Source organism: Aeromonas sobria (assembly GCF_050266975.1).
In the GTDB taxonomy this organism is placed as follows: domain Bacteria; phylum Pseudomonadota; class Gammaproteobacteria; order Enterobacterales; family Aeromonadaceae; genus Aeromonas; species Aeromonas sobria_B.
This window is the reverse complement of the sequence record NZ_JBKISU010000025.1, coordinates 1-54,709: the sequence shown is the minus strand read 5'-3', so window position 1 is coordinate 54,709 and position 54,709 is coordinate 1. Positions and strand designations below refer to the sequence as shown.

The following is a 54,709-nucleotide window of genomic DNA, read 5'->3' as shown; positions in this document are numbered from 1 at the left end:
CTGGCTGCCCGAGGCCATCAGCCTGGATACCGAGCGCCTGCTCCGACTGAGCCAGGGCAAGGAGATGCTGACCCACTACTTCCAGCGCGAGACGAGCCAGGGGCTGGCCGTGAACTATGGCAACCAGGACATCTACCTCAATCATTGAGCCTCATGCCGCTCGCGGCAAGCAGCCATGAGGATGGCGAGGTATTTGACAGCCTTGAAGCCTTGGAGAACCCTGAGAGGGTTGAACGACCCAGGACGCCTGAGAGAGCCGAGCGGCTTGCGTGGTTTGAGGGTTTGAGGGTTTGAGGGTTTGAGGGTTTGAGGGTTTGAGGGTTTGAGGGTTTGAGGGTTTGAGGGTTTGAGGGTTTGAAGGTGTGAAGGTGTGAAGGTGTGAAGGTGTGAAGGTGTGAAGGTTTGAAGGTTTGAAGGTTTGAAGGTTTGAAGGTGTGCCAACCTGCTCCCCTTGCCCCGCTGGCGCAAGGCGCTGATCTGAACGAGGGCCGGCAAAACGGGGGGTCAGGTCAAATGAACACAAAGGCAACAACAGAGCGGCGGCCCGAGGGCCGCCGCTTACGATGACGGGAGGCGGGCGCCCCCGCCTGCCGACTCAGGAGGAGAGCTTGCCGTCGAGCTCGGCAATCTTGGCGGACCAGATGGCCGGGCCCGTCTCGTGGATATTGTTGCCCTGGGAGTCCACCGCCACGGTCACCGGCATGTCTTCCACCTCGAACTCGTAGATGGCTTCCATGCCCAGATCGGCAAAGGCCACCACCCGCGACTTCTTGATCGCCTTGGCCACCAGGTAGGCGGCGCCCCCCACGGCCATCAGATAGACGGCCTGGTGCTGGCGGATGCTCTCGACGGTTTTCGGGCCGCGCTCTGACTTGCCTATCATGCCGATGAGGCCGGTTTCCCCCAGCATCATGTCGGTGAACTTGTCCATCCGGGTGGAGGTGGTGGGGCCGGCCGGACCGACCACCTCATCACGCACCGCATCGACCGGGCCGACGTAATAGATGAAGCGGTTGGTGAAATCGACCCCTTCCGGCAGACCCTCGCCATTTTTCAGCATGTCGGCGATGCGCTTGTGGGCGGCGTCGCGACCGGTGAGGATCTTGCCCGAAAGCAGCACGGTATCGCCGCTCTTCCAGCTGGCAAGCTCGGCCTTGGTGATGCCATCGACATTGACCCGGCGCACATTGCCACCGGACTCGCGGGTGATCTCAGGCCAGTCTTCCAGCCTGGGCGGGGTCAGCTCGGCCGGGCCTGAGCCGTCGAGCTCAAAATGAACGTGGCGGGTGGCCGCGCAGTTGGGGATCATCACCACGGGTTTGGAGGCGGCGTGGGTAGGCGCCGATTTGACCTTCACGTCCAGCACTGTGGTGAGGCCGCCCAGACCCTGGGCACCGATCCCCAGCTTGTTGACCTGGTCATAGAGCGCGACCCGCAGCTTCTCTTCGGTGGTCTCGGGTCCGCGGGCGATCAGCTCCTGGATGTCGATGTGCTCCATCAGGGCTTCCTTGGCGAGCACGGCCGCCTTCTCGGCGGTGCCGCCGATGCCGATGCCCAGCATGCCGGGCGGGCACCAGCCAGCGCCCATGGTGGGCACCGTCTTCAATACCCATTCGACGATGTCATCGGAGGGGTTGAGCATCGCCATCTTGGATTTGTTCTCGGAGCCGCCTCCCTTGGCCGCGATGCTCACCTCCACCTTGTTGCCGGGGACCATGTCGATGTGCACCACGGCCGGGGTGTTGTCCTTGGTGTTCTTGCGGCTGCCGGCCGGATCGGCGAGCACGCTGGCTCGCAGCGGGTTGTCCGGGTTGGTGTAGGCGCGGCGCACCCCTTCGTCCACCATCTGCTGCACTGTGAGATCCGAGTCCCACTGCACCTGCATGCCGATCTTGACGAAGCAGGTGACGATGCCGGTATCCTGGCACAGAGGGCGATGGCCTTCGGCAGACATGCGGGAGTTGATCAGGATCTGGGCCAGGGCATCCTTGGCGGCCGGGTTGATCTCGCGGTCATAGGCGGCCTTGGCGGCCTGGACGAAATCGAGGGGGTGGTAGTAGGAGATGTACTGCAGGGCGCCTTCGACGGAATCGATAAAATCCTGTTTTTTTATGATGCTCATATCATCCTCACTGGTCCTTGTCTTTGCGAACGGCGGCAAAGCAAGGGCTTCCATGTTGGCCACGCCAGAGAGGGAAAGAGAGGGGCATGCAAGTCCCTTCCAACGTCAGGGCGCGGCGTGTTTTTTCTAACATTCGCGGCCACTATGATACCCTTGCTACCCCATACCGGCTAGGGACCAGCGCGCAAACTGTTGCCTGTGTAACAAAAAATGAAACCATCTCTGCACATTCATCCTCTCCCAGATACCGGCAGCGCGGCGACCCTGTTTGCCCGGCTGCAACACCTGCCCTGGGCCATGCTGCTCGAGTCCATGGGCCCCCTTGGCCAGGACAATCGCTTCGACATCATCACCGCCGATCCCCTGGCGACCCTCGCCACCGAGGGTGAGCTGACCCGGCTCTGCCAGGCAGACGAGGAGCAGCGCCTGAGCGGGGATCCCCTCGCCCTGCTGGCCGAGACCCAGCGCCGCCTGCTCGGCCAGACGCAGGTCTGCGAGCACGACCTGCCCTTCATCGGCGGGGCGCTCGGGCTGTTTGGCTACGATCTGGGACGCCGCTTCGAGCGTCTGCCGGTGCAGGCCCAGGCCGATGTGGCCATCCCCGACATGGCGGTCGGCCTCTATGACTGGGCCCTCATCCATGACAAGGAGAAGGGGAGCTGGCAGCTGGTGCACTGGGGTGATGCGCCCGGGCTGGCTCGCCGCCTCGCCTGGTGGCAGGCCCAGGGGGAAGTGGCGCCCAGGGCGTTTCGCCTGCTAGGCCCCTGGCAGAGCAACATGAGCCGCGAACAGTATGCCGACAAATTTGCCCGCATCCAGGCCTATCTGGCGGCGGGGGACTGCTACCAGATCAACCTGACCCAGCGCTTCCAGGCCCCCTATCAGGGGGACGAGTGGGCCGCCTACCTGCGGCTGCGCGCCGCCAATGGCGCCCCTTTCTCCGCCTTCCTGCGCCTGCCAGGCAGCGCCGTGCTCAGCCTCTCCCCCGAGCGCTTCCTGCTGCTGGACGGGCACCATATCGAGACCAAGCCCATCAAGGGCACTCGCCCCCGCGCCGCCGATCCCCGTCAGGACGAGGCCAGCGCCCGCGAACTGGCGGGCGCCGACAAGGACAGATCGGAGAATCTGATGATCGTGGATCTGCTGCGCAACGACATAGGCCGGGTGAGCCGGCCTGGCACGGTCAGCGTCCCCCAGCTGTTTGCGGTCGAATCCTTCCCCGCGGTCCATCACCTGGTCTCCACCATTCATGGCGAGCTGGATGAAAGCTGGCAGGGGGTGGATCTGCTGCGCGCCTGCTTCCCGGGGGGCTCCATCACAGGGGCGCCCAAGATCCGGGCGATGGCGATCATCGAAGAGCTCGAACCCCACAGGCGCAACGGCTATTGCGGCAGCATTGGCTACCTGAGCCAACATGGGCGCATGGACACCAGCATCTGCATCCGGACCCTGCTGGCGGCCAGCGGGCAGCTCTATTGCTGGGCAGGTGGCGGCATCATCGCCGACTCCCGGGTAGAGGACGAGTATCAGGAGACCTTCGACAAGCTGGCGCGGATCCTGCCACTGCTGGAGAACGAGCATCCATGACCCATGGCGACCTGCTGACCCGCTTTCTGTTGCAGCTGCCCAGCCCCGCCCCGGTGCGCCCGAGCCGCCCGGGCCTGCATCCTGCCGCCGTGCTGATGCCCCTGGTCGAGCGTGCCGACGGCCTGCACCTGCTGCTGACCGAGCGCAGCCGCCACCTGCGCCACCACGCCGGGGAGATAAGCTTCCCCGGGGGGCGCCAGGATCCGGAGGATGAGAGCCTCTACCGGACGGCGCTGCGGGAAACCGAGGAGGAGATAGGGGTGCCCGCCAGCCAGATCCGCCTGCTCGGCCATCTGCCCAGGCTGCCGACCGTGTCGCAGTTCGAGGTGCTGCCCGTGGTCGGCCTGCTGGATCCGCATTACCGGCTGGGGCTCAACGAGGATGAGGTCAGCGCCGCCTTCGAGGTGCCCCTGCACCACCTGCTCGATCCCGCCCGCTACATCAGCATGACCCTGCAGCGTCAGGGGCGCCGGGACACCCTGTACTGGATCCCCTGGCAGCACAGATACATCTGGGGCGCGACCGCCAGCATGATCCGGCAACTGGCCGCCCAGATCGCCATTTAACAGCGTCGTTACATTATTTGGGGTGAAAATCGGGATTTAACATTCAAATAACACCGGAAATGATAAACAAAAATTGAAATTTTATTCTTTTGATCACGTTTCCATAAAAAAGTGCGGGTTTCGACGGTGGAAAAGTGAATTTGATCAACATTTTCACCCGCAAAGACAGTATCCTTGCGCCGGATTAATAAAAACCACACATCTGGGGTCAGACACATGTCAAATACCGTCACTCACGCACAGGACGCTGCGGTCACCAAGGAGCAAGGAACAAGCTCCGTTCAATCCCGTGGTTGGGGCAAACAGGATACCACTTGGGTCATCAGCCTGTTTGGTACCGCCGTCGGCGCAGGGATCCTGTTCCTGCCCATCAATGCCGGCATGGGTGGCTTCTGGCCGCTGGTCTGCATGGCGCTGCTGGTCGGCCCCATGACCTATCTGGCCCACCGCGGCCTGTCCCGCTTCGTGCTCTCTTCCAAGAAGCCCAATGCGGACATCACCGAGGTGGTGGAAGAGCATTTCGGCGTGGGCGCCGGCAAGCTCATCACCCTGCTCTACTTCTTCGCCATCTATCCCATCGTCCTCATCTATGGCGTAGGGATCACCAACACGGTCGAGAGCTTCATGGTCAACCAGCTGCAGATGGCCGCGCCGCCGCGCTGGATCCTTTCCATCGTGCTGATCATGGGCATGATGTCCGTGATGCTGGCCGGTGAGAAGCTGATGCTCAAGGTGACCCAGTTCCTGGTCTACCCCCTGATCGCCGTCCTGGCGGGCATCTCCCTCTATCTGATCCCGGACTGGACCGGCGCCGCCCTGGCCCAGGTTCCCTCCGGCAAGGATTTTGCCACTACCCTGTGGTTGACCATCCCCGTGCTGGTGTTCTCCTTCAACCACAGCCCGGCCATCTCCAGCTTCGCCCTGGCCCAGCGCCGTGACCATGGCGACCAGGCCGTGGCCAAGTCCGATGCCATCTTGAAGCGCACCGCCATGCTGCTGCTGGGCTTCGTGATGTTCTTCGTCTTCTCCTGCGTCATGAGCCTGACTCCGGCCCAGTTGGCGGAAGCCAAGGCCCAGAACATCGCCGTTCTCTCCTACCTGGCCAACCAGCACGAGAGCCCGCTCATCTCCTACTTCGGTCCCCTGGTCGCCTTCGTGGCCATCGTCTCCTCCTTCTTCGGCCACTATCTGGGTGCCCGTGAAGGTCTCAAGGGCCTGATCGTCCAGCAGATGCGCGGCGCCAACAAGGAGCCGAACCACAAGCTGATCGAGATGATCATCATCGCCTTCTTCATCCTCACCCTCTGGGTCGTCGCCGTGGTCAACCCCTCCATCCTGGGCATGATCGAATCCCTGGGCGGTCCCATCATCGCCACCATACTCTTCATCATGCCGATGTACGCCATCAAGCGCGTGCCCGCTATGGCCAAGTATCAGGGCCAGATCAGCAACGTCTTCGTGACCACCATGGGTCTGGTTGCCATCTCCGCCATCCTTTATCAGCTGTTCGGCTAAGTCGGACACGGATAAATCCCCGCAAAGGGCTGCCTCGGCAGCCCTTTTTCATGGCGCCATCACATCCCTCACCTCCCCCTCTTCCCATCGACTACAAAAAATTTACAATGTTTAGACAAAACCCATAAGCGGAGTGATGTCATGATCAGCGTCTTCGACCTGTTTTCCATCGGGATAGGCCCCTCATCCTCCCACACGGTCGGCCCCATGCGGGCGGCTCACGCCTTCGTGACCCAGCTCAAGGCGCAGGGTCTGCTGGCGCGCACCCACAGGGTCGAGACCGAGTGCTACGGCTCCCTCGGCCAGACCGGCAAGGGACACGGCACCGGCAAGGCGATCATCCTGGGACTGGCGGGATTCGAGCCCGATACCGTCGATATCGAAGGGATCCCCGCCTTCCTCGCCGACGTGGAGCGCAGCCAGACCCTCACCCTGGCCGGCGAGCAAGCGAGCGCCTTCCCTCGCAATGGCGCCATCCTCTTCAACCGCCGCAAGACTCTGCCCGCCCACTCCAACGGCATGACGCTGCGCGCCTATGAGGGGGACGAGCTGCTGCTGGCCCAGACCTACTACTCCATCGGCGGCGGCTTCATCATAGAGGAGAGCCACTTCGCCAGCGCCCGGGAGGAGGCGGCGGCCTTCGAGGCGGCGCACCCCATTCCCTACCCGTTCGACAGCGGCGCCCAGCTGCTGGCCCACTGCCAGGAGAGCGGCCTCTCGGTGTCCGGCTTGATGCTGGCCAACGAGAAGGTGTTTCGCAGCGAGCAGGAGATAGTGGCGGGGCTGCGCAAGATCTGGCACGCCATGCAGGGCTGCGTGACCCGGGGCTGCCAGAGCGAGGGGGTGCTGCCCGGCGGGCTCAAGGTACGCAGACGGGCCCCCGCCCTGTTCCGTCAGCTCAGCTGCGAGACCAATTTCAACAAGGATCCCCTGATGGTGATGGAGTGGGTCGACCTGTTCGCCCTGGCCGTCAACGAGGAGAATGCCGCCGGGGGCCGGGTGGTCACGGCACCGACCAACGGCGCCGCCGGCATCATCCCCGCCGTGCTGCACTACTATGATCGCTTCGTGCGCACCGTGGATGACGCGCTGCTGGTGCGCTACTTCCTCACCGCCGCCGCCATCGGCATCCTCTACAAGAAGAACGCCTCCCTCTCCGGGGCCGAGGTGGGTTGCCAGGGCGAGGTGGGGGTGGCCTGCTCCATGGCGGCGGGAGCCCTGGCCGAGCTGCTCGGCGCCAGCCCCGCCATCGTCGAGAATGCCGCCGAGATCGGCATGGAGCACAACCTGGGGCTCACCTGCGATCCGGTCGGCGGCCTGGTGCAGGTGCCCTGCATCGAGCGCAACGCCATGGGGGCGGTCAAGGCGATCAACGCCGCCCGCCTCGCCCTGCGGGGTACCGGCGAGCACAAGGTCTCCCTGGACAAGGTGATCAAGACCATGTGGGAGACCGGCAACGACATGAAGACCAAGTACAAGGAGACGGCCCGAGGGGGCCTGGCGGTGAACATCACAGAGTGTTAACACCGCAGCGTCGCAGGGACTCTCCTCGGGGCTATCGCGATGCAAGAAACCCATACGAACCCCATTTTCCCCGCTATACCCGGCCTCGCCGGGTATTTTTTCGCAAAACGTTTGCCAAACGATTAACAAAATGGATAAGCATCAAAATAAATTTTATACTCGCGGCCTTTGGTTCAACAAAAATAGACCTGTTTCAACTTTTTTTAAGGCAGACCGCGTTACACTGCCGTTACCAGGTCCAGGACCTTAGGGCGATGTCACGACGCAAGCGCCATGGATCACCCCCTTTTGCAAGCCGGCAAGGCGCCGGCTTCTACCCAGAGGTAACTACTAGATGATCAGCGTTTTTGATATTTTCAAAATCGGTGTTGGCCCCTCCTCCTCCCACACTGTGGGCCCGATGAAAGCGGCCAAGCAGTTCGTGGACGAGCTGCGAGCGAGCGGCAAGATCCGTGATATCACCCGGATCCAGGTCGATGTCTATGGCTCCCTCTCCTGGACCGGTAAGGGTCACCATACCGACACCGCCATCATCATGGGCCTGGCGGGCAACCTGCCGGAAAATGTCGATATCGACGGCATCCCCGAGTTCATCTCCCGGGTCGAGCAGACCGGTCGCCTGCCCATCGGCCTGCACTGCCACACCGTCAGCTTCCCGCGCGATGCCATGGTGTTCCATGACGAGGCCCTGCCCCTGCATGAGAACGGCATGACCCTGACCGCCTTCATCGAGGATGCCAAGGCCTACAGCAAGACCTACTACTCCATCGGCGGTGGTTTCATCGTCGACGAGGAGAACTTCGGCAAGGCCGACAGCGGCGACATGGCGGTCAACTACCCGTTCAAGAGCGCCGCCGAGCTCATCGCCCATTGCAGCCAGACCGGCCTCTCCATCTCCTCCCTGATGATGGAGAACGAGAAGTGCTTCAACACCCCGGAAGAGATCTACAAGAAGCTCGGCAAGATCTGGACCACCATGCGGGAAGGGATAGAGCGCGGCTGCCGCACCGAGGGTGTGCTCTCCGGGCCGCTGCGGGTGCCCCGTCGCGCCGCTCCCCTCTATCGCCAGCTCACCACCAACGAGAGCCTGTCGAGCGACCCCATGAACATCATCGACTGGGTCAACATGTTCGCCCTGGCGGTGAGTGAAGAGAACGCCGCCGGTGGCCGCGTGGTCACGGCACCGACCAACGGCGCCGCCGGCATCATCCCCGCCGTGCTGGCCTACTACGACAAGTTCATCCAGCCGGTGGGCCGCGAAGAGTACACCCGCTTCTACCTGGCCGCCGCGGCCGTCGGCATGCTCTACAAGATGAACGCCTCCATCTCGGGGGCCGAAGTGGGCTGCCAGGGTGAGGTGGGCGTCTCCTGCTCCATGGCCGCCGCCGGCCTGACCGAGCTGATGGGCGGCAGCCCGGAGCACGTCTGCGAAGCCGCCGAAATCGGCATGGAGCACAACCTGGGTCTGACCTGTGATCCGGTCGGTGGCCAGGTGCAGGTGCCCTGCATCGAGCGCAACGCCATCGCCTCCATGAAGGCGATCAACGCCTCGCGCATGGCCCTGCGCCGCACCTCCAAGCCGCGCGTGTCGCTGGACAAGGTGATCGAGACCATGTACATCACCGGCAAGGACATGGACTCCAAGTACCGCGAGACCTCCCGCGGCGGCCTGGCCATCAAGGTGATGCAGGTCGCCTGCGAATAAGCGGCGACGCCGTGCGATGAAAAAGGCGGGATCTCCCGCCTTTTTGCTGCCCGCCTTTCACTGCCTCTCCCTGGCGCGCCGCCGCCCCCTCCCTCTCGCCTTGCCGAAGTACCCTTGCTGGTCCCATGGCAGCGCGCCCCGCCATGTCCCGGGATCCAGGTCGTCAATAAAGCACAGGAAGGACACCTGTATATTTATACAAGTCTATCGCCGTTTGAAAATATATTTTCAAGGCTCATTCGAAGGCGAAAGAGATTATCGCTCGCGGCAGACGGGGTATTTAGCGAGGCCATGGCGGCCAAGCGGATAATTAGGGCGGGGGTACAATGCAATAACGGGGAAACAACCGAAGCCCGGGAGGAAGACGCCCCGGGGAGGGGCGCCCGGCGACAGGGGGCGTCCGATAATATCAGGGGGCCTTGCGCCGGGTTTGCGCCAGCTTGTGCTGCTCGAGCAGGTTCTCCACCGGCGGCGGCACCTGCAGATAAAAGCCCTGCTGGCGCAGCGCCTCCATCACCCGGCTCACGCTCGCCATGCCCAGGGGCTTGCCCGGGGTGAGCCGGGTCATCAGCACCAGTTGCGGAGGGCCGAAGGTCTGCATCAGGGGGGATGGAACCCGGGAAAAATCATCTCTTTTTTCGACAAAGAGATAGGTGTCCGCTTTTTTGCGACTTTTATAGACTGCACACAACATGGAAATTGATATAATCCGCTGAGTTTATTGCCTCGGAAGTGGGCAAACTATAACATCAGGCAATCAATAACAATAACGGATTACCGTCTCTGTCTCGGGGAAAGTCATGGTTGAGCGCGATAACGAATTGAAAGGGACCACCTTCACTATTTCTGTGTTGCATATCAACGATGCCGCGCCGGACAAGATACGCCAGTTATTGGCCGCCAAGGTGGCGCTGGCGCCCCGTTTTTTCAATTGTGCGCCCCTGGTGCTCAATGTGGAAAAACTCGCGCAGCAACCGGATTTTGACGAGCTCAAGGCCCTGGTCGAAGCGGAAGACTTCGTGCTGGTCGGCATCACAGGGGCCAAGGATGAGGCCATGAAGACCGCCGCCAAGGCGGCGGGTCTGGCGGTGATGACCTCGGGACGCAGCCGCAAGGCCGAGGTCCTGGTCGATGCCGAACCGGCCGCCGAGCCCACTCCGCCCGAGGTCGCCGAGCACCAGCTCCCCGCCCCCCTGATCGCCAGCAAGGTCCATGTCGGTCCGGTGCGTTCCGGCCAGCAGATCTACGCGGTCGGCACCTCCCTGGTGGTGCTCGGCTCGGTGAGCCAGGGGGCCGAAGTTCTGGCCGATGACAGCATTCATATCTACGGGGCCCTGCGGGGCCGGGCAATAGCCGGGGCGCGCGGTAATGGCGATGCCCGCATCTATTGCCAGCAATTGCAGGCCGAGCTCCTCTCCATCGCGGGCACCTTCCAGCTCAGCGATGCACTGCCAGCCGACCTGATACAACAGCCGGTCCATGTCCGGTTGGATAATGAACAACTCCGAATAGACCGCATCAAATAGAGTTACAAGGAAGCGAGAATGGCGCGAATCATAGTCGTTACGTCCGGCAAAGGTGGCGTTGGCAAGACCACTACCAGCGCGGCATTGAGTACGGGACTGGCCCAGCGGGGCCACAAGACGGTGGTCATCGATTTCGATATTGGCCTTCGAAATCTTGACCTCATCATGGGGTGCGAGCGGCGCGTGGTGTATGACTTCGTCAACGTCATCAATGGCGAGGCGAACCTCAACCAGGCCCTGATCAAGGACAAGCGCAGCGAGAACCTCTTCATCCTGCCCGCCTCCCAGACCCGGGACAAGGACGCCCTCACCAAGGAGGGGGTCGAGAAGATACTGGATCAACTGGCAGAGATGGGCTTTGAGTACATCGTCTGCGACTCCCCCGCCGGGATTGAGTCCGGCGCCCTGATGGCGCTCTATTTCGCCGACGAGGCCATCGTCACCACCAACCCGGAAGTCTCTTCCGTGCGCGACTCGGACCGGATCCTCGGCATCCTGGCCTCCAAGTCCCGCCGGGCCGAGCGCGGCGAGGATCCCATCAAGGAGCACCTGCTGCTCACCCGCTACTGTCCGACCCGGGTCAGCCGTGGCGACATGCTGAGCGTGCAGGACGTGCAGGAGATCCTGGCCATCCCGCTGCTCGGCGTCATTCCCGAGTCCCAGGCGGTACTGCGCGCCTCCAACTCGGGCGAACCCGTCATCCTGGATAAAGAGTCCGATGCGGGCAAGGCCTATGAAGACGCCGTTTCCCGTCTGATGGGAGACGCCACCGAGTTCCGTTTCCTGCAAGAAGAGAAGAAGGGCTTCTTCAGCCGTCTGTTCGGGAGTTAAGCATGTCTATTTTTGATTATTTTCGTTCCACCAAGAAGCAGACGACGGCCCAGACCGCCAAGGAGCGGCTGCAGATCATCGTCGCCCATGAGCGCTCGTCCAGAGGGGGGCCGGATTACCTGCCCCAGCTCAAGCAGGACATCCTGGACGTCATCCGCAAGTACGTGCAGATAGACCCCGAGAAGGTGACGGTGCAACTGGATCAGAAGAGTGATGAGCTGTCGGTGCTCGAACTCAACATCACCTTCGCCGACGACAAGAAGGGATGAGCCAGGCGCCCTATGCGTGACCCTTTCCCCCAATGAGACCGGATCCCGTCCCAGGATCCGGTTCTTTTTTGCCTCTGTTTTGCCCCGCTATGTCGCTTACACACGCCTGCCGATGCGTCAGACCAGTTCCCGCGCCTGCTTGCCGTGCAACACCTGGGGATCCAGGGTCACCTCGGCCTCGCCGTTGCTGATCCAGAGCTGACCGTCCGAGATGGTGCAGGTGAGCTGCATGGTGCGCTGGATCAGGGCCGCCAGCGGCAGGGTCTGGCTGTCGCTGAGTTCGATGATGCTGAGGTTGTCGTGGGCGGTGAGTTTGCCCTGGTTCTGTTTCCACCAGACGCTGGTGCCGCGCCCGCCGTAGAGATAGAGCACCACCTGGCGCGAGCGGTTGCACGCCTTCTTGAGGCGGCGCTCGTCAGGCTGGCCCAGCTCTATCCAGAGCTCAATCTCGTCGGAGTAGTTCTTGCGCCACAGCTCGGGTTCATCGTCCGCCGACAGCCCCTTGGTGAATTCGAGCCGCTCGGCGGCATGCCAGGCAAAGGCGGCGAGGCGGATCATCATGCGCTCGTCGGTTTCGGAGGGGTGACGGGCCAGGGTGAGGGAGAAGTCCTGATAGAGCCCCCTGTCCATGTCGGAGAGGGAGATCTGAGCCTTGAATACGGTTGCCTTGAGAGCCATGAGAAACCTTATGGGAGACGAAACGGGAGGCCCGACGCGGGCCGGGCGCCAGTGTAATCAAATTTGCGGGCAGCTTCGAGCCCCTTGCACGGCCCGCCCCGCATCGGGGGGGAGCAACAACGAAAAATGCCAGTCCTGGGACCGGCATGGCACGAGAGGCGGGGCCCTGGCGGCCCTTTACCGAGTCAGGCCGGCGGCCTCACTTCTCGGCGGATTGCACCCCGAATGCATTGAGCAACACGCAACAGGTCACCGCCACCGCCACGAAGCCGCTCAGGAAGATGAAGGGCATGACGCCATAGCCCAATACGGTCCAGATGGTTTGTTCAAGAAAGCTCATGATGTGTCCTTTGTCCGATGGCGCGCCCCTGGCGCGACACTCTATTCTGGCCCAGGCCGCTCTGGGATTCACTGTCGTTTCTATTGGAACCTAACTGGCCAGCCAAGCCTATGCCACCAAAGGAATATATAGGGGGCCACTTTGCGCCAGATCAATTTTTTGCGGCAAATAATCCCCTGCCCACCAACGACAGAGGCGACCCAGGGTCGCCTCTGCAGATCATCATGACATGGCGCCGGCTCAGTAGAAGCTCAGCCCCTCTGCCGCCATGGCCTTGAGCCTGGCACAGGGGGCGTAGCGCTCACCCAGGCGCTGCTGGTAGTGCTCGAGACGCGCCACCAGTTCGCCAATGCCCAAGGTGTCCATGTAACGGAACGGGCCGCCGAGGAAGGGGGGGAAGCCGATGCCGAAGATGGCACCGATATCGCCGTCACGGGGTGAGGCCACCACGCCACTGTCGAGTGCCATGGCCGCCTCGTTGAGCATCAGCAGCACGCAGCGCTCCACCAGCTCCCGCTTGGCGAGTCTGGCCTGGGGCTTGACCCCGAGCAGGGCATAGACGCTCTCGTCCACCGTCTTCCTGCCCTCCTTGCCGGTGAGGCGGTTGCGGGGCGCCGCCTTGCCGTAGAGGTAGAAGCCCTTGCCGTTCTTGCGCCCCTTGCGATCGTCTTGCAGCAGCTTGTCAAACGCCTTGGGCGCCTGGAACTGCTCGCCGCCGAGCTCCTGCTCGAGGATGGGGGAGATCTTGGCCCCCACGTCGATCCCCACCTCGTCGAGCAAGGTGATGGGGCCGACCGGGAAGCCGAAGTCCTGCAAGGCGCCATCGAGCACCTCCACCGGCTCCCCTTCCAGCACCAGGCGCGCCGCCTCGTTCATGTAGGGAGCCAGGATGCGGTTCACATAGAAACCGGCCTCGTCCTTGACCACGATCGGGGTCTTGCCCTGGGCCCGGGCGAAGGCCAGGGTGGTGGCCACCGTCTCGGCGCTGGTGCCGGCATGGGGAATGATCTCAGCCAGCGGCATCTTGTCCACCGGGCTGAAGTAGTGCAGACCCACTATCTTGTCCGGGCGGGCGGCCCCTTGCGCAATCCGGTGAATGGGCAGGGAGGAGGTGTTGGAGGCAAACACCGTGTGCTCGCCGCACTCGCGCTCCACGTCTGCCACCATCTGGTGCTTGAGATTGATATTCTCGAACACCGCCTCCACCACCAGATCCACCCGGTGAAAGCCGGAGTAGTCCAGGGTGCCGGTCAGCCGGCTCATCTGCTTTTCCAGCTCGCTGCGCAGGATCTGGCGGCGCTTGAGCTTCTTGGCCAGCAAATCATGGCTGTAGCGCATGGCGTTGCCGATCCCGGCGCTCCCTACGTCCTTGATCCGCACCGGCACCCCCGCCTTGGTGGCGGTGACATAGGCGATGCCGCCCCCCATCAGGCCGCCCCCCAGCACGGCGGCATGGCTCACCTTGCGCGGCTCGGCGCCCTGATAGTTCACCTCCTTCTTCATCTGGGTGGTGGCGAAGAAGAGGGAGCGCAGGGCGGCGGATTCCGCCGTCATCACCAGCTCGCCAAAGTGGCGGGATTCGGCGGCAAGGCCGGCCTGGATCCCCTCCTCCATGCCGATGCGCACCACGTCCAGGATCCGCTCCGGCGCCGGATAGTTGCCACGGGTCTTGGCCATGACCCCCTTGCGGGCCTGATCGAACAGCACCTTGCGCCCCACCCCGCTGGTCTCCAGCAGCTTGCCCTGCAGATCCCGCTTCAGGGTGTGACGGGGCTTGCCCTTGTGGGCCAGCTTGATGGCGGCCTCGAGCAGGATGGATGGGGGCACCACCTCGTCCACCAGCCCCAGTTTGCCCGCCTGCCTGGGCCGCACCTGCTTGCCGGTCAGCATCAGATCCAGCGCCTTGGCCACCCCGATGAGGCGCGGCAGACGCTGGGTGCCGCCGGATCCCGGCAACAGGCCGAGCTGCACCTCGGGCACCCCCAGCACCGTCTTGCCATGGTCACTCGCGACCCGGCCATGACAGGCGAGTGCCAGCTCCAGCCCCCCGCCGAGGCAGGGGCCGTGGATGGCGGCGATCACGGGAATGCTGAGCTGCTCGATCTCGGCGAACACCTCCTGTCCTTCCCGGGACAGAGTCTGGGCATCCTGGGCGCTGGTGCAGGCATCCAGCATGCTGATGTCGGCCCCGGCGATGAAGGAGTCCTGCTTGCCGGAGACGATCACCAGACCGATCAGATCCTTGTTGGCCCGCACCTGGGCCAGCACGGTGCGGATCTCGTCGGCGAAGGCCGCCTTGAGGGTGTTCATGCTCTCACCGGGCACATCCATGGTGAGGATGCCGATGCCGTCTTTGCGAATATCCAGAGAAAAAGTGTGCGCGTTCATCATTCCACCTCCAACACCATGGCCACACCCAGTCCACCCGCCGCGCAGGCGGTGTTGAGTCCCAATCCGCCACCCCGGCGGCGCAGCTCATGGAGCGTCTGGGTGATCATGCGCGCGCCGGTCGCGGCGAAGGGGTGTCCGTAGGCCAATGAGCCCCCCAGCACGTTGAACTTGTCCATATCGATCTCGCCGATGGCGCCGTCACGACCCAGCTTGTCCCGGGCAAATTCCGGGCTGGCAAACATCTTGATGTTGGCCAGGGTCTGGGCGGCGAAGGCCTCGTGCATGTCGATGAGGGTCAGATCGGCCAGGGTGATCCCGGCCCGATCCAGGGCGATGGGGGTCGCGTAGGAGGGCCCCATCAGCATGTCCTGCCACACGTCGATGGCGGAGAAGGCGAAGCTGCGAATATAGCCGAGCGGCTCCAGCCCCAGCTCTTTTGCTCGCCCTTCCCGCATCAGCAGCACGGCGGCGGCGCCGTCGGTGAGCGGGGTGGCGTTGGCGGCGGTGACCGAACCATGGACCCGGTCAAACACCGGTTTGAGCTTGGCGTAGCTCGCCAGATCCGAGCCCTCGCGGATGTTGTTGTCCCGCTCGAGCGGCGACTTGTAGGGGGGCACATGGGCGGTGAACACCTCGCCGCTGAGCTTGCCCTGCGCCCAGGCTTCTGCCGCCAGGGTGTGGGAGCGGTGGGCCAGGGCATCTTGCGCCTCGCGGCTGATCTGGTGGCTCTTGGCCATCTGCTCGGCGGTCTGGCCCATGGAGAGGCCGGTGGAGTACTCGGCCACCGCCGGCGGCACCGGCAGCAGATCCCGGGCGCCGAGTCGGCGCAAGATGGCAAATTTTTGCGCAAAGGTGCGCGCCTTGTTGAGATCCACCAGGGCGCGGGCCAGTTTCTTGCTCACCCCGATGGGCAGCACGGAGGAGGAGTCGGCCCCGCCGGCGATGGCGATGTCCACCGTGCCGGCCATGATGGATTCGGTGACATTGGCCACCGCCTGGAAACTGGTGGCACAGGCGCGTGACACGCTGTAGGCGTCGGTGTGAACGCTCATGCCGGTGCCGAGCACTATCTCGCGGGCGATGTTTGGTGCTTCCGGCATCTGCACCACCTGGCCGAACACCAGCTGATCGATGAAGGTGGGATCGAGATCCGTGCGGGCGAGCATCTCGCTCACCACCAGCTTGCCGAGATCCACCGCGGGCACGCCGTGAAAGGCGGTGGCCTGCTTGGCAAAGGGGGTTCGCAGCCCCGCCACGACGGCAATCCGTTCGCCCTGGCGAGTCGTCAGTTGTAAAGGCTGTTTCATCCTGGCTCCTTGGGTCAATGGGAAGAGGTCAGACCTCATCGCGCCACATCTTAACAATCCACTCACAAGTTTCATACAGCTGATTGAAACTAAATCCGCGGCGGACAGACTCGGTTCTCGCACCTGGCGGTCATCTGGAGTATAAAAAGATCAACTTCTATTAAAACAATAGGTTTATCCCATGGCCTTGGCCGAATTTCGACAAGTACGCGACCACATTGCCAGCCAGATCCTGGGGCAGGGCGAACTCATCGACGGCCTGCTCATCGCCCTGTTATGTGAAGGCCATGTGTTGATCGAGGGCGCCCCCGGCCTCGCCAAGACCCGGGCGGTCAAGGTGCTGGCCAGTGCCATCGAGGGGCGTTTCGCCCGCATCCAGTTCACCCCGGATCTGCTGCCCGCCGATCTCACCGGCAGCGAGGTGTTCCACCCCCAGGATGCCAGCTTTCAGTTCCAGCCGGGCCCGCTTTTCAACCACCTGGTGCTGGCAGACGAGATCAACCGCGCACCGGCCAAGGTGCAATCCGCCCTGCTCGAGGCCATGGCCGAGCGCCAGATCACCGTGGGCAAGAAGAGCTGGCGCCTGCCGGGCCTCTTTATGGTGGCGGCCACGCAAAACCCGATAGAGCAGGAAGGGACCTACCCCCTGCCCGAGGCCCAGCTCGATCGCTTCCTGTTCAAGCTGGAGGTCGGCTACCCGGGCCCGGCCCTGGAACTCGCCATCCTGCAGCTGGGGGAGCAGGGAGAGACCATCCCCCCCTGCCCCTGCCTCATCGATCCCCAGACCCTGCAAGGAGCCCGCGATGCCGTACTGAAGGTGATGATGCAGCCCAGATTGGCCCACTACCTGGTGCAGCTTACCTGCGCCACCCGCCCCGGCAGCGGCATCGCCCCCGAGCTCGCCCCCCTGATAGCCTTTGGCGCCAGCCCCAGGGCCACCCTGGGACTGGCCCGCGCCGCCCGCGCCCGCGCCTGGCTGGCCGGACGGGACTATGTGCTGCCCGACGACATCCAGCTGCTGGCCCCGGCTGTGCTGCGTCATCGCCTGTTGCCAAGCTACCAGGCCAAGGCCGAGGGGATCGGCACGGACGCCATCATCCAGCGCCTGCTGGAGTGGGTGCCATGCCCCTGAGTGGCATCAGGCCCGGGAGCGAGGCCACAGGGGAGCCGGCCAGCCCCTGGCCCCCCGAGCTGCAACTGCCCCTCGCCGATCTCATCGCCACCCGGCTGCTGGCCCCCCTGCCGCGGCCACGCCGCCATGGCCCCGCCCAGGGCGGTATCCGTCGCCGCCAGCCGGGTCTCGACTTTCGCGAGCTGCGCCCCTATCAGGCTGGCGACGAGGTGCGCCACATCGACTGGCGGGTGACGGCCCGGCTCGGCCGCCCCGTCACCCGCCTCTATGAAGAGGAGCAGGAGCAGCACCACTGGCTGCTGCTCGATCTCTCCCCGGCCCTCTATTTCGGCTCGGGCGACAGGCTCAAGGCCAGGCTCGCCTGCGAGCTGGCCGCCGCCCTGCTCTGGCAGGGGGCGCGCCACCCCCAGACCCTGCAGATCCATGGTCTCACGCCGCAGATCCTGCGCCACAAGGGCCCCCCCTTGTCCCTGCTGCACCAGATCTGCCGGCACTACCACGCCGGGCTGGCCCGTGCCCCCCTGCCCACGACCCTGGCCGAGGCCGTGACCCTGTTGCGGGCCCGCCTCCCCGCCGGCGCCCGGCTCACCCTGATTGGTGATCATCAACCCCCCTCGGATCCCCTCTGCCAGGGCCTCACCGCCCTCGCCAGGGCCCACCCCATCGACTACTGGCAGATCCGCGATCCCCTGGAGGCCGGGATCTGGGGCCAGGAGCGGCTGCCGGTGACGAGCCGGCAAGGCCCCGGTTGGCTCGATGCCATGAGCCCCTCTTTTGGCCGTCGCTACCGGGAGGCGGCCGCCCGGCAGCACGCCCTCTGCCAGGCCCGGTTGCTGCCCCTGGTGCGGCGCCTGACCCTGCTCGATGGCAGCCAGTCCCTGCAGGCCCAGTGGGAGGCGCCATGAGTCAGACCGCCACCCTGGCCCGCCAGATCCGCGACATCCACCCCGGCCCCCCGCTGCTGGAGGAGTGGCTGGATCCCCGCCTCCACGCCCTGCTGCTCTTGGCCCTGACCCTGGCGGCCATCATCCTCGTCGCCTGGCTGGGGCGGCGGCTGTGGCGCTACCGGGGATGGTGCCGGGCCCTGAGCCCGCCGGATGAAGGGGATCCGGCCCTCTGGCTGGATCGGCTGCACGATCGGCTGCGCCAGGAGAGCCTGGCCCGCTGGCCCCATTGCCGATCCCTGCGAGGAGAACCCTGGCTCGGCTGGCTCGACCAGCAGGGCCAGACCGATTTTCGCCGCTGGCATCCCCTGTGGGATGACTGGCTCTATGGCGGCCAGCCACCGAGCCTGGTCCAGCGCCGCGCCCTCTATGACGATTACCTGCGCCTGGGGCGCCGCCTGCTGCTAGGGCGCCTGCTGGCGGGAAGGGCGGCCCCATGAGCCTGGCCTGGCCCTGGTTCGCCCTCGCCCTGGTGCTGCCGCTGCTGGTGCGCTCCCTGCCGTCCCTGCGCCGGCACCGCCTGCACCACGACGGCTTCCCCCTGCTGGGGCCCCAGGGGGGCCTGCCCCTCTGGTACGGGATCCTGCTGTGGTGCGCCCTGATCCTGGCCCTGTGTCGTCCCCAACTGGTGGGCGAGCCCATCATCCAATACCAGGGCAGCCGGGACCTGCTGCTGGCGGTGGATCTCTCCGACAGCATGCGCACCCCGGACATGTTCGATGGCAGCCAGCAGCAAGACCGGCTGACGGCGGTGCGCCAGCAGGTGAAGGCGCTGATCCTGGCGCGTCGGGGGGACAGAATTGGCCTCATCGTCTTCGCCGATCACGCCTACCTGCTCGCCCCCTTGAGCGAAGAGACCCAGGCGCTGCTGACCCTGAGTGACGATCTGGATTTCGACCTGGTCGGCCGCACCACGGCGCTCGGCGAGGCCATCGCCCTGGCCCGCCGCCACCGGGATCCGGCCCGGGAGACGGCCCTGCTGCTCGTCACGGATGGCCGCAACACCGCCGGCAGCGCCGATCCCCTCGCCCAGGCCAGGGCCGCCCGGGCCGAAGGCATCACCCTCTTCACCCTGGGGGTCGGCGCCGATCCCGGCAGCCAGGTGCTGACCCCGGCCCAGCCCGACCCCAGCGCCGAGCTCGACGAACCCCTGCTCACCCAGCTGGCGGCCATCGGCCAGGGCCGCTATTTTCGCGCCCGCACCCAGGGCGACCTCGTCGCCATGAACCGGGCCCTCGATACCCTGGCGCCCGGAGCCAGGCCGCTGCACAGCTACCGGCCCGTGACCGAACTCTACCCCTGGCCCCTGGCCCTCTCGCTCCTGCTGCTCATGCTACCTGGGCTGATGGCGGCGGCCAGCCCATGGCGGCGACCCTGATGGAGCTCATGCTGCTGCGCCCCTGGTGGCTGCTCGCCCTGCTGCCCTGGCTTTGGCTCGGCTGGCGACAGCGCCGGCAAGCCCCCCTGCTCAGCCCCCTGATGCGCCGCTATCTGTTGCCGCGGGGACGCGCCGCCGTGCCCTGGCGCTGGTGGGCGGCCCTGCCCGCCATCCTGGCCCTCTGCGGCCCCGTGCTGGAGCAGGGACAAGGGAGCCGGGTCGCCCCGCCCCTGGATATCTGGCTGCTGGATCTCTCCCGCTCCATGGCGGCGCCGGATCTGGCGCCGGATCGCGCCACCCGGGCGCGCCTGCTGCTCCAGGATCTGCTGGCCCAGAGCCAGGGGCGGCGCATCGCCCTCATCCTGTTTGCCGCGGATGCCTATCTCGCCATGCCCGCCACCCGCGATCGGGAGGCGATCGCCCGCCTGCTGCCGGACGTGCGCCCCGACATCATGCCGCTGCAAGGCTCCAACCCAGGTCGCGCCCTGGCCCTGGGGCTGGCCCAGATCCCGCCGGGCCAGCGGGCGCGTCTGCTGCTGGTAAGCGACGGCCTGACGGCGCGCCAGGCCGAGGAGATAGCCTCGCTCTGGCCCTGTCAGGGGCGCTGGCAATGCCTGCGCCAACCCGGGGCCCCCCGCCTCGATATCCTGCTCGCGGCGACCCAGGCCCAGGTTCCCCTCGGCGGCGAGCTGGCGCTGGCTCTGGGGCGGGCCAGCCTGCCGCCGCCGGATCTTGCCCTGATGACCGGGCTCGCCCGCCGCCTCGGTGGCCAGTTGCACCTCCTGGGCGAGGGCCTGCCCACCTTTGCCCCCCTGCCGACGGATCTGGCGCCGGATCCCGCCGGGCGCCGGGAGCTCGGCCCCTGGCTGCTGCTGCCCCTGCTGCTGCTCTGCCTGCTGGCCCGGCGCGGCGCCCTCTGGCTGGCGTTGCTGCTCTGCCTGCCGCCCCAGGCGCCGCTCCAGGCCGCCCAATACGACCCGGCCCCGGCGCTGCAGGCCTATGGCGACGGCGACTACCTCAGGGCGGCGCGGCTGTTTCAAGACCCGATCTGGCGCGGCAATGCCTGGTACCGAGCCGGCGACTTCGAGCGGGCCCTGGCCGCCTATGGGGAGCAGTCAGGCCCCACCGCCCACTACAATCGCGGCAATGCCCTGGTGCAGCTGGGGCGCCTCGAGGAGGCCAGGCTCGCCTACCTCGCCTGCCTGGCCCAGGAGCCGGCCCATCAGGACGCCCGCTACAACCTGGCCCTGCTCGAACGCAGCACCCCGCCCCCCATGGGCGGGGCCCCCTCCCCGGGCGAGACCAAGGCCAGCCCCCAGGGGGCGGCGGATCCGGCGCCCCCCGTCATCCTGCTCAAGGAGCGGCTGCGCAAAGAGGCGCTGCGCCGGGGTCTGCTGGCCCGCCCGGAGGACTCGGGATGAGCCGGGCCCATCGTCACCTTAGCCGCCCCTGGCTGGCGTGGATGCTGGTGGCGCTGGCGGCAGCCAGTCCCGCCCTGGGGAACGATCTGCGGGATCAGGCCTCCCTCCCGGGGCAGAGCGGGCGCCAGGGCGACGGGGTCATGGCGCCCTCGCACCAGGCATCCCAGCCCCCCAGGGCCGAGATCCTGGCCACGGAGCGGCCCGATGAGTGGCGGCTGATCATAGAGGCGCCGGGACGCTGGCCCGCCGGGGCCCTGGTCATCACCCCCCTGCTGCGCCAGTTCGCGGTGGGGCGGGTCTCCCTGCAACAGGGCATGGGCGAGGATGGCCCCTCGACCCGCTGGCTGATCCCGCTCCACGGCCAGCCCGCGCCCCTGCCCCCCCTGCGCCTCGCCAGCTGGTCCATCCCCCTGCCCCCCTTCCCCGCAAGAGAGGCGGACACGGCGCCGCCTCCCCCCAGGGTGATCCAGCGGGCCAGCCTCAGCCATGAGGGGCCCCTCTACCCGGGCCAGCCCTTCGTCTATGCCCTGCACATCACACTGCCCGATCAGATCCGCCAGCCTGGGCTGGAGGAGCTCGCGCACCCGGACTTCACCATACGCCGCCTCGGGGAGGATGAGTGGCGCCCCGGTGCCCGCGCCGGCGAGCCCGGGGAGCTGATCCGCCGCTGGCTGCTCCAGGCCAGGAGGGCCGGGGATGTCACCCTGACCGCCCCCAGGTTGCAGGCCAGCTATCTGCTGGGAAACCAGTCCCAGACCCTGACCGGGCGGGCCGCCCCCCTCTCCCTGCATGTGGATGAGGCCCCCCTACCCCTGGTGGCGCGCCGCCTCACCCTCAACCAGCAGTTCACCCGCCGCCAGGCCACCCTGGGCGAGCCCATCATCCGGACCCTTCGCCTGCGCCTGGAGGACGGGGATGGCAGCCAGGTGAGCCTGCCCGAGGTGCACGTGGCCGGGCTCAGGGTGCAGGCAGACGGCAGCCAGCGCCGCGAACGCTTCCTCGCCAATGGCCGGCTGCTGTACGAGCGGGAGTGGCGCCAGGCCCTGCGCGCCACCCAGCCCGGCGACTATCTGCTGCCCGAGATCCGCCTGCCCTGGCTCAACACCCAAAATGGGCGCATCGAGCAGCTGATCCTGCCCGGCCAGCGGCTGAGCTTCGCCCCCGCTCCCGCAAGCCCAGAGGCCTCGCCATCCTCCTCCGTCACCCGCATCCCTCTGCTCATCTGGGCCCTGCTGCCCCTCCTGCTGATTCCCTGCCGCCCTCGCCTGGGTCGCTGGCTCGCCTTCTATCGGCTGCAACAGGCCCTGCGGCGGGGCGATGCCGAGGGCAGTCGCCGGGCCCTGCTGCACTGGCGCCACAGACGCTGGCCCGAGTCCCTGTCCCCTGCCATCCTTTGGCCAGGGGAGATCCCCGTCTCGGCACCGATGGCGGCCGCCCTCGATACCCTGCAGGCGGCCTGCTTTGGTACACTGACTCACTTTGACGGCGCCCCCCTCGCCCTTGGCCTGTGCGCCTATGAGACGAGGGGGATCGCCGGCTTGCTCAGACGAGTCGCTTGGTTGGACGGCACTTATCGCCACAAGGATCACCACAAGGAGACTCAGTGATGGGGTTTTCGCTGTTTCGCAAGAAAACGGGGAAGGAACCGGCGCCATCCCCGGTCAATGAGGGTATGGCAGACAAACAGAAAAAATATGAAGCCCTGGTCCATGCCCTCCATGGGGACATCTATCGCTACGCCTACTGGCTGTGCCGGGATCCCCATGTGGCAGAAGATCTGGTGCAGGAGACCTACCTGCGCGCCTGGCGGGCGATCGATAGCCTGGTCGACGACAAGGCGGCCAAGCCCTGGCTCATCACCATACTGCGGCGGGAAAATGCCCGCCGCTTCGAGCGCAAGCGCTTCGATCTCATCGATCTGGACGAGTTTCCCCAAAGCGATGACGAGGCGCTGCACAGCGAGCAGGAGATGGAGCACGAGTGGCTGCGCCGCCACATTGCCAGATTGCCGCAGGAGTACCAGGAACCCCTGCTGCTGCAAGTCGTCGGCGGCTTTAGCGGCGAAGAGATAGCCCAGCAGCTGGGCCTGAACAAGAACACCGTGATGACCCGGCTGTTTCGGGCACGCAACCAGATCCGAGAGGCCATGGCGTCAACCGCACAACAGAGAGGACAGGGTAATGGATGAGCTGGAGTTTCGCCGCCGGGCTGTCATCGATCCTCATGATACCCAGGACGCCTTCACCGACATGGCCAAGGCGTCCCCCGCCAACCGCAAGTGGCTCGAGGAGATGAAACAGTTCGATCACAGGCTCAGCAAGGGGATGCAGGTGGAAGTCCCCCCCGGGCTCGCCGAGCGGCTGCTGCTCAGGCAGGCCATCGGCACCGAGTCGCCGCCAAGCCGCCCCCCGGCGCCCCGGGCATCGGGCTGGAAGCCCCTGGCCATCGCCGCCTCGGTCGCCTTCCTGATCGGGGTCAGCACCCGCTGGCTGCCCTGGCCGAGCAGCCCGGCAGCGCAGGCCTCTCTGGCCCAGGTGGCGCTGGCTCACGTCTATGGGGAGGAGCCCTTCATCGCAGGGCTCGACGAGCAGGTGTCGCTCCAGACCATCAACGCCAAGATGGAGAAGTACGGCGCCACCCTGATGAACATGCAGGACATGGCCAGGATCACTTATGTCAATCACTGCGCCTTCTATCAGGGACCCGCGCTGCACATGGTGCTGCAGGGCAAGATGGGGCCCGTCACCCTCTTCATGGTGCCCAAGCATGTGCCCCTGCGCCTGGACCCACGATTCGATGATGGCCGGCTCAAGGGGGAGGTGATCCCCCTCAAGGGGGCCAACCTGGTGTTGATCGGCGCGATGGAGGAACCGCTTGATCCCCTCTCCAGGCAGGTCGCGTCCCGCTTGCACTGGTCCATCTAGGCCCCATTTTCCCCCTCCCACCACGCAGAGCTTGCCATACTCTGCGTGGGTTTTGCCCCATTTCCCCGCCCGTTACTCACCCATTCCCGCCTATTTCTCCTCAAGACACGAAAAAACTTCTCCACGTCTTCCGCGCCAATTTGTTGATTAAACGCACAACAAGCCCCGAATGCGCTCAATTTGCCGCCAACCGCAAACAAATAATTAACACAATAGAAACTTTTATGTATTCTGCTCCCACTGGTCTGATTTCTTACCTCCTACCAGATCCATAGAATCACGCCAGAAATGATAGGGAAGATGCAAACATAACAACAGATCTTGTCAGCTTTTGCGGCGATTACGCCGGGATAGCGCGGCAAAAAATCTGCCAAATAAAGAGAGAACACCATGACGACTGCCTTTTTCAAGAAGAGCCTGATTGCCGCTGCCATCACCCTGGTCAGCACCCAAACCTTCGCTGCAGCTTTCCAGCTCAACGAACACTCTGCCTCAGGCCTGGGCCGCGCCTTCGCCGGTGAAGCCGCGATCGCCGACAACGCCGCCGTGCTGGCCCGCAACCCGGCCGCCATGACTCGCTTTGACAAGATGGCGATCTCGGTCGCCGGCAGCTACATCCACCCGGACGTGGACGTGGACGGCAAGATTGCCGGTGCCTATGACTCCAGCGAAGACAACATTGCCCCGGATGCCTTCGTGCCGGCCGCCTACTTCATCCAGCCCATCAATGAGCAGTGGGCCTGGGGCCTGGCCATGTTCTCCAACTACGGCCTCTCCACCGAGTATTCGGACAACTACTCCGGCGGCGCCATCGCGGGCAACACCGAGCTGACGACCATCAACCTCAACCCCAACATCGCCTACCGCGTCGACTCCCAGTGGAGTCTGGGGGCGGGTCTGAACCTGGTCTATGCCAAGGCGGAGCTGAACCGCCGCGCCGGTGTCCTGGCCCCTGCGGTCAGCCAGCAGCTGGGTACCCAGGTCAGCCCGGACGCCAAGCTCGCCCACCTGAAGGGGGATGACTGGGGCTGGGGCTGGAACCTGGGTGCCATGTATGAAGTGAACGAAGATCATCGCTTCGCCCTGACCTATCGCTCCCAGGTCGACATCACCTTCGAGGGGGATTATCAGGGAACCTCGTCGCGCATGCAGAAGGTGGATGGCAAGCTCCCCCTCGACTTGCCGGCCCAGGCCGAGTTTGCCGGTTACCACCGTCTGGATCCGCGCTTTGCGGTGCACTATTCGGTCAACTGGACCGAATGGAGCACCTTCCAGGAGCTCAACGCCACCAGCGACAGCTGCGTCAGCACCGCAGGGGCCGGTGTCTGCCTGCAAAAAGATGAGAAATTCAAGGATGCCTTCCGTTACTCCATCGGCGGCACCTGGTACGTCAACCCGTCCTGGGAAGCCCGCGTCGGATTGGCCTATGACAGGACCCCCATCGAGGCCGAGTACCGCAGCCTGAGCATCCCGGATTCCGACCGGGTCTGGTACAGTGCCGGCGCCACCTACCACATCAATCCGGACATGAGCGTCGATTTCGGCATGACCTATATCGATGGCAAAGAGGTGAAGGTCAACGAGGGCGTGCCCGACCATAACAGCCAACTGCGCTGGCAGGGCACCTCCCACGGTGACGCCTTCCTGGCTGCCGCCCAGTTCAACATGCAGTTCTGACCACCGAGTCAACGAGAGGGCGCCTGCGGGCGCCTTTTTTGTACCGCCCACCCCGCTTGCGGCTGTGGTACACACATCGATGCTTTTCTCAGACGCTGAGCCCGATGTTGGCCCGCCTGCCCTCCCCTCTTTCCGCCCCTCTCCCGTTGGATGGCCGGCAGCCAGTTGGCGATCCGGATGCGCCGGGCAGCTCCCGTGGATCCCCCTCTGCGCGGATGTCAGCCATCGTCGTCACCCCCATCTCCCGATGGCAAACCTGTGCAGGCACGATGCACTCATCCATCGGCCCGGGACGGGATAGTGGCCGAACGCTGACCACCCGGCGACGATCGACAGCGGGTAATTTCCCCCGGCCGCTCCGGTGGGCTGGCACAGTGGCTCCCTTCGCCATACTATCAAGCCAACCTTCATCACGGAGCACGACATGTATTCCTACGTGGCCAGGCAACCCATACTCGACAGCAGCCTGCAAACTCACGCCTATGAGCTGCTGTTTCGCGATAGCCTGGAGAATGTCTTCCCCTCCATCTCTTCCCGGCAGGCCACCTCCCGCCTGGTGGTCGAACAGTTCTTGCAGCAGAACATCGACCAGTTGCTGGGCGGTCGCCCCTGCTTCATCAACTTTCCCCACGATGTGCTGCTGGAGGGGCTGGCGGAGTGCCTGCCTCCCAGACAGGTGGTGATCGAGATCCTCGAGGATGCCCTCCCGGACGATGCCCTGCTGGCCAAGGTCCAGGAGCTGCACCAGCTCGGCTATCGCCTGGCCCTTGACGATTTCACCATGTCCTCGGCCTGGGAGCGGTTCCTGCCCTGGATCCACATCATCAAGTTCGACCTGCGCCTGAGCCCCCTGCCCAAGATAGCCTCCTTCATCCAGCGCCATCGCCACTTGCGCCTCACCTACCTGGCCGAGAAGGTGGAGAGCAAGCAGGAGTTCGAGCAGACCCAGGCCCTGGGCATCAGCCTGTTTCAGGGCTTCTTCTTCAGTCGCCCCGAGATGGTCAAGCGGGCCACCATGCAGCCGGCCCAGATGGTGGTGATCCAGCTGCTCAACGAGGTGAACCAGTCCGATCCCAACCTGGTGCGCATCGAGCAGCTGCTCGGCCAGGATGTCTCCCTCTCCCTCAAGCTGCTGCGCTATGTCAACAACCTCAAGGGGCGCAGCAAGCCCATCTCCTCCTTTCGCCAGGCGGCGATCTACCTGGGCCACACCCAGCTCAGGCGCTTCGTCACCCTGGTCGCCACCAGCGGCGCCGGCCAGGGCAAGAGCGCCGAGCTCTACCAGATGTCCCTGATCCGGGCCCGCTTCTGCGAACTGCTGACTCTGGCCCATGCCTCCACCGCCCAGAGCCAGCAGGCCTTCATCGTCGGCCTCTTCTCCCTGCTCGATGTCTTGATGGAGCAGCCCATGGCGACCCTGCTCGGCAGCGTGCCCATCACGGACGAGATCCGCCGGGCCCTGCTGGCAAGAGAGGGCAAGCTCGGCTTCTATCTGACGTTTTGCGAGGATTACGAGGCGGCGAACTGGCCCAGGGTGGCGATGCACACCGCCCGCCTGGGCCTGAATGAAGAGAAGGTCAGTCAGCTCTATCTGAGCGCCACCGCCTGGGTCAACGAGCAGATCAACGCCATGGATCAGGCCTAGATCAGCTCCAGCGCCAGGGCCGTGGCCTCGCCGCCCCCGATGCACAGAGCCGCCACCCCCCGCTTCAGGCCATGGGCCCGCAAGGCATGGACCAGGGTCACCAGGATCCGGGCCCCGCTCGCCCCGAGGGGATGCCCCAGGGCGCAGGCACCGCCATGGACGTTGAGCCGCTCCGCCGGGATGGCGCACCCCGCCATCGCCAGCATGCTCACCATGGCGAAGGCCTCGTTCACCTCATAGAGATCCACCTGGCCGCTGCGCCAGCCCAGGCTCGCCAGCAGGCGGTTGATAGCGGCCACCGGGGCCGAGACAAACTCGGCGGGCACGCCGGCGTGGCTCACATAGCCCCGGATCCGGGCCAGCGGCACCAGACCTTCGGCCCGGGCCGTCTCTTCACGCATCAGCAGCAGGGCCGCCGCGCCGTCCGAGATGGAGCTGCTGTTGGCCGCCGTGATGGTGCCATCGGGGCGAAAGGCGGGCCTGAGGGTGGGGATCTTCTCCATGCGGGCCTTGCCGGGTTGCTCATCCTCGGCCAGCAGCACCCTGTCTCCCTGGCGCACCTCGGTCAGCTCGGCGGCGAAACGCCCTTCTCGCTGCGCCCGCAATGCCCGCGCCAGCGACTCCATGGCGAAGGCATCCATCCCGGCCCGGCTGATCTGGGCCCTGTCGGCACTCGCCTGGGCATGGACCCCCATCAGCTGGCCATCGTAGGCATCTTGCAGACCATCGAGAAAGAGGCTGTCCTGGATCTGCTGGTGTCCCATGCGATAGCCGCCCCGCGCCTTGTCCAGCAGGTAGGGGGCCCGGCTCATGCTCTCCATGCCCCCCGCCAGCATCATCTCCCCCTGCCCCAGGCGCAGGCTGTCGGCGGCCAGCATCACCGCCTTCATGCCCGAGCCACACACCTTGTTGACCGTGGTGCAAGGCACGCTCACCGGCAAGCCGGCCCCCAGCGCCGCCTGGCGCGCCGGCGCCTGCCCCATGCCCGCCGCCAGCACGTTGCCCATCAGCACCTCCTGGATCCTGCTCGGGCTGACCCCGACCTCATCCAGGGTGGCGGCCAGGGCACGTGCCCCCAGCTCGGCGGCGCTCAAGGTGGCGAGGGCCCCCTGAAAGGCCCCCATGGGGGTGCGTTTGGCCGCGACTATGACGATATCCATCTCTTTGCCTCTCCTGGTTACATATCGGTAACATAAGGCGCCAAGCCTTGAAGGACAAGCACTTGCGAGCAGACGGCGCTTTGGGTAAGGTGCCAGCCAGGATTGACAGCCAAGATGATACCCAGATGCCCTCCCAGGACGACACCCGCAGCTACAGCATCAGTGAGCTCGCCAAAGAGTTTGACGTGACCACCCGCAGCATCCGTTTCTATGAAGATCAGGGGTTGCTCACCCCCACCCGCCAGGGGCAGACCCGCATCTACAGTCGCCAGGACAGGGTGCGCCTCAAGCTGACCCTGCGCGGCAAGCGGCTGGGATTCAGCCTGGCGGATATTCGCGAGCTATTTGACCTCTATGACGCCGACAAGAGCAGCCGCACCCAGTTGAGCAGCATGCTCTCCCTCATCGAGGAGAAGCGCGAGACACTGCACCAGCAGCTCGAGGACATAGAGATGGTGCTGCTGGAGCTGGATGCCGCCAAGCAGCGCTGCCAGCAGGCGCTGCACCAGCTGGCGGACGGTCGCACTACCCGGGAAGCGTAATGCCCCCGGAAAAAGCCATATATAAAAAGAGGGGCCATATCGGCCCCTCTTGCTTGGCTGGGTGAGCAGGGCGCTATGCCTTGCCCCCTCCCCGCTTATTTCTGCCAGCGGGCAGCATCGTAGTCCGGGCTGAACCTGTCCACTATGATGGCGCAGGCCGCATCCCCGGTGATGTTGAGGGCGGTACGGATCATGTCGAACAGACGATCCAGGGCGAACAGCAGGGGCAGCCCCTCGATGGGGATCCCTGCGGCCAGCAGCACGGCCACCACCAGGAAGCTCGGCCCCGGCACCCCGGCCTGGCCGATGGCGCCCAGGGTGGAGGTCAGTATGATGGCGACCCAGGCCCCCAGGGAGAGATCGATGTTGAACACCTGGGCGAAGAAGATGGCGACCAGACCATAATAGATGGCGTTGCCGCTCATGTTGATGGTCGCCCCCAGGGGCAGCACGAAGGCGGCGGTGCTGTTGCTGACTTTCAGCTCCTTCTCGCACACTTCCATGGTGACCGGCAGGGTCGCCATGGAGGAGGCGGTGGAGAAGGCGACGACCTGGGCCTTCTTCATGGCCGACAGGTACTTGAGCACAGGGGTATTGGAGAAGACGGCGATCAGCAGCGGATAGACGATGAAGCCGAACACCAGGATGGCGGCCACGTACACGGCAAACAGATTGAACACCAGGGAGAGCACATCGAAGCCGTAGGTACCGATGGCATCGGCCATCAGACCAAAGACACCGAACGGCGCCACCAGCATCACCTTGTTGATCATCCAGACGAAGGCGTCGACCAGGGTGTTGAGACCATCCACCAGCGGCTTGGCACGGGCGGCCGGCTGCTTGGCCAGGGCGATGCCGAGGAACAGGCAGAACACCAGGATCTGCAGAATGTTCGCCTCGTTGAGGGACTGGAAGACGTTGGTCGGGATCATGCCAAGCAGGGTGGCGATGGCATCGGGCAGTTCACCCTTGTCGGCATACTCGCCGGAGAAGAGGGATTTCATCGAGCTGAGATCGACGCCGGTGCCCGGCTGGAACACCTGCCCCATCACCAGGGCCAGGAAGACGGCCAGGGCGGAGGTGCCGAGGAAGAACAGCAGGGTGCTGCCCCCTATCTTGCCCGCCGCCGGGCTGGCACCCAGGTTGGCGGCGCCCGAGATGATGGCCACCGCCACCAGGGGGATCACCAGCATCTTGATGAGCTGGATAAACAGACTGCCGAGGGGGGCAAACATGGCGGCTTGCTCGCCCATGAGCACACCAACCAGCGCCCCCAGCAGCATGGCAACCACGACCTGGAAGCCAATGTTCTTAATGAGTCCTTTAGTTAACACAAAATGTTCCTTTTGCGAATAAATGTCACACTTTCCCAGTGCAATTAGCCAGACAGGGGAATGAACTCCTGCTCATTCCCCTGCCGGGCGGATTTATCTCATATTTATCTGCTGTTTTGAATCGCTAATTCATGACGCTGATATATTGATAAGTTTGCAATAAAGTTAAGATTCAAAAGAAACACGCCTAAAAAACATCATTTTGCTATGCCCATTAACAGGATTCTGTGCTAGCTTGACCCGGTAACCGCATAAACAGGGATAGAAAGATGCTGAAAGTAAACGAATATTTTGACGGAAATGTAAAATCCATCGGCTTTGATCAAAATGGTGAGCAATCCACGGTGGGTGTCATGGCCGCCGGGGATTACCTGTTCAACACCGGTGCCCCCGAGCGCATGACGGTGGTCAAGGGCAGCCTGACCATACAGCTGGCCGGATCCAGCGACTGGCAACGCTACGATCAGGGGCAATCCTTCGAGGTGCCCGGCAACTCCTCCTTCTCCCTCAAGGTGAGCAGCCCCAGCGCCTATCTGTGCGAATTTCTCGGCTGAGCCGGCGCATCAGCACCCTAATATCGCGAGGGGCCAAGGCCCCTCCTGCCATGGCAACCCCAGCCCTCTTCTCTTTGCCCCCTTCCTTGGTTAAGCTGTCAGGCCGACACAAAGATTCAAACGAACGTCATGAGCATCCAGATCCGCTCCATTTCGCCACAGGATTGGCCCCAGATCATGGCCATTCAGGCCGAGTGCTATCACCAGCTGACCCCCGAGCCCCTCAGTGTCATGAGCAACAAGGCCGAGCTGGCCCCCGACTGCTGCTGGGTTGCAGAGCGTCAGGGCCGGGTGCTCGGCTACCTGCTCTGTCACCCCTGGCGCGCCAACCAGCCGCCGCCGCTCTCCGTCACCATGACGGCGCTGGCCGGGGCACAGGAGTTCTATCTGCACGATCTCGCCGTCTCGGCCGAGGCGCGCGGCATGGGGGTGGGCCAGCGCCTGCTCGCCACCGCCCTCGCCTATGCCAGCGATGAGGGGTTCCGGCATGCCGGGCTGGTGGCGGTGCAGGATGCCCCGGCCTTCTGGCGCAAGCAGGGCTTTGTCCCCTCTGCCACCGCAAAATCCCTGGCGGAATATGGGGAGGGCGCCGTCTATATGCGGCTGCCTTTGACCGAACCGGCCTGAGGCCCAGTTCAAGCCCAATAAAAAAGGCGCCTTTCGGCGCCTTTTTTCACTTCCTCGGTGCATCAAGCCTTGAACTTGCTGAACACCAGGGAGGCGTTGGTACCGCCAAAGCCGAAGCTGTTGGACATGACGGTATTGAGGTCGGCGGCTTCGTACTCGCGCACTATGGGCAGGCCCACGGCTTTTTCGTCCAGGTGCTCGATGTTGATGCTGGGGGCGATGAAGCCGTGTTCCATCATCAGCAGGGAGTAGACGGCCTCGTGCACGCCGGCGGCGCCCAGGGCATGGCCGGTCATCGCCTTGGTGGCGGAGAGCTTGGGCGCATTGCTGCCAAACAGGGTCTGGATGGCTTCCAGCTCCTTGGTATCACCGACCGGGGTGGAGGTACCGTGGGTGTTGATGTAGTCCACGGAGCCGACGTCCTGCATCGCCATCTTCATGCAACGCACCGCGCCTTCACCGCTCGGGGCCACCATGTCGTAACCGTCGGAGGTGGCGCCGTAACCGGTGATCTCGGCGTAGATGTGGGCACCGCGGGCCAGGGCATGTTCCAGCTCCTCGACCACCAGGATGCCGCCGCCACCTGAGATGACGAAGCCGTCGCGATCCGCATCATAGGTGCGGGAGGCTTTTTCCGGGGTGTCGTTGTACTTGGTGGAGAGCGCGCCCATGGCATCGAACTGGATGGTGGAAGACCAGTCCAGCTCCTCGCCGCCGCCGGCGAAGACGATGTCCTGCTTGCCCAGCTGGATCAGTTCCAGCGCATGACCGATGCAGTGGGCAGAGGTGGCGCAGGCGGAGCTGATGGTGTAGTTGACACCCTTGATCTTGAACGGGGTGGCCAGGCAGGCGGAAGTGGTGGAGGACATGGTGCGCGGCACCATGTAGGGCCCTACCCGCTTGACGCCCTTTTCACGGGCGATGTCCGCAGACTCGGAGGTGTTCTTGCCGGAGGCGCCGCCGGAGCCAACCACGATGCCGGTACGCTCGTTGGAGACCTGATCTTCGGGCAGGCCGGCGTCAGCGATGGCCTGCTCCATGGAGAGGTAGGCGTAGGCCGCGGCGTCACCCATGAAGCGCATGACCTTGCGGTCGATCAGTTCGGACGGATCGAGTTTGATGTTACCCCAGACACGGCTGCGCAGGTTGTATTGTTCAAACTGCTCGGAATAGGTGATGCCGGATTTACCTGCTTTCAGGGAGGCCAGCACTTCTTCCTTGTTGTTGCCGATACTGGAGATGACGCCGATACCGGTGATCACTGCTCTTCTCATTAATTCATCTCGTCTGGAAAAACTGGCGCCAAGTCTACCCGCTTTCGGCTGCCAAACTGGTCTGCTTTCACGTAGAATGCCCGCGATTTGGTGACGCGAGCAGAGGAAAACGTGAGTCAAACATCCTTACATCATGCCCGATTGGACTGGAATGAAGCGGGAACTCCGGTTTCCAGCGACTTCGGGGATGTCTACTTTTCCAATGATAACGGTCTAAGTGAAAGCCGCTACGTCTTTTTGCTGCAAAATGGGCTACCGGCACGATTCTGCCACCACGACAGTGACAGTTTTGTGGTGGGTGAAACAGGTTTTGGCACCGGCCTTAACTTTCTCGCCACAATGGCCGCTTTTCTGGAACATGCCCCCCAACACGGCAACGGCTCCCGTCTGCACTTCATCAGCGTCGAAAAATACCCCCTCACCCAGGCCGATCTTGGCAAGGCCCTAGCGGCCTGGCCCGAGCTGGCCCCCTTGAGCGCCGAGCTCATCGCCCAGTGGCCGCTGGCGGTCGCTGGCTGCCATCGGCTGCTGTTCGCCGCTGGCCGGGTGCGGCTCGATCTCTGGCTCGGCGACATCGAGGATGCCTTGCCCCAGTGGCCCTGCCCCGCCGATGGCCTGATCGATGCCTGGTATCTCGACGGCTTTTCCCCCGCCAAGAACCCCGAGATGTGGACCCAGGGGCTGTTTGACCATCTGGCCCGTCTCGCCCGCCCCAGCGCCAGCGTCGCCACCTTCACCTGTGCCGGCTTCGTACGCCGGGGCCTCATCGCCGTCGGTTTCAGCATGGCCAAGGTGAAGGGTCATGGCAGCAAGCGGGAGATGCTGGCAGGCCATCGCCAGGACAAGCAGGCGGATGCCAGCCTGGCGCCCGCCTATCCACGTCCGGCGGGCCGTCCCGGCGAGGTGCTGATCATAGGCGGCGGCATCGCCTCGGCCATGACGGCGCTCTCTCTGGTGGAGCGGGGCCGCCATGTCCGGCTCCTGTGCGAGGATGGCGAGCCGGCCACCGGCGCCTCCGGCAACCGCCAGGGGGCCCTCTATCCCCTGCTCAATGGCGAGCACGACGCCCTGTCGCGCTTCTATTCCCTCGCCTTCGGCTTTGCCAGAAGCCGGCTGCTGGCCCTGGCCAAGCGCCACCCCGTCGCCTTCGATTTGTGCGGCGTCACCCAGCTCGGCTACGACCAGAAGTCGGCGCAAAAACTGGCGAAGATGGCCCTGGGCCCCTTCCCCCCCGCGCTGATGCACCCACTCTCTGCAGCTGAGGTCGAACAGGGGGTCGGCCTGCCCTGTGGCGTGGACGGCGTCAGCTACCCCCTCGGCGGTTGGCTCTGCCCGGCGGATCTCACCCGCGCCGCCCTCGATGAGGCCCAGGCCGGCGGCCTGTTGCAGCTTGAGTACCACGCACCGGTAAGCACCATTTGCGAACAGGCGGACGGCTGGCGGGTGGAGAGCCAGGACGGCCGCCACTGGCAGGCCCCCAACCTGGTGGTGGCGGTCGGGCATCAGTTGCCAGCCCTCCTCCCCTTTGCCGAGCTCCCCCTCTACCCGGTGCGCGGCCAGGTGAGCCATGTGCCCACCACGGCCAGCTTACGCCTCCTCAAGACGGTGCTCTGCTACGATGGCTACCTCACCCCGGCCCACGACGGCGCGCACTGCATCGGCGCCAGCTATGGCCGCAACCAGAGCAACCTCGTATTCAGTGCCGAGGAGCAGGTCCAGAACCGGGCGCGGCTGCAAGCCTGCCTGCCGCAGCAGGCCTGGCCTGCCGAGGTGGATGTGAGCGACGACCAGGCCCGCGTCGGGGTGCGCTGCGCCAGCCGGGACCATCTGCCGGTGGTGGGGCCCATCCTCCGGCTCGACGCCCTGCGCGCGCTGGACTCGCTGCCGCTCAAGGCGCGTCCGGCGCAGACCCTGGCCACCTATCCCGGTCTCTTTGTGCTGGGGGCCCTGGGCTCCCGGGGTCTCTGCTCGGCCCCCCTGTGCGGCGAGCTGCTCGCCAGCGAGATCTGCGGCGATCCCCTGCCCCTGGCCTGGGATCTGCTGGCCGCCCTGCACCCCGCCCGCTACTGGGTGCGCAAATGGCTCAAGGGCAAGCCGGTCGGCTGAGCCGCGGGGCGCCAGGGCCCCATAACGAGACGCCGCCAGTGGCTTGCCCCTGGCGGCGTCTTGCAATGCCTCTCTTCGGCCCAGCAAGGGCCCTGCTCAGGGGGAGAGCGGCCAGCTCAGCCCCAGTCTGCGGCCATGATCCGTCTGTTCGGCGAGGCGGGCGAAGCGGGACTTGGCTTGCGCCAGCAGGGCTCGTCCCTGCAGATCCCCCTGGTGGCGCAGGGCGGCGCAGTCATTGCTTGGGGGAAGCTGGGCGAGCTTGTAACCGATGGCGCTGGCGGTCTCCTGCACTATGTCCTTGTGGCGGCTCTCATAGTCGAGCATGGCGCCGAGCATGATGTTCCAATTCTGCTGCTCCGCCACGCTCGCCCTGGACTTGTTGACCCACTCGGGCACCATCACCTTGATCCGGGTCCTGACCCTGACCTCCTTGAGGTCGCAACGCCCCGCCAGGGGATAGGCCAGCATGGTCCAGTCGAGCCGGTAGCTGGCCATGCCGAGCCCCTGCTGACCGACGCTCCCCTTGGGGCCGAGCCGCGCAGCCTGGGCCAGGGCGGCCTGCATGCTGGTCCCCTTCACCTTGTAGAACTGGAAGTCGACCCGGATATCCGGCTCTATCCTGACCCCGACGTAATGGGTCGGGGCGGCGCCGACCGCGGCGGCCCACAGCAGACTCGCTCCCCAACCCAGGTTACCCAACTTGCCCATGGTGCTCTACGCCGCCTTATCGTTGTCATCTGACCGGTGAATGTCATGAATAATCAATATATTAATTAACTGACGCCCTGCGCAAGTCTCATCATGATACCCGGCGCGCATCTGCGCAAGTCGCCATGGCCCTATGGTCAGGGCTTGGGGTGCCATGGACCACCTTCTGGCCGCTCAATCGCGCGTCCCCACCTCTTCACCCCATGATTTGCTGACCTTAATCAAATCAGCAGACCAATTTGCTGGTTACATTAGCATTCATCGCATAAATGGCTACCGCAGCGCGAACCAGCCTCACCGACTCTCCCTTGACCCACAGGATCCTGAATATGGTTGAACTCACGATTGGCACCCTGGTTACCCTCATGGTGGGTCGCTGCATCTTCAAGGGCTATTCGGCCACCGGCATACTGCTCGGCGGCGGCCTGCTGCTGCTGGCCATCACGGCGCTGCTCGGCAAACCTGTGCTGTCAGAGAGCGTCCCCACCACGGGCAACGTGGTGACCGACATCTTCGAATACGTGCGCTTCCTGCTCAACAGCCGGGGCGGCGGCCTGGGCATGCTGATCATGGTGCTGTGCGGATTCGCCGGCTACATGAGCCACATCGGCGCCAACACCATGCTGGTCAAGCTCGCCAGCAAGCCCCTTGGCGTCATCAAGTCTCCCTACGTGCTGCTGGTGGCCGCCTATCTGGTGGCCTGCGCCATGTCGCTGGCGGTGAGCTCGGCCACCGGCCTCGGGGTCTTGCTGATGGCGACCCTGTTCCCGCTGATGGTCAACATGGGGATCTCCCGCGGCGCCGCGGCGGCGGTGTGCGCCTCCCCGGCCGCCATCATCCTCTCTCCCACCTCGGGGGACGTGGTGATGGCCGCCGAGGCCGCCAACATGGCGCTCATCGACTTTGCCTTCAAGCTGACCCTGCCCATCTCCCTGGCCGCCATCGCCGCCATGGCCGTGGCCCACTTCTTCTGGCAGCGTTTTCTGGACAAGCGCTCCGGCGAGGTGAACGAGCGGGTGGCGGCAGGGGATCTCATCACCACTGCCCCCGCCTATTACGCCATATTGCCGTTTGCCCCCATCATCGGGGTGCTGATCTTCGACGGCAAGCTGGCCCCCCTGCTCGATATCGTCACCATCATCGTCATGTGCCTGACCCTGAGTGCCCTGCTGGAGCTGGCCCGCCATAGGGATGGCAAGGGGCTGCTCGACGGCCTGCAGGTGTGCTGGCGCAACATGGCCGACGCCTTCGCCGGCGTGGTCATGCTGCTGGTGGGCGCCGGCGTGTTCGCCCAGGGGCTGATGACCATCGGCTTCATCGACACCCTGCTCGCCCAGGCTCAGGATCTGGGCAGCGGCGGCGCCATCATGATGCTCTCCCTGGTGGTGATCACCACCCTGGCCGCCTTCACCACGGGCTCGGGCAATGCCCCCTTCTACGCCTTCGTGGAGCTGATCCCCAACCTGGCCAGCTCCCTGGGCATCAATCCCGCCTATCTGGTGATCCCCATGCTGCAGGCCTCGAACCTGGGCCGCACCATCTCCCCGGTCTCCGGGGTGGTGGTCGCCTGCTCCGGCATGGCCAACCTCTCGCCGTTCGAGGTGGTCAAGCGCACCTCGGTGCCGGTGGCCGTCGGCCTGGCCGTGGTGCTGATCGCCACCCAGATCATGGTACCCGCCTGACACACCTTCCCCGGCCCGACCATGGGCCGGGCTGGTATCCCCGCCCGTACCTGAGGTAGACTCTTGGCCTTCTTTCCCCTAAAGGAGGACCGATATGAGTACGACGGTTCAACTTGCCCATTTCAGCGACTGTCACTCCCATTTCGATGGTGCCCAGGTGCGTTTTTGCCCCCCCGGCGAGCCCCAATGGCTCTGCCAGAGCGGTGGCTATGCCCGCCTGATGACCCGTGTCCGTCAGCTCAGGGCCGAGGCGGCCGCAGCCGGCACCCCTTTCCTGCTGCTCCATGGGGGCGACACCTTCCAGGGCTCCCTCTACTTCAACCGTTTCAAGGGGCGCGCCAACGCGGATCTGCTGCGCCTGCTCGCCCCCGATGCCATGGTGCTCGGCAACCATGAGTTCGATCTGGGCAACGGCCCCCTGGTGGAGTTCCTGCGCCAGATTGATTTCCCCGTGCTCGCCGCCAACCTGGACAGCAGCCAGGAGCCCGTCGATACCCCCCTGCCCCTGCGAGGCCTGCCCCATCTCCATGATGCCAGCCAGCCCTGGCTGGTGCGCACACTGGGGGGCGTGCGTTTCGCCCTGCTCGGCATCACACTGCCCCAGATGGCGGACATCGCCAACCCGGACGAGCACACCCGTTTTCATGGCGTGAGCCAGACCCTGACCCGCCAGCTGGGCCAGATCCGCGCCGCCGGCATCCGCCACATCATACTGCTCAGTCACCTGGGGCTGGAGCAGGACAAGCTGCTGGCCGAGCGCTTCCCCGAGCTGAGCCTCATCATCGGCGGCCACACCCACAGCCTGCTCGGCGATCTCGCCCCCCTGGGGCTGCGAAGCGAGGGGGACTATCCCCTGATGGTCAACCGGGTCGCCATTCTCCACGCGGGCCACAGCGCCCAGAGCCTGGGGGTGTGCGAGCTGGACTTCGATGAGCAGGGCCGGGTCAGCCAGGGCCGGGGCCGCATCGAGTGGTTCCCCTGGCAGCCCTGGCCCTATGCCAGCCCCGCTCCCGCCAACCTCCATTTCTGCGCGCCGGATCCCCTCATCGAGGATCACATGGCGCGCCGTTATCGCCCCGCCCTCGAGGAGATGGCGGCCAGGACGGTGACCCGGCTGCCCGAGCCGTTGCTGCATCAGCGGATCCCGGACGCCAGGCTGCCCCACGGCAGCCAGGTGGCGCCCCTGGTCGCGGCCGCCATGCTGGCAGGGGCCCGCGAGCAGGTGGGCCGGGTCGATTTCGCCCTGCACAATGGCGGTGGCGTGCGCTGCTCCCTCGAACCCGGTCCTCTCAGCGAGGCGGACATCGCCGGGCAGCTGCTCCCCTTCGCCATTCCTCTGACCCTCTATCGGGTGCATGGCCATGAACTGGCAGAGGCCCTGGAAGGCGCCATCGACAATGCCACCGACAACGGGGTGACAGGCAATGGCAGCGGCAGCTTCCCCTATACCGCCGGGGTGCGCTTTCACTACCTGGCCGAGCTGCCCAAGGGGCAGCGCATCCGCCAGCTGGAGTGGGAGTCCAATCCGGGTCACTGGCAGCCGGTGGAGAAGGAGGGAGTCTATCGCGGCGTCTCCAGCGCCTATACCGCCTCCGGCAAGGAGGGGTATACCGCCCTAACGCGCACCCTGACCCAGCACAACCAGGAGCTCGGCATCACCCTGGCCGATGCCTTCATCCGCTGGGCGCGCCAGCACCCGACCCTGCCTGCCCCCGCCCCCCTGATCCACTACCGGCCTCACTCCTGGGCCTGAATCGGCAAGCCTGGGCATGGCCGCCCCACCGGGGGGCGGGGCTTCCTCGCGACAGGGGCGATAAGTGGCTGTTTTTAGTCCGGGAATGCCCCTGTGAGGGGCGCCGGGCGGGAATATTTGCATCCCGCCCTGCGCCCCCATTGCATCAAAGGCCCAGGCTCGGCAAGATAGGCCCGCTTTCGCATGCTCAGGCACAGGATCAGGCTTCATGAATCACTCCATCCGTTTCTCCTCGTCGCGCAACAATCCGCCGCTGCGCCCCCTCGCCATCCTGTTGACCGGCCTCATCGCCTGCCTGTTTTGCCTGCGCAATCCGCTCTTCTATGGCATGGCTCCCGGCTTCGATGCCTCGCTGTTCGCCGTCATGGGCAAGATGTGGCATGAAGGGGGTGTGCTCTATCGCGACATGATCGACATCAAGGGCCCCATGATCTTCGCCCTGGATGCCCTGGGTTACTGGCTGGACGGTTTTCGCGGCATCTGGCTGCTGGAGCTCATCCTGTGCTGGCTCGGCCTGCTGGCGAGCTGGCAGGCCTTCAACCAGCTCGCCCTCTCCTTTCGCGCCCGCCTCGGCGCCATGCTGGCGGTACTGGCCCTGTACGGCACCCGTTACTACTACGGCAACATGACGGAGGACTGGACGTTTCATCTGGCCCTGCTCGCCCAGTGGGCCTTCATCACCCTGCTGCTGGACAAGGAGTTTCGCTGGTGGCCGGCCCTGGTGGCCGGGCTCAGCTTCGCCATCGTCGCCTGGATGCGCACCAACAACGGCGCCCTCTGGGGGGCCTGGTATCTGGTGCTGTTCTGCCAGTGGTGCCTGCGCGAACAATGGCGCGATGCCCTGCTGCTGCTGCTCTCCAGCCTGCTGGGCCTGGCCCTGATTGGCGGCCCTCTCTATGGCTATTTCCAGCACCATGGGCTGCTGGCCGACTTCAAGTACTACGCCTTCGACATCTTCTTCGAGGGGAGCTATGGCAATGGCTTCTCCGTCTATGTGGGGGCGGTCGGCCTGCTGCGCACCGGCCTCGTCATGCTGCTCCCCCCCTTCATCCTCCTGATGCTGAGCCGACGCCAGGAGTGGTATCTGCCCGCCCTGATCGCCACCCTGCTGGGGGTGCTGTTCACCCTGATCGCCAACTCGGTGTCGGGCCATGTGTTCGATCACTATGATGTGCTCTACCTGCCACTGGGGCTGCTGCCGCTGGCCTGTCTGCTCGATCGCAGCGAGCGCCATAGCGATCTCATGGGCCTGTTTTGCATCTCTCTGGTGGTGCTCACCGCCAGCTGGCTGCTGGCCCAGCAGCTGGTCTTTGGCTGGAGCAACAAGGAGTGGAGCCTGGATCGGGTGAGCGAGGTGCTGGGGACCAGCCTGCTGTGGGCCTTGCCCGTGCTGATCCTGCTGCCTCTGTGGCGGGCCTGGGATGTGCGATCCGCCACCCCCTGGCTCGCCACCCTGGCCATGCTGGCCCTGATGATCAACAACGCCTGGGATGGCACCCAGAAGGGTCGCCCCTTCAATGCCACCGCCCAGGTGCGGGTCGATCGCATCCTGGCCGAGACCACCCCGAGCGACAGGATCTGGGTCGACGCCATCCAGCCCCAATATTATCTGTGGACCGATCGCCAACCCGCCTCGGCCTATCTGTTCTTCGCCAACGTCAATCCCCCCTATGACGTGCGCGAGCGGGTGCTGCAGGATCTGCAGCGCCAGCCCCCCAAGTTCATCATCGCCAAGGCGGAAAAAGTCGCCCTGGGGCGCCAGCCGTCCGCGCCCCCCTCCACCCAGGCCTTCTATCGCTACCTGGAGACCCACTATCGGGAGGTCGAGCCCGGTCTCTACCGCCGTCAGTGATCCCGGCGCGGCCGCGAGCCCCGGCAAGACCCGGATATAAATCAGGCCCCCCATTGGCTACAATGAGGGGCCTCTTCGTTTCATCCTTTTTCATCCGGCAGGAGTCCCATGACGGCATTGACCTATCTCGGCGGCTATCCCGAGCCCCTCAAGGCCCAGGTGTTGCAGCTGATCGCCCACGGCAAACTCGGTGAGTTTCTCGCCAAACGCTACCCGGACAGCCACCTCATTCAGAGCGACAAGGCCCTGCTCGCCTACACCCAGGAGCTCAAGAGCCGCTACCTCAAGAGTTCGGCCCCCCTCTCCAAGGTGATCTTCGATGGCAAGATCAACGTGATCAAGGATGCCCTTGGCCTGCACACCTATGTCAGCCGGGTGCAGGGCAACAAGCTCAAGGCCAAGAACGAGATCCGCATCGCCGCCCTGTTCAAGGCCGCCCCCCCGGCGTTTCTCAAGATGATAGTGGTCCATGAGCTGGCCCATATCCGGGAGAAGGAGCACAACAAGGCCTTCTACCAGCTCTGCCAGCACATGGAGCCGGATTACCACCAGCTGGAGTTCGATCTGCGGCTCTGGCTCACCTGGCGAGACCTGGAGAAGGGGGCGGGGTGAGGCTGCTCGCCTGCCTGCTGCTGCTCCTGCCCGCCATGGCCACCCAGGCCCTGGCGCACTGGCAGCAGGATGCCTATCTGATGGAGAGCTTCCAGCGGGTGGCCCTCGGGCGGGAATACAGGGACGCCGGGCCTGTCAGCTTCAACCGCTGGCGCGACCCCGTCAGGATCCACCTCATCAACGAGGTGGGGGACAAGCCGCTGCAGGCCGAGGTGGTGAAGATCCAGGCGGCCCACCTGGCCCGGATCACCGGCCACCCTGTCGCCCTCGCCAAGGGCGCGGCGGCGGCCAACCTCACCCTGGTGATGACCCGCCGCGCCAAGGTGGCGCAATGGGCCGAGCGCCTGATGGGCAAGAGCCCGAGTGTAAGCGCCGCCCTGGCCGATGGTCTCTGCCTGGCCAATTTTGTCACCGACAGGGAGGGGGCCATCCGCCGGGCCAGCATCATCATCCCGGTGGACGCCAGCCGGGACAAGGGGCGGTTTCTCGATTGCGTGGTGGAGGAGCTGACCCAGGTGATGGGGCTGCCCAACGACTCGGATGCCGTCTTCCCCTCCGTGTTCAACGATCGCAGCACGGACAGCTTCCTGACCGGGCTGGACTACCTGCTGCTCAAGATGGCCTATCACCCGGCCCTGCATCCGGGCATGAGCCAGGCCGAGGTGGCCGCCGCCCTGCCCGCTGTGCTGCGGGACCTCAAGGCAGATGGCGAGATCCGCGCCGCCAACCGCCGGGTCCAGACCCTCAGCCTCAAGGCCTGGGCCGGGCTCTAACCCGGCGCGATGCAGCAGAGACAGAGACAGGACAGCCTGGTCCCCGGATCCGGCGTGGGCGCATGGCCGGCCCCATGGAGGCGTTGGCGCCCATGGAGCAGGCGCCCACCCTTGTCAGGCGACGCTCGACTCCGGCATCCAACTCTCGGCGTTCTCCCACACCTCCTGCACCAGCTCCTCCAGCAGCTCTTTTTCCTCCTTGCTGGCCCGGGTGATGTTCAGGGCCATGTTGCTGCCCCCCGCCACCCGCACCTGGATATCGGGGAAACGGCGACCCAGCTGCTTGAGCAGCTCCTGCTCCAGAGCCGCCATGATGTCGGGGGAGACCTGTTTTTTCCTGTCGATGATGATTTCCAGACGCATACGCACCTCCGCTGTTGATACTGTAATTTTATACAGTATTTTTACCCCCTGTAAAGGGGGCAAGCGGAAAAGTCAGCGAAGCGGCTGAACGCTGTTGCACAACCACTCATGGACCCTGTGCACCCCGGCTCGCTGACTGTCGGGGCGCATCAAGAGGGCATATTCGTGATCCGTGCCGAGCACGGGGGCGAAGGGGGCCACCAGCACGCCGCTCTCCAGCTCCTCGGCCACTATGGTGGGATCCCCAAGGGAGATACCAAACCCCTGCAAGGCGGCATTCATCGCGAGATCCAGGGTATCGAACAGCTGGCCCCCCCTGGGGAGCCAGGGCGTCTCGACGAAGGCGGCGAACCAGTTGCGCCAGTCCCGTCGATCCGCGCTGGCATGGAGCAGCGGCAGCGTCAGCAGATCCGTGATGGGGCGCTCGAACAGCGCGTGTCTGGCGGCAAAGGCGGGGGCGCAGATGGGGGTGAGGCGTTCGCGAAACAGCGGCAGACTCTGGGGGGATCGCCCCTGGCAGGGCTGGTAGACGATGGCGAGATCGAAGGGCTCCCGGGAAAAGTCGATGCCGTGGCTGTGGCTGCCGCGCACCTCCACCGCCTCCCCCTCGCACGCCTGCAACTGCCGCAGCAGCCAGCGACTGGCGCAGGAGGGCACCTTGATGCTGATGGCCTGCTGCTGGGGCAGGGCTTGCAGGACGCCTAGCCCCTCCCCCATGCGGGCCAGCCCCTCGCTGACATAGGGCAACAACTGCTCGGCGGCCGGGGTCAGGGCGAGGCAGCGGGTGCCACGCAAGAAGAGGGGGTGACCGAGGCGCGCCTCCAGCTGGGCGATCTGCTTGCTCACCGCGCCCGGGCTCACGCACAGCTCATCGGCCGCCAGGGTGAAGCTCAGATGGCGGGCGGCGCACTCGAATACTTGCAGCCCGTAGAGGGGCAACTGGCTGCGAGGGGGGGACCATATCATGCAAGCCTCCATGCTTGAGATAAACTCACGCATACCATGCCGAATAATCCGTTGTCCGGCAAGAGAGCGAGGACTAAAAAGGGACATCTTTCAAACACTCAGGTGATGGTCCCATGTCCTCCCCTCGCATCCTCAGCAAACTGCCCCAGGTGGGCACCACCATCTTCAGCGTGATCGGGGATCTGGCCGCCCGCCATCCCAGCATCAACCTCTCTCAGGGGGCGCCGAGCTTTCCCTGCGATCCCGAGCTCATCCGGGTGACCCACGAGGCCATGCTGGCCGGGGAGAACCAGTATGCCCCCATGACGGGGCTGCCCGAATTGCGCGAGCAGCTGGCGGCCAAGATAGCGACCAGCTATGGCCACCACTATGACGCCGGCGAGGAAGTCACCATCACCGCCAGCGCCAGCGAGGCCCTGTTCTGCGCCATCACCGCCCTGGTCCACCCGGGGGACGAGGTGATCATGTTCGAACCGGCGTTCGACAGCTATCGCCCCATGATCCAGCTGCAAGGGGCCACCCCTGTGGTGATCGCCCTCAAGGCGCCGGACTTTGCCATCCCCTGGGATGAGGTGGCGGCCCGCATCACCCCGCGCACCCGCATGATAGTGCTCAACACCCCCCACAACCCCACCGGTACCGTCTGGCAGGCGGGGGATCAGGAGCAGCTCGCCCGCCTGGTGCGCGGCACCGACATCCTGATCCTCTCGGACGAGGTGTACGAGCACGTGGTGTTCGACGGCGCCCTGCACCAGAGCGTGATCCGCTATCCGGAACTGGTGGAGCGCGCCGTCGCCGTCTTCTCCTTCGGCAAGACCTTCCACGTCACCGGCTGGCGGGTGGGTTACTGCGTGGCGCCCCGCCCCCTGATGGAGGAGATCCGCAAGGTGCACCAATTCGCCATGTTCGCCGCCGACACCCCCATGCAGTACGGCTTCGCCCACCTGTTGCAGCAACCGGCCCACTACCAGGGGCTGGCGGCCTTCTATCAGCGCAAACGGGACCTGCTGGTCTCGGCCCTGGTGGACTCGCGTCTGACCCTGCTCCCCTCGGCCGGCAGCTTCTTCATGCTGGCGAGCTACGAGCGGGTAAGCGACGAGCCGGACAGCCTGTTCGTGCAGCGGCTCATCCGCGATCACGGGGTCGCCACCATTCCGGTCTCCGCCTTCTATCACGACGCCGCGGATCAGCGGGTCATCCGCCTCTCCTTCTCCAAGGATGACGACACCCTGCTGGCAGGCGCCGAGCGCCTGTGCGGCGTCTAGGAGGCACCATGGATTCTGTGCGCGTTGCCGTCCTGCAGATGGTGTCGGGGGACAGTCTCGACCACAACCTGGCCCAGGCCGAGGCGCTGCTGCGCCAAGCCGCGGCCGAGGGGGCCGAGCTGGCCCTGCTGCCCGAATACTTCTACCTGATGCCGGTTGACGAGCGGGCGCGGGTGGCCCTGGCCGCCCCCGTGAGCGATCACCCCCTGCTGGCCTGGGCCCGGGAGCTGGCCCAGGAGCTCGGGATCTGGCTGCTGGCTGGCACCCTGCCCCTTGAGAGCGACGAGCCCGGCAAGATGCACAACAGCAGCCTGCTGATCGACCCGCGAGGGCAGCTCGCCAGCCGCTACGACAAGCTGCACCTGTTTGGCTTTTGCACCGGGCAGGAGCAATATGACGAGGCCGCGACCATGAGCCCGGGTCGGGAGGTGGTGAGCCACCCCCTGCCCTGGGGCGTGCTGCGTTTGGGGATCTGCTACGACCTGCGCTTCCCCGAGCTGTTTCGCCTTGACCCTGCCCCCGACTTCATCGCCCTGCCAGCGGCCTTCACCCACACCACCGGACTGGCGCACTGGGAGCTGCTGCTGCGGGCCAGAGCGGTGGAAAACCTCGCCTTCGTGTTCGCCAGCGCCCAGGGGGGACACCACCCCAGCGGGCGCCGCACCTTCGGCCACAGCATGATCATCGATCCCTGGGGCCGGGTACTGGCCCAGGTAGAGGAGGGTCAGGGCATGGCCATCGCCACCCTGGATCTGGCGGCCCAGCGCAGGGTGCGCAGCCAGCTGCCCGCCCTCACCCATCGCAAGATAGCCGTCGGCCCTTGAGGCCGGCACCCTTTAGCACGCTAGGAATGACACCACACTTCAAGGGACTGACCATGAAACTCAACACCGCAATGATGCTGATGGCCCTGGCCACCGCAGGCCAGGCCGCCGCCAAACCCCTGGTGATCGCCACCGACGCCACCTATCCCCCCTTCGAGATGGTCGACAGCGACGGCAAGCTAGGCGGCTTCGAGGTGGATCTCGCTTATGCCCTGTGCGCGGCCATGAAGGCCGAGTGCGAGGTGATCAACCAGCCCTGGGATGCCCTGCTGCCGGGCCTGCAGGTGCGCAAATACGACGCCATCATGTCCTCCATGAACATCACGGATGAGCGGCGCCAGAAGGTGGACTTCAGCCAGGTCTACTACATGATGCAGAACCGCTTCGTGGGACGCAGCGACAAGGCGGCCGACTTTGCCGACACCCCCGAGCACTTCAAGGACAAGGTGATAGCGGTGCAGGAAGGGACGCCCCAGGACAACTTCATCACCGCCCGCTATGGCGAGGTGGCCAAGATCAAGCGCTACGTCAACGCCCAGTCCCCCATGCTGGATCTGCAGTCCAGCCGCGCCGACTACACCTTCGGCAACATGGTGCAGTTGAAGGTGGGCTTCCTCGACAAGGAGATGGGCAAGCAGTTCGCCTTCGTCGGTCCCCAGTTCAACGGCACCCAGGACAAGATCCTGGGAGAAGGGGTGGCGGTGGCCCTGCGCAAGAAGGATGACAAGCTCAAGAGCCGGTTCGATGCCGCCATCGAGAGCGTCAAGGCCGATGGCACCTTCGATCAGCTGCTCAAGAAGTACCAGCTCGAAGATCTGCTCTGAGTCGGATCCAATGGCGATAACAGAAGAGGGGGCGATCGGATCGCCCCCTCTTCATGCATGCCAGAACAGGTTACCCCTGGCGCGCCTTGAAACGCGGGTTGCTCTTGCAGATCACGAACAGCTTGCCGCGCCGCCGCACCAGCTGACAGTCAGGATGGCGTGTCTTGGCGGATTTGAGAGAGGCGAGTACCTTCATGCCGCCCCCTGCTTGCCGAGAAACGCGCCGAAGCGCTGACCAAAACGGGCCACCTGGCCTTCGCTGCCCACCTGCTTCTGCTTGCCGGTGTAGAAGGGATGGGAGGCACTGGAGACATCCAGGGTCAGATAGGGGTACTCCTTGCCGTCCTGCTCCCACACCTGGGTGCGATCCGTCTTGAGGGTGGATCCCACCAGGAAATAGGTATTGGCCGTCACATCGTGAAACAGCACCTGACGGTATTCGGGATGAAGATCGGGTTTCATTATGGCCTCAAGTGTTATGTTATAACGAAACCTAGATTATCCCAATCAAGAACCATTATCAATAGCAGAACCAAAGTGGCGACAAGGCCACCGGCATGGGCCCTGCTCGCCCACGGCCCACGGATACGCGCACCAGATGGGCAACGCGTCGGCATGAGGATTCGGTATGGCGAGAGCAGTGGACATGGTGGGCAAGCAGTCAAGTGGAGGGCACCACAGGGGTGACAGATGCAAAAAGGCCCGTCATTGACGGGCCTTTTTGTGCCGGAGACTCCGGCTTGTCATCGAGACATGGTGCGGAAGGAGAGACTCGAACTCTCACGCCTGGGCGCCAGAACCTAAATCTGGTGCGTCTACCAATTTCGCCACTTCCGCGAAGAGAGTCACTGCTCACCACCAGCCAGCAGGCCAGGCAAACAGAGAGAGATAATGGGGTGGCTGATGGGGCTCGAACCCACGACAACCGGAATCACAATCCGGGACTCTACCAACTGAGCTACAGCCACCACTGAAAAACACTATTGCCATGCTTGGCAAAGCAAGATGGCGCGCCCTGCAGGATTCGAACCTGCGACCCACGGCTTAGAAGGCCGTTGCTCTATCCAACTGAGCTAAGGGCGCATTTATCCAATGTTTTCATACTTACCGGGTTTGCCCCAGTGCCATGAAACACATAGGTAAAATGGTCGGTGATAAAGGATTCGAACCTTTGACCCTCTGGTCCCAAACCAGATGCGCTACCGGGCTGCGCTAATCACCGAAATACATGTGCAAGGTTGCCAACAGCTTATCCGCGATAAGGCGGATGGGCAACGGGCGGGCATCATACCCAAGCGCCAAAGCCAGCGTCAACGAATTTTTCCGCCAATAAATTCAAGTGCCTACTTCTTGCCCGCCCGTGTCACGCCGCTAACACCCGGGCTAAAAAAATGCGACAATACGCACAGTTGAACCCATGGTGAGTGAAGAACGATGTCTGCCAAAATCATTGACGGAAAACAGGTTGCGCAAACGATTCGCAGCCAGGTGGCGAAAGAAGTCCAGCAGCGGCTGGCCGCAGGAGAGCGTGCCCCCGGGCTCGCGGTGATCCTGGTGGGCGCGGATCCCGCGTCCCAGGTCTATGTCGGCAGCAAGCGCCGCGCCTGTGAGGAGGTGGGATTTGTCTCCCGCTCCTATGATCTCAGCGCCGAGGCGAGCCAGGCGGAGTTGCTGGCCCTGATCGACCAGCTGAACCAGGATGGGGACGTCGACGGCATTTTGGTACAACTGCCCCTGCCCGCCCACTTCGACACCACTCAGGTGCTGGAGCGGATCCGTCCCGACAAGGACGTCGATGGCTTCCACCCCTACAACGTCGGCCGACTGGCCCAGCGGATCCCGGCCCTACGCCCCTGCACCCCCAAGGGGATCATGACCCTGATCGAGGCCACCGGCGTCAAGACCCACGGCCTGCACGCCGTCGTGGTCGGCGCCTCCAACATCGTCGGCCGCCCCATGACACTCGAGCTGCTGCTGGCCGGTTGCACCACCACCACCTGCCACCGCTTCACCCAGGATCTGGAAGCCCAGGTGCGCCGTGCCGACCTGCTGGTGGTCGCGGTGGGCAAGCCCAACTTCATCCCGGGTGAGTGGGTCAAGCCCGGCGCCCTGGTGATCGATGTCGGCATCAACCGCCTCGCCGATGGCTCCCTGGTGGGGGATGTGGAGTTCGAAACCGCCCGCAGCCATGCCGCCTTCATCACCCCGGTACCGGGCGGGGTCGGCCCCATGACGGTCGCCAGCCTGATGGAAAACACCCTGATCGCCTGTCGCGATTACCACCGCTGATCCCGTCTGCCGCCATCGAGCCACAAGGCAGGCCCAGGCCTGCCTTCTCTTTTTGTGTCCGCCCCTTTATATGCTCACCCCAAAGCGCCGCTCACCCCGGCCTTGACTGGCGCCCACGCCCTCCCCCCTGGCCAAAATAGTCCTGCAACGCCGTCAACACCCGACGTACTTTCTGGGAAACCTCCCGCTCGGGGGTGATGGCATGGATAGCCATAGGGGCCATCCGGTAGGCGGGCAGTACCTCCTGCAAGCGTCCCAGAGCCAGATCCTCGCTCACCTCCCCCTCCGGCAGCAGGGCGATCCCCTGCCCCGCCAGGGCAAACTGGCGCAGGGGCAGCACATTGTTGCAGATGACCCGCCGCACCAGCGTCAGCCCGTGGGGCTCTCCCTTCTCGTCCCTCAGCCACAGGACACCATCGATCGCGTCGGTCAGCAGCCAGTCATGGTCCGGCAACTCGGCCAGCTGCCTGGGCACCCCTCGCCTGGCCAGATAGGCGGGAGAGGCGCAGAGCAGCATGGAGGCCTCCCCGAGCCGGCGGGCCACCAGGCTGGAGTCGGCCAGGGTGCCGACCCGCAGCGCCACGTCGATCCGCTCCCTGAGCAAGTCTCGCTTGCCGTCATCGGCGATGATGGAGAACTGCAGCCCGGGATGGGCCGACAGCAAGGGGGCGAGCGCCTGGGCCAGCGGCAGCCCCGCCATGCCCACCGGCGCCGTGATCCGCACCTCCCCCACCAGGCTGTCGCGCAGCTCGCCGAGGCGCAGATCGATCTGATCCAGGGTCTGGCGCAATGACTGGCATCCCTGCCATACCACCTCCCCCGCCTCGGTCAGGCTGAGGCGGCGGGTGGAGCGATGCAGCAGGGTGAGGCCCAGCAAACCCTCCAGCTGGCCGATATGCTGACTGACGGCGGAGGGGGTCATGCCGAGGGCCTTGGCGGCCCCCGTCATGGTGCCCGCCTCCACCACGGCGGCGAAGATGGCGTAACGCTTGAGCTGATCCATTATTAAATCCAGCTTACAAGTGAATGCATTTTATGTTGGATTATTAAATCACATCCGGGGGCGTAGGATAGCCCCATTCCCACAGTGAAGGAGAATCTCCCATGAAAATTGCTCTGATCGGTGCCAGCGGTTTTGTCGGATCCGCCATCCTGAGCGAAGCCATCAGCCGTGGCCACAGCGTCACCGCCATCGTGCGCGACGTCGGCAAGCTGGCCCCTCACCCGCAGGTCACCGCCGTGGCGGTGGATGCGCAGGATCCCCAGGCCCTAGCCGCCGTGCTCGAGGGGCACGACAGGGTGATCAGCGCCTACAACCCGGGTTGGAGCACGCCGGATATCTACGATCAGTACCTCAAGGGAGCCAGCGCCATCGTGGCCGCCGCCAAAGAGGCCGGGAGCTGGCTGCTGGTGGTCGGCGGCGCCGGCAGCCTGGAGATTGCCCCCGGCGTGCAGCTGGTGGACACCCCGGATTTTCCGGCCGAGTGGAAACAGGGGGCCCTGGCCGCCCGCGACGGCCTGACGGCGCTTCGCCGTGAAACCGCCCTCGACTGGCGTTTCCTCTCCCCGCCGGTGTTCCTGGAGCCCGGCGAGAAGCGCGGTGGCTATCGGCTCGGCGCCGATCAGGTGCTGTTCAGCGGTGAACAACCCGCCGGGATCCGGGTCGGCGATCTGGCGGACGGCGTGCTCAACGAGCTGGAGCACCCGACCCACCTGCGCCAGCGCTTCACCCTGGGCTACTGATCCACCGCGCCGCACGACAAGCAGGGAGGCCATGGCCTCCCGGCGCAGGCGCTCGGGGCAGCAAAAAGGGAAGGCAGACGCCTTCCCTTTTTCTATATCACCCCCCCGCAGGGGGGCGCGCTGAATGCCCCAGGGCCCTCAGTCGACGGTCACCCGGGCTCAACCACGGGCCAGCAGGATGCGCAGCATGCGGCGCAGCGGCTCGGCGGCGCCCCACAGCAGCTGATCCCCGACGGTGAAGGCCGCCAGGTACTCCGGGCCCATGTTCAGCTTGCGCAGGCGACCCACGGGGATATTGAGGGTGCCGGTCACCGCGGCCGGGGTGAGCTCCCGGGCGCTGATGTCGCGCTCGTTGGGGATCACTTTCACCCAGTCGTTGTGGGCGGCCAGCAGGGCTTCGATCTCGGCCAGCGGCACGTCCTTCTTGAGCTTGATGGTGAAGGCCTGGCTGTGGCAGCGCAGGGCGCCGATCCGCACGCACAGACCATCCACCGGAATGGCGGCGCCGTCGATCCCCAGGATCTTGTTGGTCTCCGCCTGCCCCTTCCACTCTTCCCGGCTCTGGCCGTTGTCGAGCCGGGTATCGATCCAGGGGATCAGGCTGCCGGCGAGCGGCACGCCGAAGTTGTCCACCGGCAGGTCGCCGGAGCGGGTCTTCTCGGTCACCTTGCGCTCGATATCCAGGATGGCGGAGGCGGGATCCGCCAGCTCCACCGCGACTTCGTCACGCAGCATGCCCATCTGGGTCACCAATTCCCGCATGTGGCGGGCACCGCCGCCGGAGGCGGCCTGATAGGTGGCCACGCTCACCCACTCCACCAGATCGGCCTTGAACAGGCCGCCCAGGGCCAGCAACATCAGGCTGACGGTGCAGTTGCCGCCGACGAAGGTCTTGATCCCCTCGTTCAGGGCCTGCTCGATCACCTCGCCATTGACCGGATCCAGGATGATGACGGCATCCTGCTCCATGCGCAGGGAGGAGGCGGCATCGATCCAGTAGCCCTGCCACCCGGCGGCTTTCAGGCGCGGATAGACATCCTTGGTGTAATCGCCCCCCTGGGCCGTGATGATGATCTCCTGCTCGGCCAGGGCCTCGATATCGAAGGCATCCTTGAGCAGACCGGCATCGACACCGAAGTTGGGGGCCGCCTCACCGGCCTGGGAGGTGGTGAAGAAGGTGGGCTGAATGTGCGCAAAATCCTGCTCTTCCTGCATCCGGCTCATCAGCACGGAACCCACCATGCCACGCCAACCGACCAAACCTACTTTTTTCATAATGTCCTACCCTGGATAGCTGCTAAATAGTGCGGATCCTCTACCCACCCGGCCCGAGAGGGCCACCACCACATGGCGAGGCCCGGGTGCCTGATGGGTAAAATTCTGCTGCGAAAAATGTGTCTATCCACATTACGGATTGTGGCGGACGGCGCAAGTCGATTTACGCAATATTCTCTGCCAGTTGCTGCAATACCCGGCAACGGCGGCCGGATAGCCCCCTGGCAGGGCCAATCCCGTTCTGGCAATATGACGCGACACGGCCCATGGCCCGGCGGGGACGACCCCGCTGCCTACCCCCTGGCAGGGACGACCCTGCCCCGTCTGGATACTCATCATGTCCTGGATCCTGTTGCTCGTCGCCGGCCTGTTCGAGGTCGCCTGGGCCATCGGCCTCAAATACACCGAGGGTTTCAGCCGTCCCCTCCCCACCCTGCTGACCCTGGGTGCCATGGGGGTAAGCGTGCTGCTGCTCGCCATGGCGGTCAAGCAGCTGCCCCTTGGCACCGCCTACGCGGTCTGGACCGGCATAGGCGCAGTCGGCACCGTGCTGATGGGGATCTGGCTGTTCAACGAACCGGCCACCCTGGCCCGGGTGCTCTGTCTGCTGCTGATCATCGGCGGCATCCTGGGGCTCAAGGTTATCGGCTGATCCCGCTTCCCTGACGCCGCCACGCAGAGCTTGTCCGTCCGGGCCCGGCCCGGTTTTTTGCCTGTCAAATGGCGTAACCCCTGCTATCATCTGCGGCCGAACATGAGCCAATAAACATCAGGACATTGTGATGACCGACCACACTTTTATTCCCGGCAAGGACGCGGCACTGGAAGACTCCATCGAGCGGTTCCAGACCAAGTTGCAGGCCCTAGGGTTTGATATCGAAGAGGCCTCCTGGCTCAACCCCGTGCCCAACGTCTGGTCCGTGCACATCCGGGACAAGGAGTGCGCCCTCTGCTTCACCAACGGCAAGGGTGCCAGCAAGAAGGCGGCCCTCGCCTCCGCCCTCGGCGAGTATTTCGAGCGTCTCTCCACCAACTACTTCTTCGCCGATTTCTATCTGGGCGAGCAGGTGGCGAACGGCGACTTCGTCCACTACCCGAACGAGAAGTGGTTCCCCATCGAGGGAGATCAGCTGCCGGCCGGTCTGCTCGACCCCTTCACCCGCAAGTTCTACAACCCGGACGGTGAAGTGACCGCCGACATGCTGGTGGACTTGCAATCCGGCAACGAGGAGCGCGGCATCGTCGCCCTGCCCTTCGAGCGCCAGTCCGACCACCAGACCGTCTATATCCCGATGAACATCATCGGCAACCTCTATGTCTCCAACGGCATGAGCGCCGGCAACACCAAGACCGAGGCCCGCACCCAGGCCCTGTCCGAGGTGTTCGAGCGCCACGTCAAGAACAAGATCATCGCCGAGGCCATCAGCCTGCCCGAGATCCCGAACGAGGTGATCGCCCGCTACCCCGGCATTGCCGCCTCCATCGCCGCGCTGGAGGCCGAAGGCTACCCCATCTACAGCTTCGATGCCTCCCTGGGCGGCCGTTATCCGGTCATCTGCGTGGTGCTGCTCAACCCGAGCAACGGCACCAGCTTCGCCTCCTTCGGCGCCCACCCGCGCTTCGAAGTGGCGTTCGAGCGCACCGTCACCGAACTGTTGCAAGGGCGTGGCCTGAAAGACCTGGATGTGTTCGTGCCGCCGTCGTTTGACAACGAGCAGGTGGCGGATCACCACAATCTGGAGACCCACTTCATCGACTCCTCCGGCCTCATCAGCTGGGATCTGTTCAAGCAGGAGTCCGATTTCGAATTTGCCGACTGGGATTTTCGCGGCACCTCCCAGCAGGAGTTCGATCACCTGCTCGGCATCTTCCACGAGCTGGAGCAGCCGGTCTACATCGCCGACTACGAGCACCTGGGGGTCTACGCCTGCCGCATCCTGGTGCCCGGCATGTCCGACATCTATCCGGCCGAGGATCTGCTGCTGGCCAACAACACCATGGGCGCCCACCTGAGGGAAACCATACTGGCCCTGCCCTCCCTGGAATGGGACGCCGAGCAGTACATGGCCTTCTATGACCAGCTGGAAGAGGAAGGGCACGACGAGCGCACCCGGGTGCGCGAGCTGCTCGGCATCGCCGCCGCCAAGGGCACCGCCCTGCACACCCTGCGGGTCGGCGAGCTGAAAGCCATGCTGGCCCTGGCGGCCGGCGAGCTGGAAACGGCGCTGGATCTCATCAACTGGACCATGGAGTACAACCAGTCGGTGTTCCCAAGCGATCGCGCCAACTACTACCGCGCCCTCAAGAGCTGCGTCGAGCTGTTCCTGGACACGGATCGCGATCCCGAACAGTACCGCGCCGTCTTCACCCGCATGTATGGCGAACAGACGCTGGCAGAGGCCTGGGCCCACGCCAGCGGCGAGGCCCGCTTCCACGGGCTGTCGAGCGCGGACGAATCCCTCAGCCAGTTCCCGCTGCACCAGAAGCTGCTGGCCGCCTACGAGAAGCTGCAAGTGGCCAAGGGTGCCGCCAACTGGCAGTAACCCTGAGGCAAACAAAAACCGGACCCATAATTGAAGTGAACCCCGAAAGTTGGACACCCAACGAGTAGGGGTTCTTCGTTTCTATGGGAAAGCAAAAATACTCGACCGACTTCAAACGTCAGGTCGTTCTTCACTATCTCAACGGTCATGACGGTGCC

General features: G+C 64.7%; 51 protein-coding genes and 4 tRNA genes (1 of these 55 cut by a window edge). 35 read left to right on the top strand and 20 right to left on the bottom strand.

The window, feature by feature from the left end:
• On the top strand, positions 1–148 hold the final stretch of the coding sequence (locus ACLHZ1_RS14730) for a cell division inhibitor (RefSeq protein WP_427262688.1). Its footprint begins 329 nt before the window's first position; 148 of the gene's 477 nt are visible here — the last part of the coding sequence; its start codon lies off the left edge, out of view; the stop codon is at positions 146–148.
• A gap of 447 nt (positions 149–595) precedes the next feature.
• Here ACLHZ1_RS14730 and ACLHZ1_RS14725 read toward each other — a convergent pair whose 3' ends face one another.
• Positions 596–2,122 (bottom strand): fumarate hydratase, encoded by a 1,527-nt coding sequence (locus ACLHZ1_RS14725; RefSeq protein WP_427262687.1) that lies wholly within the window; start codon positions 2,120–2,122, stop codon positions 596–598.
• A gap of 210 nt (positions 2,123–2,332) precedes the next feature.
• Here ACLHZ1_RS14725 and pabB point away from each other — a divergent pair, with 210 nt between their 5' ends.
• The 5 genes from pabB to ACLHZ1_RS14700 all read left to right on the top strand — a co-directional run bounded on the left by pabB (position 2,333) and on the right by ACLHZ1_RS14700 (position 9,019).
• The gene (gene pabB, locus ACLHZ1_RS14720; RefSeq protein ID WP_427262686.1) at positions 2,333–3,709 is read left to right on the top strand and encodes an aminodeoxychorismate synthase component I; all 1,377 of its coding nucleotides are present in this window, start codon (positions 2,333–2,335) and stop codon (positions 3,707–3,709) included.
• Positions 3,706–4,275, top strand: coding sequence for a CoA pyrophosphatase (locus ACLHZ1_RS14715; RefSeq protein ID WP_427262685.1), 570 nt, complete (start codon positions 3,706–3,708; stop codon positions 4,273–4,275). The genes pabB and ACLHZ1_RS14715 overlap by 4 nt, the downstream gene beginning before the upstream one ends.
• 216 nt (positions 4,276–4,491) lie before the next feature.
• Positions 4,492–5,790 carry a serine/threonine transporter gene (locus tag ACLHZ1_RS14710; protein ID WP_427262684.1) on the top strand — a complete coding sequence of 433 codons (1,299 nt, stop codon included), beginning with the start codon at positions 4,492–4,494 and terminating at the stop codon, positions 5,788–5,790.
• Positions 5,791–5,931: 141 nt separating this feature from the next.
• Complete coding sequence (locus tag ACLHZ1_RS14705; protein ID WP_427262683.1) at positions 5,932–7,314, top strand: L-serine ammonia-lyase; 1,383 nt, start codon at positions 5,932–5,934, stop codon at positions 7,312–7,314.
• Between the two features lie 334 nt (positions 7,315–7,648).
• Positions 7,649–9,019: an L-serine ammonia-lyase gene (locus ACLHZ1_RS14700; RefSeq protein ID WP_041998660.1), complete on the top strand. Its 1,371-nt coding sequence runs from the start codon at positions 7,649–7,651 to the stop codon at positions 9,017–9,019.
• A 409-nt stretch (positions 9,020–9,428) separates the two neighbouring features.
• Here ACLHZ1_RS14700 and ACLHZ1_RS14695 read toward each other — a convergent pair whose 3' ends face one another.
• On the bottom strand, positions 9,429–9,713 hold the full coding sequence (locus ACLHZ1_RS14695; RefSeq protein WP_427262682.1) for a YcgL domain-containing protein: 285 nt from the start codon (positions 9,711–9,713) through the stop codon (positions 9,429–9,431).
• 106 nt (positions 9,714–9,819) lie between these two features.
• Between ACLHZ1_RS14695 and minC the strand changes: the two genes are divergently transcribed.
• The 3 genes from minC to minE are packed head-to-tail and all read left to right on the top strand — an operon-like array spanning position 9,820 to position 11,645.
• Positions 9,820–10,545: a septum site-determining protein MinC gene (gene minC, locus ACLHZ1_RS14690; RefSeq protein WP_427262681.1), complete on the top strand. Its 726-nt coding sequence runs from the start codon at positions 9,820–9,822 to the stop codon at positions 10,543–10,545.
• 18 nt (positions 10,546–10,563) lie between these two features.
• Positions 10,564–11,376, top strand: coding sequence for a septum site-determining protein MinD (minD, locus tag ACLHZ1_RS14685; RefSeq protein WP_427262680.1), 813 nt, complete (start codon positions 10,564–10,566; stop codon positions 11,374–11,376).
• Positions 11,377–11,378: 2 nt separating this feature from the next.
• Positions 11,379–11,645 (top strand): cell division topological specificity factor MinE, encoded by a 267-nt coding sequence (minE, locus tag ACLHZ1_RS14680; RefSeq protein WP_041998671.1) that lies wholly within the window; start codon positions 11,379–11,381, stop codon positions 11,643–11,645.
• Positions 11,646–11,762: 117 nt separating this feature from the next.
• On the opposite strand, the gene ACLHZ1_RS14675 is transcribed toward minE, so the two are convergent.
• The 4 genes from ACLHZ1_RS14675 to fadI form a co-directional block, all read right to left on the bottom strand.
• Complete coding sequence (locus ACLHZ1_RS14675; protein ID WP_111874596.1) at positions 11,763–12,323, bottom strand: YaeQ family protein; 561 nt, start codon at positions 12,321–12,323, stop codon at positions 11,763–11,765.
• A 199-nt stretch (positions 12,324–12,522) separates the two neighbouring features.
• Entirely contained in the window at positions 12,523–12,663 is a 141-nt protein-coding gene (locus ACLHZ1_RS14670) for a TIGR02808 family protein (RefSeq protein WP_005895982.1), read from the bottom strand.
• A gap of 240 nt (positions 12,664–12,903) precedes the next feature.
• Positions 12,904–15,051, bottom strand: a complete 2,148-nt coding sequence (fadJ, locus tag ACLHZ1_RS14665; RefSeq protein ID WP_427262702.1) for a fatty acid oxidation complex subunit alpha FadJ — start codon at positions 15,049–15,051, stop codon at positions 12,904–12,906.
• Positions 15,051–16,361: an acetyl-CoA C-acyltransferase FadI gene (gene fadI, locus ACLHZ1_RS14660; RefSeq protein WP_427262679.1), complete on the bottom strand. Its 1,311-nt coding sequence runs from the start codon at positions 16,359–16,361 to the stop codon at positions 15,051–15,053. The genes fadJ and fadI overlap by 1 nt, the downstream gene beginning before the upstream one ends.
• A gap of 181 nt (positions 16,362–16,542) precedes the next feature.
• On the opposite strand from fadI, the gene ACLHZ1_RS14655 reads away from it, so the two are divergent.
• The 10 genes from ACLHZ1_RS14655 to ACLHZ1_RS14610 all read left to right on the top strand — a co-directional run bounded on the left by ACLHZ1_RS14655 (position 16,543) and on the right by ACLHZ1_RS14610 (position 27,482).
• Positions 16,543–17,493: an AAA family ATPase gene (locus ACLHZ1_RS14655; RefSeq protein WP_427262678.1), complete on the top strand. Its 951-nt coding sequence runs from the start codon at positions 16,543–16,545 to the stop codon at positions 17,491–17,493.
• Positions 17,484–18,398, top strand: a complete 915-nt coding sequence (locus tag ACLHZ1_RS14650; RefSeq protein ID WP_427262677.1) for a DUF58 domain-containing protein — start codon at positions 17,484–17,486, stop codon at positions 18,396–18,398. The genes ACLHZ1_RS14655 and ACLHZ1_RS14650 overlap by 10 nt, the downstream gene beginning before the upstream one ends.
• Complete coding sequence (locus ACLHZ1_RS14645; protein ID WP_427262676.1) at positions 18,395–18,877, top strand: DUF4381 family protein; 483 nt, start codon at positions 18,395–18,397, stop codon at positions 18,875–18,877. The genes ACLHZ1_RS14650 and ACLHZ1_RS14645 overlap by 4 nt, the downstream gene beginning before the upstream one ends.
• Positions 18,874–19,815 (top strand): VWA domain-containing protein, encoded by a 942-nt coding sequence (locus ACLHZ1_RS14640; RefSeq protein ID WP_427262675.1) that lies wholly within the window; start codon positions 18,874–18,876, stop codon positions 19,813–19,815. Before ACLHZ1_RS14645 ends, ACLHZ1_RS14640 begins: the two co-directional genes overlap by 4 nt.
• Positions 19,815–21,236, top strand: a complete 1,422-nt coding sequence (locus tag ACLHZ1_RS14635) for a VWA domain-containing protein (protein ID WP_427262701.1) — start codon at positions 19,815–19,817, stop codon at positions 21,234–21,236. The genes ACLHZ1_RS14640 and ACLHZ1_RS14635 overlap by 1 nt, the downstream gene beginning before the upstream one ends.
• Positions 21,233–22,843: a hypothetical protein gene (locus ACLHZ1_RS14630; protein ID WP_427262674.1), complete on the top strand. Its 1,611-nt coding sequence runs from the start codon at positions 21,233–21,235 to the stop codon at positions 22,841–22,843. Before ACLHZ1_RS14635 ends, ACLHZ1_RS14630 begins: the two co-directional genes overlap by 4 nt.
• Positions 22,843–23,424 (top strand): sigma-70 family RNA polymerase sigma factor, encoded by a 582-nt coding sequence (locus ACLHZ1_RS14625; RefSeq protein WP_427262700.1) that lies wholly within the window; start codon positions 22,843–22,845, stop codon positions 23,422–23,424. The genes ACLHZ1_RS14630 and ACLHZ1_RS14625 overlap by 1 nt, the downstream gene beginning before the upstream one ends.
• Positions 23,417–24,160: a DUF3379 domain-containing protein gene (locus ACLHZ1_RS14620; RefSeq protein ID WP_427262673.1), complete on the top strand. Its 744-nt coding sequence runs from the start codon at positions 23,417–23,419 to the stop codon at positions 24,158–24,160. Before ACLHZ1_RS14625 ends, ACLHZ1_RS14620 begins: the two co-directional genes overlap by 8 nt.
• 390 nt (positions 24,161–24,550) lie before the next feature.
• Positions 24,551–25,837, top strand: coding sequence for an outer membrane protein transport protein (locus ACLHZ1_RS14615; protein ID WP_427262672.1), 1,287 nt, complete (start codon positions 24,551–24,553; stop codon positions 25,835–25,837).
• Between the two features lie 424 nt (positions 25,838–26,261).
• Positions 26,262–27,482: an EAL and HDOD domain-containing protein gene (locus ACLHZ1_RS14610; protein WP_427262671.1), complete on the top strand. Its 1,221-nt coding sequence runs from the start codon at positions 26,262–26,264 to the stop codon at positions 27,480–27,482.
• Here ACLHZ1_RS14610 and ACLHZ1_RS14605 read toward each other — a convergent pair.
• Positions 27,479–28,642: a thiolase family protein gene (locus tag ACLHZ1_RS14605; protein WP_427262670.1), complete on the bottom strand. Its 1,164-nt coding sequence runs from the start codon at positions 28,640–28,642 to the stop codon at positions 27,479–27,481. The two genes, ACLHZ1_RS14610 and ACLHZ1_RS14605, sit on opposite strands and share 4 nt — an antisense overlap.
• A gap of 125 nt (positions 28,643–28,767) precedes the next feature.
• Here ACLHZ1_RS14605 and ACLHZ1_RS14600 point away from each other — a divergent pair, with 125 nt between their 5' ends.
• The gene (locus ACLHZ1_RS14600; RefSeq protein ID WP_427262669.1) at positions 28,768–29,184 is read left to right on the top strand and encodes a MerR family transcriptional regulator; all 417 of its coding nucleotides are present in this window, start codon (positions 28,768–28,770) and stop codon (positions 29,182–29,184) included.
• A gap of 95 nt (positions 29,185–29,279) precedes the next feature.
• On the opposite strand, the gene ACLHZ1_RS14595 is transcribed toward ACLHZ1_RS14600, so the two are convergent.
• Positions 29,280–30,518, bottom strand: a complete 1,239-nt coding sequence (locus tag ACLHZ1_RS14595) for a dicarboxylate/amino acid:cation symporter (protein WP_427262668.1) — start codon at positions 30,516–30,518, stop codon at positions 29,280–29,282.
• A 269-nt stretch (positions 30,519–30,787) separates the two neighbouring features.
• Here ACLHZ1_RS14595 and ACLHZ1_RS14590 point away from each other — a divergent pair, with 269 nt between their 5' ends.
• Together ACLHZ1_RS14590 and ACLHZ1_RS14585 are read left to right on the top strand one after the other, a co-directional pair.
• Positions 30,788–31,072: a pyrimidine/purine nucleoside phosphorylase gene (locus ACLHZ1_RS14590; RefSeq protein WP_041994066.1), complete on the top strand. Its 285-nt coding sequence runs from the start codon at positions 30,788–30,790 to the stop codon at positions 31,070–31,072.
• 129 nt (positions 31,073–31,201) lie between these two features.
• Positions 31,202–31,699, top strand: coding sequence for a GNAT family N-acetyltransferase (locus ACLHZ1_RS14585; protein WP_427262667.1), 498 nt, complete (start codon positions 31,202–31,204; stop codon positions 31,697–31,699).
• 62 nt (positions 31,700–31,761) lie between these two features.
• Here ACLHZ1_RS14585 and fabB read toward each other — a convergent pair whose 3' ends face one another.
• Entirely contained in the window at positions 31,762–32,973 is a 1,212-nt protein-coding gene (gene fabB, locus ACLHZ1_RS14580) for a beta-ketoacyl-ACP synthase I (RefSeq protein WP_408795475.1), read from the bottom strand.
• Between the two features lie 90 nt (positions 32,974–33,063).
• Between fabB and mnmC the strand changes: the two genes are divergently transcribed.
• A complete protein-coding gene (mnmC, locus tag ACLHZ1_RS14575) occupies positions 33,064–35,079 on the top strand; it encodes a bifunctional tRNA (5-methylaminomethyl-2-thiouridine)(34)-methyltransferase MnmD/FAD-dependent 5-carboxymethylaminomethyl-2-thiouridine(34) oxidoreductase MnmC (protein ID WP_427262666.1) in 2,016 nt (671 codons plus the stop codon).
• A 96-nt stretch (positions 35,080–35,175) separates the two neighbouring features.
• On the opposite strand, the gene ACLHZ1_RS14570 is transcribed toward mnmC, so the two are convergent.
• Positions 35,176–35,787 carry a DUF922 domain-containing protein gene (locus tag ACLHZ1_RS14570; protein ID WP_427262665.1) on the bottom strand — a complete coding sequence of 204 codons (612 nt, stop codon included), beginning with the start codon at positions 35,785–35,787 and terminating at the stop codon, positions 35,176–35,178.
• 329 nt (positions 35,788–36,116) lie between these two features.
• Between ACLHZ1_RS14570 and dcuC the strand changes: the two genes are divergently transcribed.
• The 5 genes from dcuC (at position 36,117) to ACLHZ1_RS14545 (ending at position 42,459) form a co-directional block, all read left to right on the top strand.
• Positions 36,117–37,469, top strand: coding sequence for an anaerobic C4-dicarboxylate transporter DcuC (gene dcuC / locus ACLHZ1_RS14565; protein ID WP_427262664.1), 1,353 nt, complete (start codon positions 36,117–36,119; stop codon positions 37,467–37,469).
• 94 nt (positions 37,470–37,563) lie between these two features.
• A complete protein-coding gene (locus tag ACLHZ1_RS14560; protein ID WP_427262663.1) occupies positions 37,564–39,222 on the top strand; it encodes a bifunctional metallophosphatase/5'-nucleotidase in 1,659 nt (552 codons plus the stop codon).
• A 208-nt stretch (positions 39,223–39,430) separates the two neighbouring features.
• Complete coding sequence (locus tag ACLHZ1_RS14555) at positions 39,431–41,074, top strand: hypothetical protein (RefSeq protein ID WP_427262662.1); 1,644 nt, start codon at positions 39,431–39,433, stop codon at positions 41,072–41,074.
• A 108-nt stretch (positions 41,075–41,182) separates the two neighbouring features.
• Positions 41,183–41,686 (top strand): M48 family metallopeptidase, encoded by a 504-nt coding sequence (locus ACLHZ1_RS14550; RefSeq protein WP_427262661.1) that lies wholly within the window; start codon positions 41,183–41,185, stop codon positions 41,684–41,686.
• Positions 41,687–41,721: 35 nt separating this feature from the next.
• Positions 41,722–42,459 (top strand): DUF2927 domain-containing protein, encoded by a 738-nt coding sequence (locus ACLHZ1_RS14545; protein WP_427262699.1) that lies wholly within the window; start codon positions 41,722–41,724, stop codon positions 42,457–42,459.
• A gap of 114 nt (positions 42,460–42,573) precedes the next feature.
• On the opposite strand, the gene ACLHZ1_RS14540 is transcribed toward ACLHZ1_RS14545, so the two are convergent.
• Together ACLHZ1_RS14540 and ACLHZ1_RS14535 are read right to left on the bottom strand one after the other, a co-directional pair.
• Positions 42,574–42,822, bottom strand: a complete 249-nt coding sequence (locus tag ACLHZ1_RS14540) for a DinI-like family protein (RefSeq protein WP_111874629.1) — start codon at positions 42,820–42,822, stop codon at positions 42,574–42,576.
• Between the two features lie 72 nt (positions 42,823–42,894).
• Complete coding sequence (locus tag ACLHZ1_RS14535; protein WP_427262660.1) at positions 42,895–43,788, bottom strand: LysR family transcriptional regulator; 894 nt, start codon at positions 43,786–43,788, stop codon at positions 42,895–42,897.
• Positions 43,789–43,901: 113 nt separating this feature from the next.
• Between ACLHZ1_RS14535 and ACLHZ1_RS14530 the strand changes: the two genes are divergently transcribed.
• From ACLHZ1_RS14530 to ACLHZ1_RS14520, 3 genes are read left to right on the top strand one after another with little or no spacing between them, the layout of a single operon-like run.
• Positions 43,902–45,053: a methionine aminotransferase gene (locus ACLHZ1_RS14530; protein ID WP_427262659.1), complete on the top strand. Its 1,152-nt coding sequence runs from the start codon at positions 43,902–43,904 to the stop codon at positions 45,051–45,053.
• An 8-nt stretch (positions 45,054–45,061) separates the two neighbouring features.
• Entirely contained in the window at positions 45,062–45,877 is an 816-nt protein-coding gene (locus tag ACLHZ1_RS14525; protein WP_427262658.1) for a carbon-nitrogen hydrolase family protein, read from the top strand.
• A 53-nt stretch (positions 45,878–45,930) separates the two neighbouring features.
• Complete coding sequence (locus tag ACLHZ1_RS14520) at positions 45,931–46,701, top strand: ABC transporter substrate-binding protein (RefSeq protein ID WP_427262657.1); 771 nt, start codon at positions 45,931–45,933, stop codon at positions 46,699–46,701.
• Between the two features lie 70 nt (positions 46,702–46,771).
• Here the strand turns inward: ACLHZ1_RS14520 and ykgO are convergent, their stop codons facing one another.
• From ykgO to ACLHZ1_RS14490, 6 genes are all read right to left on the bottom strand, one after another.
• On the bottom strand, positions 46,772–46,897 hold the full coding sequence (gene ykgO / locus ACLHZ1_RS14515; protein ID WP_005909330.1) for a type B 50S ribosomal protein L36: 126 nt from the start codon (positions 46,895–46,897) through the stop codon (positions 46,772–46,774).
• Positions 46,894–47,163, bottom strand: a complete 270-nt coding sequence (locus tag ACLHZ1_RS14510; protein ID WP_408795452.1) for a type B 50S ribosomal protein L31 — start codon at positions 47,161–47,163, stop codon at positions 46,894–46,896. Before ACLHZ1_RS14510 ends, ykgO begins: the two co-directional genes overlap by 4 nt.
• Positions 47,164–47,455: 292 nt before the next feature.
• Positions 47,456–47,538 (bottom strand) — tRNA-Leu (locus tag ACLHZ1_RS14505).
• A gap of 55 nt (positions 47,539–47,593) precedes the next feature.
• Positions 47,594–47,669: transfer RNA gene (locus ACLHZ1_RS14500), tRNA-His, on the bottom strand.
• Between the two features lie 38 nt (positions 47,670–47,707).
• Positions 47,708–47,784 (bottom strand) — tRNA-Arg (locus tag ACLHZ1_RS14495).
• Between the two features lie 62 nt (positions 47,785–47,846).
• Positions 47,847–47,923 (bottom strand) — tRNA-Pro (locus ACLHZ1_RS14490).
• Between the two features lie 212 nt (positions 47,924–48,135).
• Here ACLHZ1_RS14490 and folD point away from each other — a divergent pair.
• Positions 48,136–48,990, top strand: a complete 855-nt coding sequence (gene folD / locus ACLHZ1_RS14485; protein ID WP_427262656.1) for a bifunctional methylenetetrahydrofolate dehydrogenase/methenyltetrahydrofolate cyclohydrolase FolD — start codon at positions 48,136–48,138, stop codon at positions 48,988–48,990.
• 91 nt (positions 48,991–49,081) lie between these two features.
• On the opposite strand, the gene ACLHZ1_RS14480 is transcribed toward folD, so the two are convergent.
• Positions 49,082–49,993 carry a LysR family transcriptional regulator gene (locus ACLHZ1_RS14480; protein WP_427262655.1) on the bottom strand — a complete coding sequence of 304 codons (912 nt, stop codon included), beginning with the start codon at positions 49,991–49,993 and terminating at the stop codon, positions 49,082–49,084.
• 101 nt (positions 49,994–50,094) lie between these two features.
• On the opposite strand from ACLHZ1_RS14480, the gene ACLHZ1_RS14475 reads away from it, so the two are divergent.
• Positions 50,095–50,733 (top strand): NAD(P)-dependent oxidoreductase, encoded by a 639-nt coding sequence (locus ACLHZ1_RS14475; RefSeq protein ID WP_427262654.1) that lies wholly within the window; start codon positions 50,095–50,097, stop codon positions 50,731–50,733.
• Between the two features lie 159 nt (positions 50,734–50,892).
• Here ACLHZ1_RS14475 and asd read toward each other — a convergent pair whose 3' ends face one another.
• Positions 50,893–52,008, bottom strand: a complete 1,116-nt coding sequence (gene asd, locus ACLHZ1_RS14470; protein WP_427262653.1) for an aspartate-semialdehyde dehydrogenase — start codon at positions 52,006–52,008, stop codon at positions 50,893–50,895.
• A 337-nt stretch (positions 52,009–52,345) separates the two neighbouring features.
• On the opposite strand from asd, the gene sugE reads away from it, so the two are divergent.
• Both sugE and ycaO read left to right on the top strand, forming a co-directional pair.
• On the top strand, positions 52,346–52,660 hold the full coding sequence (gene sugE / locus ACLHZ1_RS14465; protein ID WP_427262652.1) for a quaternary ammonium compound efflux SMR transporter SugE: 315 nt from the start codon (positions 52,346–52,348) through the stop codon (positions 52,658–52,660).
• Between the two features lie 130 nt (positions 52,661–52,790).
• Complete coding sequence (gene ycaO, locus ACLHZ1_RS14460; RefSeq protein WP_427262651.1) at positions 52,791–54,551, top strand: 30S ribosomal protein S12 methylthiotransferase accessory factor YcaO; 1,761 nt, start codon at positions 52,791–52,793, stop codon at positions 54,549–54,551.
• Positions 54,552–54,709 lie beyond the last annotated feature (158 nt).

What these genes read in the sequence shown, in the direction of transcription:
- ACLHZ1_RS14725 (WP_427262687.1), bottom strand. Translation starts at nt 2,122, where the DNA reads ATGAGCATCATAAAAAAACAGGATTTTATCGATTCCGTCGAAGGCGCC.
- pabB (WP_427262686.1), top strand. Translation starts at nt 2,333, where the DNA reads ATGAAACCATCTCTGCACATTCATCCTCTCCCAGATACCGGCAGCGCG.
- ACLHZ1_RS14715 (WP_427262685.1), top strand. Translation starts at nt 3,706, where the DNA reads ATGACCCATGGCGACCTGCTGACCCGCTTTCTGTTGCAGCTGCCCAGC.
- ACLHZ1_RS14710 (WP_427262684.1), top strand. Translation starts at nt 4,492, where the DNA reads ATGTCAAATACCGTCACTCACGCACAGGACGCTGCGGTCACCAAGGAG.
- ACLHZ1_RS14705 (WP_427262683.1), top strand. Translation starts at nt 5,932, where the DNA reads ATGATCAGCGTCTTCGACCTGTTTTCCATCGGGATAGGCCCCTCATCC.
- ACLHZ1_RS14700 (WP_041998660.1), top strand. Translation starts at nt 7,649, where the DNA reads ATGATCAGCGTTTTTGATATTTTCAAAATCGGTGTTGGCCCCTCCTCC.
- ACLHZ1_RS14695 (WP_427262682.1), bottom strand. Translation starts at nt 9,713, where the DNA reads ATGTTGTGTGCAGTCTATAAAAGTCGCAAAAAAGCGGACACCTATCTC.
- minC (WP_427262681.1), top strand. Translation starts at nt 9,820, where the DNA reads ATGGTTGAGCGCGATAACGAATTGAAAGGGACCACCTTCACTATTTCT.
- minD (WP_427262680.1), top strand. Translation starts at nt 10,564, where the DNA reads ATGGCGCGAATCATAGTCGTTACGTCCGGCAAAGGTGGCGTTGGCAAG.
- minE (WP_041998671.1), top strand. Translation starts at nt 11,379, where the DNA reads ATGTCTATTTTTGATTATTTTCGTTCCACCAAGAAGCAGACGACGGCC.
- ACLHZ1_RS14675 (WP_111874596.1), bottom strand. Translation starts at nt 12,323, where the DNA reads ATGGCTCTCAAGGCAACCGTATTCAAGGCTCAGATCTCCCTCTCCGAC.
- ACLHZ1_RS14670 (WP_005895982.1), bottom strand. Translation starts at nt 12,663, where the DNA reads ATGAGCTTTCTTGAACAAACCATCTGGACCGTATTGGGCTATGGCGTC.
- fadJ (WP_427262702.1), bottom strand. Translation starts at nt 15,051, where the DNA reads ATGAACGCGCACACTTTTTCTCTGGATATTCGCAAAGACGGCATCGGC.
- fadI (WP_427262679.1), bottom strand. Translation starts at nt 16,361, where the DNA reads ATGAAACAGCCTTTACAACTGACGACTCGCCAGGGCGAACGGATTGCC.
- ACLHZ1_RS14655 (WP_427262678.1), top strand. Translation starts at nt 16,543, where the DNA reads ATGGCCTTGGCCGAATTTCGACAAGTACGCGACCACATTGCCAGCCAG.
- ACLHZ1_RS14650 (WP_427262677.1), top strand. Translation starts at nt 17,484, where the DNA reads ATGCCCCTGAGTGGCATCAGGCCCGGGAGCGAGGCCACAGGGGAGCCG.
- ACLHZ1_RS14645 (WP_427262676.1), top strand. Translation starts at nt 18,395, where the DNA reads ATGAGTCAGACCGCCACCCTGGCCCGCCAGATCCGCGACATCCACCCC.
- ACLHZ1_RS14640 (WP_427262675.1), top strand. Translation starts at nt 18,874, where the DNA reads ATGAGCCTGGCCTGGCCCTGGTTCGCCCTCGCCCTGGTGCTGCCGCTG.
- ACLHZ1_RS14635 (WP_427262701.1), top strand. Translation starts at nt 19,815, where the DNA reads ATGGAGCTCATGCTGCTGCGCCCCTGGTGGCTGCTCGCCCTGCTGCCC.
- ACLHZ1_RS14630 (WP_427262674.1), top strand. Translation starts at nt 21,233, where the DNA reads ATGAGCCGGGCCCATCGTCACCTTAGCCGCCCCTGGCTGGCGTGGATG.
- ACLHZ1_RS14625 (WP_427262700.1), top strand. Translation starts at nt 22,843, where the DNA reads ATGGGGTTTTCGCTGTTTCGCAAGAAAACGGGGAAGGAACCGGCGCCA.
- ACLHZ1_RS14620 (WP_427262673.1), top strand. Translation starts at nt 23,417, where the DNA reads ATGGATGAGCTGGAGTTTCGCCGCCGGGCTGTCATCGATCCTCATGAT.
- ACLHZ1_RS14615 (WP_427262672.1), top strand. Translation starts at nt 24,551, where the DNA reads ATGACGACTGCCTTTTTCAAGAAGAGCCTGATTGCCGCTGCCATCACC.
- ACLHZ1_RS14610 (WP_427262671.1), top strand. Translation starts at nt 26,262, where the DNA reads ATGTATTCCTACGTGGCCAGGCAACCCATACTCGACAGCAGCCTGCAA.
- ACLHZ1_RS14605 (WP_427262670.1), bottom strand. Translation starts at nt 28,642, where the DNA reads ATGGATATCGTCATAGTCGCGGCCAAACGCACCCCCATGGGGGCCTTT.
- ACLHZ1_RS14600 (WP_427262669.1), top strand. Translation starts at nt 28,768, where the DNA reads ATGCCCTCCCAGGACGACACCCGCAGCTACAGCATCAGTGAGCTCGCC.
- ACLHZ1_RS14590 (WP_041994066.1), top strand. Translation starts at nt 30,788, where the DNA reads ATGCTGAAAGTAAACGAATATTTTGACGGAAATGTAAAATCCATCGGC.
- ACLHZ1_RS14585 (WP_427262667.1), top strand. Translation starts at nt 31,202, where the DNA reads ATGAGCATCCAGATCCGCTCCATTTCGCCACAGGATTGGCCCCAGATC.
- fabB (WP_408795475.1), bottom strand. Translation starts at nt 32,973, where the DNA reads ATGAGAAGAGCAGTGATCACCGGTATCGGCGTCATCTCCAGTATCGGC.
- ACLHZ1_RS14570 (WP_427262665.1), bottom strand. Translation starts at nt 35,787, where the DNA reads ATGGGCAAGTTGGGTAACCTGGGTTGGGGAGCGAGTCTGCTGTGGGCC.
- dcuC (WP_427262664.1), top strand. Translation starts at nt 36,117, where the DNA reads ATGGTTGAACTCACGATTGGCACCCTGGTTACCCTCATGGTGGGTCGC.
- ACLHZ1_RS14560 (WP_427262663.1), top strand. Translation starts at nt 37,564, where the DNA reads ATGAGTACGACGGTTCAACTTGCCCATTTCAGCGACTGTCACTCCCAT.
- ACLHZ1_RS14555 (WP_427262662.1), top strand. Translation starts at nt 39,431, where the DNA reads ATGAATCACTCCATCCGTTTCTCCTCGTCGCGCAACAATCCGCCGCTG.
- ACLHZ1_RS14550 (WP_427262661.1), top strand. Translation starts at nt 41,183, where the DNA reads ATGACGGCATTGACCTATCTCGGCGGCTATCCCGAGCCCCTCAAGGCC.
- ACLHZ1_RS14545 (WP_427262699.1), top strand. Translation starts at nt 41,722, where the DNA reads ATGGCCACCCAGGCCCTGGCGCACTGGCAGCAGGATGCCTATCTGATG.
- ACLHZ1_RS14540 (WP_111874629.1), bottom strand. Translation starts at nt 42,822, where the DNA reads ATGCGTCTGGAAATCATCATCGACAGGAAAAAACAGGTCTCCCCCGAC.
- ACLHZ1_RS14535 (WP_427262660.1), bottom strand. Translation starts at nt 43,788, where the DNA reads ATGATATGGTCCCCCCCTCGCAGCCAGTTGCCCCTCTACGGGCTGCAA.
- ACLHZ1_RS14530 (WP_427262659.1), top strand. Translation starts at nt 43,902, where the DNA reads ATGTCCTCCCCTCGCATCCTCAGCAAACTGCCCCAGGTGGGCACCACC.
- ACLHZ1_RS14525 (WP_427262658.1), top strand. Translation starts at nt 45,062, where the DNA reads ATGGATTCTGTGCGCGTTGCCGTCCTGCAGATGGTGTCGGGGGACAGT.
- ACLHZ1_RS14520 (WP_427262657.1), top strand. Translation starts at nt 45,931, where the DNA reads ATGAAACTCAACACCGCAATGATGCTGATGGCCCTGGCCACCGCAGGC.
- ykgO (WP_005909330.1), bottom strand. Translation starts at nt 46,897, where the DNA reads ATGAAGGTACTCGCCTCTCTCAAATCCGCCAAGACACGCCATCCTGAC.
- ACLHZ1_RS14510 (WP_408795452.1), bottom strand. Translation starts at nt 47,163, where the DNA reads ATGAAACCCGATCTTCATCCCGAATACCGTCAGGTGCTGTTTCACGAT.
- folD (WP_427262656.1), top strand. Translation starts at nt 48,136, where the DNA reads ATGTCTGCCAAAATCATTGACGGAAAACAGGTTGCGCAAACGATTCGC.
- ACLHZ1_RS14480 (WP_427262655.1), bottom strand. Translation starts at nt 49,993, where the DNA reads ATGGATCAGCTCAAGCGTTACGCCATCTTCGCCGCCGTGGTGGAGGCG.
- ACLHZ1_RS14475 (WP_427262654.1), top strand. Translation starts at nt 50,095, where the DNA reads ATGAAAATTGCTCTGATCGGTGCCAGCGGTTTTGTCGGATCCGCCATC.
- asd (WP_427262653.1), bottom strand. Translation starts at nt 52,008, where the DNA reads ATGAAAAAAGTAGGTTTGGTCGGTTGGCGTGGCATGGTGGGTTCCGTG.
- sugE (WP_427262652.1), top strand. Translation starts at nt 52,346, where the DNA reads ATGTCCTGGATCCTGTTGCTCGTCGCCGGCCTGTTCGAGGTCGCCTGG.
- ycaO (WP_427262651.1), top strand. Translation starts at nt 52,791, where the DNA reads ATGACCGACCACACTTTTATTCCCGGCAAGGACGCGGCACTGGAAGAC.